This is a genomic window from Nocardia sp. NPDC127606 (genome assembly GCF_042671725.1).
Lineage (GTDB): Bacteria > Actinomycetota > Actinomycetes > Mycobacteriales > Mycobacteriaceae > Nocardia.
In genome coordinates this window covers 738,902-796,572 of the sequence record NZ_JBHXWQ010000002.1, presented here as the reverse complement: position 1 = coordinate 796,572, position 57,671 = coordinate 738,902, and the positions used below count along the sequence as shown (strand labels likewise).

The 57,671-nt window shown below is 68.5% G+C and carries 49 protein-coding genes (1 of these 49 cut by a window edge); 10 read left to right on the top strand and 39 right to left on the bottom strand.

The genetic code is table 11. The features are described from left to right. Positions 1 to 51 precede the first annotated feature (51 nt). Complete coding sequence (locus tag ACFVJ5_RS14330) at positions 52 to 204, bottom strand: hypothetical protein (protein WP_379220354.1); 153 nt, start codon at positions 202 to 204, stop codon at positions 52 to 54. Positions 205 to 270: 66 nt separating this feature from the next. On the opposite strand from ACFVJ5_RS14330, the gene ACFVJ5_RS14325 reads away from it, so the two are divergent. Beyond that, entirely contained in the window at positions 271 to 1,038 is a 768-nt protein-coding gene (locus ACFVJ5_RS14325) for a potassium channel family protein (protein ID WP_379220353.1), read from the top strand. Here ACFVJ5_RS14325 and eccB (ACFVJ5_RS14320) read toward each other — a convergent pair. Continuing rightward, positions 1,035 to 2,513 carry a type VII secretion protein EccB gene (eccB, locus tag ACFVJ5_RS14320; protein ID WP_379220352.1) on the bottom strand — a complete coding sequence of 493 codons (1,479 nt, stop codon included), beginning with the start codon at positions 2,511 to 2,513 and terminating at the stop codon, positions 1,035 to 1,037. The two genes, ACFVJ5_RS14325 and eccB (ACFVJ5_RS14320), sit on opposite strands and share 4 nt — an antisense overlap. Before the next feature lie 113 nt (positions 2,514 to 2,626). Here eccB (ACFVJ5_RS14320) and eccE (ACFVJ5_RS14315) point away from each other — a divergent pair, with 113 nt between their 5' ends. Continuing rightward, positions 2,627 to 4,270 carry a type VII secretion protein EccE gene (gene eccE / locus ACFVJ5_RS14315; RefSeq protein WP_379220351.1) on the top strand — a complete coding sequence of 548 codons (1,644 nt, stop codon included), beginning with the start codon at positions 2,627 to 2,629 and terminating at the stop codon, positions 4,268 to 4,270. A 49-nt stretch (positions 4,271 to 4,319) separates the two neighbouring features. Here eccE (ACFVJ5_RS14315) and ACFVJ5_RS14310 read toward each other — a convergent pair whose 3' ends face one another. Then, positions 4,320 to 4,880 carry an NADPH-dependent FMN reductase gene (locus ACFVJ5_RS14310; protein ID WP_379220350.1) on the bottom strand — a complete coding sequence of 187 codons (561 nt, stop codon included), beginning with the start codon at positions 4,878 to 4,880 and terminating at the stop codon, positions 4,320 to 4,322. A gap of 104 nt (positions 4,881 to 4,984) precedes the next feature. On the opposite strand from ACFVJ5_RS14310, the gene ACFVJ5_RS14305 reads away from it, so the two are divergent. Further along, positions 4,985 to 5,965, top strand: a complete 981-nt coding sequence (locus ACFVJ5_RS14305) for a GAF domain-containing protein (protein ID WP_379220349.1) — start codon at positions 4,985 to 4,987, stop codon at positions 5,963 to 5,965. Here ACFVJ5_RS14305 and ACFVJ5_RS14300 read toward each other — a convergent pair whose 3' ends face one another. Beyond that, positions 5,966 to 6,772: an S-methyl-5'-thioadenosine phosphorylase gene (locus ACFVJ5_RS14300; RefSeq protein WP_379220348.1), complete on the bottom strand. Its 807-nt coding sequence runs from the start codon at positions 6,770 to 6,772 to the stop codon at positions 5,966 to 5,968. A gap of 134 nt (positions 6,773 to 6,906) precedes the next feature. On the opposite strand from ACFVJ5_RS14300, the gene ACFVJ5_RS14295 reads away from it, so the two are divergent. Beyond that, positions 6,907 to 7,242 carry a metal-sensitive transcriptional regulator gene (locus ACFVJ5_RS14295; protein ID WP_378993608.1) on the top strand — a complete coding sequence of 112 codons (336 nt, stop codon included), beginning with the start codon at positions 6,907 to 6,909 and terminating at the stop codon, positions 7,240 to 7,242. Here ACFVJ5_RS14295 and ACFVJ5_RS14290 read toward each other — a convergent pair. Further along, complete coding sequence (locus ACFVJ5_RS14290; RefSeq protein ID WP_379220347.1) at positions 7,144 to 8,088, bottom strand: nitrilase-related carbon-nitrogen hydrolase; 945 nt, start codon at positions 8,086 to 8,088, stop codon at positions 7,144 to 7,146. The genes ACFVJ5_RS14295 and ACFVJ5_RS14290 overlap by 99 nt on opposite strands. 109 nt (positions 8,089 to 8,197) lie before the next feature. Next, entirely contained in the window at positions 8,198 to 9,163 is a 966-nt protein-coding gene (locus ACFVJ5_RS14285) for a helix-turn-helix domain-containing protein (RefSeq protein ID WP_379220346.1), read from the bottom strand. A 280-nt stretch (positions 9,164 to 9,443) separates the two neighbouring features. Here ACFVJ5_RS14285 and ACFVJ5_RS14280 point away from each other — a divergent pair, with 280 nt between their 5' ends. Further along, entirely contained in the window at positions 9,444 to 10,820 is a 1,377-nt protein-coding gene (locus ACFVJ5_RS14280) for an ATP-binding protein (RefSeq protein ID WP_379220345.1), read from the top strand. Between the two features lie 38 nt (positions 10,821 to 10,858). Here the strand turns inward: ACFVJ5_RS14280 and ACFVJ5_RS14275 are convergent, their stop codons facing one another. From ACFVJ5_RS14275 to infA, 11 genes are all read right to left on the bottom strand, one after another. Continuing rightward, entirely contained in the window at positions 10,859 to 11,809 is a 951-nt protein-coding gene (locus ACFVJ5_RS14275; RefSeq protein ID WP_379220344.1) for a nitrilase-related carbon-nitrogen hydrolase, read from the bottom strand. Between the two features lie 167 nt (positions 11,810 to 11,976). Continuing rightward, complete coding sequence (locus tag ACFVJ5_RS14270) at positions 11,977 to 12,927, bottom strand: helix-turn-helix domain-containing protein (RefSeq protein WP_379220343.1); 951 nt, start codon at positions 12,925 to 12,927, stop codon at positions 11,977 to 11,979. Between the two features lie 246 nt (positions 12,928 to 13,173). Next, entirely contained in the window at positions 13,174 to 14,151 is a 978-nt protein-coding gene (locus ACFVJ5_RS14265) for a helix-turn-helix domain-containing protein (RefSeq protein ID WP_379220342.1), read from the bottom strand. A gap of 293 nt (positions 14,152 to 14,444) precedes the next feature. After that, positions 14,445 to 15,257 carry a tRNA pseudouridine(38-40) synthase TruA gene (gene truA, locus ACFVJ5_RS14260; RefSeq protein ID WP_379220642.1) on the bottom strand — a complete coding sequence of 271 codons (813 nt, stop codon included), beginning with the start codon at positions 15,255 to 15,257 and terminating at the stop codon, positions 14,445 to 14,447. Positions 15,258 to 15,348: 91 nt separating this feature from the next. Further along, positions 15,349 to 15,894, bottom strand: coding sequence for a 50S ribosomal protein L17 (gene rplQ / locus ACFVJ5_RS14255; protein ID WP_301904993.1), 546 nt, complete (start codon positions 15,892 to 15,894; stop codon positions 15,349 to 15,351). A 21-nt stretch (positions 15,895 to 15,915) separates the two neighbouring features. Then, positions 15,916 to 16,974: a DNA-directed RNA polymerase subunit alpha gene (locus ACFVJ5_RS14250; protein WP_056818293.1), complete on the bottom strand. Its 1,059-nt coding sequence runs from the start codon at positions 16,972 to 16,974 to the stop codon at positions 15,916 to 15,918. A gap of 91 nt (positions 16,975 to 17,065) precedes the next feature. Further along, positions 17,066 to 17,671: a 30S ribosomal protein S4 gene (gene rpsD, locus ACFVJ5_RS14245; protein ID WP_378632347.1), complete on the bottom strand. Its 606-nt coding sequence runs from the start codon at positions 17,669 to 17,671 to the stop codon at positions 17,066 to 17,068. Between the two features lie 24 nt (positions 17,672 to 17,695). Continuing rightward, positions 17,696 to 18,109 (bottom strand): 30S ribosomal protein S11, encoded by a 414-nt coding sequence (gene rpsK, locus ACFVJ5_RS14240; protein ID WP_019045110.1) that lies wholly within the window; start codon positions 18,107 to 18,109, stop codon positions 17,696 to 17,698. Between the two features lie 9 nt (positions 18,110 to 18,118). Further along, positions 18,119 to 18,490: a 30S ribosomal protein S13 gene (rpsM, locus tag ACFVJ5_RS14235; RefSeq protein ID WP_378661940.1), complete on the bottom strand. Its 372-nt coding sequence runs from the start codon at positions 18,488 to 18,490 to the stop codon at positions 18,119 to 18,121. A 210-nt stretch (positions 18,491 to 18,700) separates the two neighbouring features. After that, positions 18,701 to 18,814 carry a 50S ribosomal protein L36 gene (gene rpmJ / locus ACFVJ5_RS14230; RefSeq protein ID WP_056818299.1) on the bottom strand — a complete coding sequence of 38 codons (114 nt, stop codon included), beginning with the start codon at positions 18,812 to 18,814 and terminating at the stop codon, positions 18,701 to 18,703. A gap of 145 nt (positions 18,815 to 18,959) precedes the next feature. Further along, the gene (gene infA, locus ACFVJ5_RS14225; protein ID WP_003418601.1) at positions 18,960 to 19,181 is read right to left on the bottom strand and encodes a translation initiation factor IF-1; all 222 of its coding nucleotides are present in this window, start codon (positions 19,179 to 19,181) and stop codon (positions 18,960 to 18,962) included. Between the two features lie 336 nt (positions 19,182 to 19,517). Here infA and ACFVJ5_RS14220 point away from each other — a divergent pair, with 336 nt between their 5' ends. Next, positions 19,518 to 22,541, top strand: coding sequence for an AAA family ATPase (locus tag ACFVJ5_RS14220; protein WP_379220341.1), 3,024 nt, complete (start codon positions 19,518 to 19,520; stop codon positions 22,539 to 22,541). A gap of 50 nt (positions 22,542 to 22,591) precedes the next feature. Here ACFVJ5_RS14220 and ACFVJ5_RS14215 read toward each other — a convergent pair whose 3' ends face one another. Further along, positions 22,592 to 22,984, bottom strand: coding sequence for a DUF4254 domain-containing protein (locus ACFVJ5_RS14215; RefSeq protein ID WP_379220340.1), 393 nt, complete (start codon positions 22,982 to 22,984; stop codon positions 22,592 to 22,594). A 281-nt stretch (positions 22,985 to 23,265) separates the two neighbouring features. Here ACFVJ5_RS14215 and ACFVJ5_RS14210 point away from each other — a divergent pair, with 281 nt between their 5' ends. Further along, complete coding sequence (locus ACFVJ5_RS14210; protein WP_379220339.1) at positions 23,266 to 24,075, top strand: GntR family transcriptional regulator; 810 nt, start codon at positions 23,266 to 23,268, stop codon at positions 24,073 to 24,075. Further along, positions 24,072 to 24,668 carry a GNAT family N-acetyltransferase gene (locus ACFVJ5_RS14205; RefSeq protein WP_379220338.1) on the top strand — a complete coding sequence of 199 codons (597 nt, stop codon included), beginning with the start codon at positions 24,072 to 24,074 and terminating at the stop codon, positions 24,666 to 24,668. Before ACFVJ5_RS14210 ends, ACFVJ5_RS14205 begins: the two co-directional genes overlap by 4 nt. 11 nt (positions 24,669 to 24,679) lie before the next feature. Here ACFVJ5_RS14205 and eccCa read toward each other — a convergent pair whose 3' ends face one another. Genes eccCa through eccD form a run of 3 tightly spaced genes read right to left on the bottom strand, consistent with a single transcriptional unit; the run spans position 24,680 to position 31,616 of the window. Further along, entirely contained in the window at positions 24,680 to 28,741 is a 4,062-nt protein-coding gene (gene eccCa / locus ACFVJ5_RS14200; RefSeq protein ID WP_379220337.1) for a type VII secretion protein EccCa, read from the bottom strand. An 8-nt stretch (positions 28,742 to 28,749) separates the two neighbouring features. Beyond that, on the bottom strand, positions 28,750 to 30,159 hold the full coding sequence (mycP, locus tag ACFVJ5_RS14195) for a type VII secretion-associated serine protease mycosin (protein ID WP_379220336.1): 1,410 nt from the start codon (positions 30,157 to 30,159) through the stop codon (positions 28,750 to 28,752). After that, positions 30,156 to 31,616, bottom strand: coding sequence for a type VII secretion integral membrane protein EccD (eccD, locus tag ACFVJ5_RS14190; RefSeq protein WP_379220335.1), 1,461 nt, complete (start codon positions 31,614 to 31,616; stop codon positions 30,156 to 30,158). Before eccD ends, mycP begins: the two co-directional genes overlap by 4 nt. A 158-nt stretch (positions 31,617 to 31,774) precedes the next feature. Here eccD and eccA point away from each other — a divergent pair, with 158 nt between their 5' ends. Continuing rightward, entirely contained in the window at positions 31,775 to 33,601 is a 1,827-nt protein-coding gene (gene eccA / locus ACFVJ5_RS14185; protein WP_379220334.1) for a type VII secretion AAA-ATPase EccA, read from the top strand. 7 nt (positions 33,602 to 33,608) lie between these two features. Here eccA and eccB (ACFVJ5_RS14180) read toward each other — a convergent pair whose 3' ends face one another. Further along, entirely contained in the window at positions 33,609 to 35,114 is a 1,506-nt protein-coding gene (gene eccB / locus ACFVJ5_RS14180) for a type VII secretion protein EccB (RefSeq protein ID WP_379220333.1), read from the bottom strand. 117 nt (positions 35,115 to 35,231) lie between these two features. Between eccB (ACFVJ5_RS14180) and eccE (ACFVJ5_RS14175) the strand changes: the two genes are divergently transcribed. Continuing rightward, on the top strand, positions 35,232 to 37,067 hold the full coding sequence (gene eccE / locus ACFVJ5_RS14175; RefSeq protein WP_379220332.1) for a type VII secretion protein EccE: 1,836 nt from the start codon (positions 35,232 to 35,234) through the stop codon (positions 37,065 to 37,067). A gap of 52 nt (positions 37,068 to 37,119) precedes the next feature. On the opposite strand, the gene ACFVJ5_RS14170 is transcribed toward eccE (ACFVJ5_RS14175), so the two are convergent. The 17 genes from ACFVJ5_RS14170 to ACFVJ5_RS14090 form a co-directional block, all read right to left on the bottom strand. Then, positions 37,120 to 37,413 carry a type VII secretion protein EsxR gene (locus ACFVJ5_RS14170; RefSeq protein WP_379220331.1) on the bottom strand — a complete coding sequence of 98 codons (294 nt, stop codon included), beginning with the start codon at positions 37,411 to 37,413 and terminating at the stop codon, positions 37,120 to 37,122. A 49-nt stretch (positions 37,414 to 37,462) separates the two neighbouring features. Further along, a complete protein-coding gene (locus ACFVJ5_RS14165; protein ID WP_379220330.1) occupies positions 37,463 to 37,798 on the bottom strand; it encodes a WXG100 family type VII secretion target in 336 nt (111 codons plus the stop codon). A 40-nt stretch (positions 37,799 to 37,838) separates the two neighbouring features. Further along, positions 37,839 to 38,630 carry an ESX secretion-associated protein EspG gene (locus ACFVJ5_RS14160; protein WP_379220329.1) on the bottom strand — a complete coding sequence of 264 codons (792 nt, stop codon included), beginning with the start codon at positions 38,628 to 38,630 and terminating at the stop codon, positions 37,839 to 37,841. Further along, positions 38,627 to 39,601 carry a PPE domain-containing protein gene (locus tag ACFVJ5_RS14155; RefSeq protein WP_379220328.1) on the bottom strand — a complete coding sequence of 325 codons (975 nt, stop codon included), beginning with the start codon at positions 39,599 to 39,601 and terminating at the stop codon, positions 38,627 to 38,629. The genes ACFVJ5_RS14160 and ACFVJ5_RS14155 overlap by 4 nt, the downstream gene beginning before the upstream one ends. Beyond that, positions 39,601 to 39,903, bottom strand: coding sequence for a PE family protein (locus tag ACFVJ5_RS14150; protein ID WP_379220327.1), 303 nt, complete (start codon positions 39,901 to 39,903; stop codon positions 39,601 to 39,603). The genes ACFVJ5_RS14155 and ACFVJ5_RS14150 overlap by 1 nt, the downstream gene beginning before the upstream one ends. Before the next feature lie 15 nt (positions 39,904 to 39,918). Next, positions 39,919 to 41,256, bottom strand: a complete 1,338-nt coding sequence (locus ACFVJ5_RS14145) for a hypothetical protein (RefSeq protein ID WP_379220326.1) — start codon at positions 41,254 to 41,256, stop codon at positions 39,919 to 39,921. Positions 41,257 to 41,258: 2 nt separating this feature from the next. Further along, a complete protein-coding gene (locus tag ACFVJ5_RS14140) occupies positions 41,259 to 41,570 on the bottom strand; it encodes a type VII secretion target (RefSeq protein WP_379220325.1) in 312 nt (103 codons plus the stop codon). Positions 41,571 to 41,670: 100 nt separating this feature from the next. Next, a complete protein-coding gene (locus ACFVJ5_RS14135; RefSeq protein ID WP_379220324.1) occupies positions 41,671 to 41,967 on the bottom strand; it encodes a YbaB/EbfC family nucleoid-associated protein in 297 nt (98 codons plus the stop codon). Between the two features lie 31 nt (positions 41,968 to 41,998). After that, positions 41,999 to 42,331 (bottom strand): hypothetical protein, encoded by a 333-nt coding sequence (locus ACFVJ5_RS14130; protein WP_056818332.1) that lies wholly within the window; start codon positions 42,329 to 42,331, stop codon positions 41,999 to 42,001. A gap of 9 nt (positions 42,332 to 42,340) precedes the next feature. Next, positions 42,341 to 43,111 (bottom strand): ESX secretion-associated protein EspG, encoded by a 771-nt coding sequence (locus ACFVJ5_RS14125; protein ID WP_379220323.1) that lies wholly within the window; start codon positions 43,109 to 43,111, stop codon positions 42,341 to 42,343. Positions 43,112 to 43,116: 5 nt separating this feature from the next. Further along, positions 43,117 to 44,934 carry a hypothetical protein gene (locus tag ACFVJ5_RS14120; protein WP_379220322.1) on the bottom strand — a complete coding sequence of 606 codons (1,818 nt, stop codon included), beginning with the start codon at positions 44,932 to 44,934 and terminating at the stop codon, positions 43,117 to 43,119. 155 nt (positions 44,935 to 45,089) lie between these two features. Beyond that, entirely contained in the window at positions 45,090 to 45,857 is a 768-nt protein-coding gene (locus tag ACFVJ5_RS14115) for a toxin-antitoxin system YwqK family antitoxin (RefSeq protein ID WP_379220321.1), read from the bottom strand. Beyond that, positions 45,854 to 47,038 carry a hypothetical protein gene (locus ACFVJ5_RS14110; RefSeq protein WP_379220320.1) on the bottom strand — a complete coding sequence of 395 codons (1,185 nt, stop codon included), beginning with the start codon at positions 47,036 to 47,038 and terminating at the stop codon, positions 45,854 to 45,856. Before ACFVJ5_RS14110 ends, ACFVJ5_RS14115 begins: the two co-directional genes overlap by 4 nt. Next, positions 47,031 to 48,533: a hypothetical protein gene (locus ACFVJ5_RS14105; protein ID WP_379220319.1), complete on the bottom strand. Its 1,503-nt coding sequence runs from the start codon at positions 48,531 to 48,533 to the stop codon at positions 47,031 to 47,033. Before ACFVJ5_RS14105 ends, ACFVJ5_RS14110 begins: the two co-directional genes overlap by 8 nt. Further along, positions 48,530 to 49,018, bottom strand: coding sequence for a DUF6301 family protein (locus tag ACFVJ5_RS14100; RefSeq protein ID WP_379220318.1), 489 nt, complete (start codon positions 49,016 to 49,018; stop codon positions 48,530 to 48,532). The genes ACFVJ5_RS14105 and ACFVJ5_RS14100 overlap by 4 nt, the downstream gene beginning before the upstream one ends. Continuing rightward, on the bottom strand, positions 49,015 to 49,296 hold the full coding sequence (locus ACFVJ5_RS14095; RefSeq protein ID WP_056818341.1) for a hypothetical protein: 282 nt from the start codon (positions 49,294 to 49,296) through the stop codon (positions 49,015 to 49,017). Before ACFVJ5_RS14095 ends, ACFVJ5_RS14100 begins: the two co-directional genes overlap by 4 nt. A 28-nt stretch (positions 49,297 to 49,324) precedes the next feature. Further along, on the bottom strand, positions 49,325 to 57,671 hold the end of the coding sequence (locus ACFVJ5_RS14090; RefSeq protein ID WP_379220317.1) for a T3SS effector HopA1 family protein. The gene runs 10,025 nt beyond the window's last position; only the last 8,347 of its 18,372 coding nucleotides appear in the window; the start codon falls outside the window, past its right edge — the gene reads right to left on this strand; its stop codon occupies positions 49,325 to 49,327.

Below are 57,671 nucleotides of genomic sequence, written 5' to 3'. Positions count from 1 at the left end.
GCCCGAATGACTCCGGTTCCATATCGACCCAAACGAATCATATGAACCAGATCACAACTGTCCGGCTGCCGCCGATTCGTACACCTGCGGTTCGTCGGCACACCATCGCGAGCCCAACCCCGCGAGCTCCTCCTGCCAGCGCCACCCCGTCGGAGGTGTGTACGGCGCGATCGGCCGCACGTGCGGGATTCCTCCGACGTTCACTGACCGACGATACCGAAGATCAGGGTACGGTCTCTTGGTCTGAGCACCGTCGACCCAGGTAGCCGCATGAATTCGTCAACGACCGACCGTCCACTCACCCGCCGACAGCGGTGGGAGCGCGCGACCAATCTGCCGTTGATGGTGCTCGCGGTGGTGTTCGTCATCATGTACGCGTGGCGGGTGCTCGACACCGATGTGTCTCCGCGGCTAGACACCAGCCTCGTGCTGGCCGATATCGCGATCTGGGCGGTGTTCTTCGTCGATTTCGTGGCCAGGTTGTGGCTCTCGGGCGACCGGTTGCGCTTCGTCCGCAAGCATCCACTCGACCTGCTGGTCGTGCTCGTGCCGCCGTTTCGCCCGCTGCGCCTGCTGCGTGCTTCGCTGCTGTTGCTCGACGCCCTCAACCGCGCGACGCACCCGCGCACCCGCCTGGTGACCTTCGTGGCCACCAGTTCCCTGCTGATCCTGTTGCTGTCGAGTCTGGCCTTCTTCGACGCCGAATACGGCGCACCCGACTCCAAGATCGAGACCTTCGGTGACGCGCTGTGGTGGTCGGCGGTCTCGGTGACGACGGTCGGCTACGGCGACGTCTACCCGGTGACCACCGAGGGCCGACTGGTCTCGCTGGTCCTGATGACGTTGGGCATCGGCCTGATCTCCTTCGCCATCGGCACCATGACCAGCTGGGTCGTCGAACAACTCAAGACCGTCGACGACGCCGCCGACCGCGCCGAGAGCATGCTCCGCGAACTGGTCGACGAGGTCAAAGCCCTACGGACCGAGGTCGCCGAACTCCGCTCCGATTCCGCGAAGCCGGCTACCCCACTCGACTAATTCACCGTGGCGACAGGCTTTTTGGCGGGCGACGGATCCGGCGAGACACCGTCGTGCGCGACCATCGCCTCTTCCCGACCCATCGTCGGCCCACCCGCGAGCAGGCCGATGATCGGCCACGGCGCCGGTTCGGCCTTGACTTCCTCCAGGCCGAGCGCCTTGACCGCGTCGGCGTTCTTGACGCCGAACCGGACGCCGGTATCGGCGATGTAGAACAGGCTGTCCTTGCGGCGGCTGTTCGGTTCGATGCCGGTGGACTGCACGTAGGCGCCCGACGCCGGCGGGATGAAGACGGTGTCGGCGTTGGGGCCCGCGCCGTCGGCCTGCGCGAGGTCGACCATCTTCGCCTTGTCCGGGATCGGCAGGTCGATGCCGGTGAGCAACGTCAGTTCGGCGCGCGCGGTCGCGTCGGTGTTGTCGGTGGCGCCCGCGATCGGCTTCCACGACATGCAACTGACCGGCTGGTCCTTGGCGGTGATCAGCGTCGGCCGGTCGCGCGGGTAGTCCTGCACCTTCAACGTCTGCACGATCGTGGCGTAGGTGCGATCGGTCGACTGAATGGTCGTGCCGTTCATCATCGTCGGATAGAAGTTGCGGATGATCTGGGCGGTCAGCGCCGAAATCTCCTGCAGTCCGTTCTGGAGCACCACGTAGTTCTGGTTCGGCTCGTTGAACACCTGGACCACGTCACCGATCTTGTGGCCGCTCACGTTGTAAGTCGGTGTGCCGCCGGGGTTGTCGATGACCGGCGTGATCAGCGGCAGCACTTCGGGAATCGCGTTGAGCAGACCCTCGCTGATCGGGCGCGGAGTCACGCCGGTGATGCCGAGTGCGTGGGTGACGGCCGGATCGTCCATCTTCACGCGGGCGCGCTTGCCGTCGTAGACCAGGTAAACGGCGTCCTTGCCCTTCACGAGCATGGCCTTGCCCGCATCCACCTTCGATGCCTTGGCGCCGAGATTCGGGTCACCGGCCAGCACCGACGTGGTCAGATCCGCTGTGCCGTCGGACTTCAGCTGATCGCACACCGTCCAGGTGCGGCCCTTGCCGCCCTTGTCGTAGAGGATCGACGACGGGGCGCCCGGAATGCCGATCAGCTGACCGCGCGGCTTCTTCCCGAGCTCGGACTCCTTGACGATCGCCGCCTTGGACGCCTCACCGGCCGCCAACCGGGCCGAGGCCAGGTTCAGCGCGGGATGCACCACATTGTCGACGACCACGTAGACGCCGCCGGATTCCTTGGCGATCAGGATCTTGCTGTCGCCGATCTTGTCCTGCGGGCGCAGCAGTGCGAGCACGCCACAACCTGCGAGGACCACGATGCCGAGCACCAGTCCGACCACATAGGCACGGGTCTGCGCGCGCATCGGGTCGTGCAGCATGCGCACATCCCGGCGCACCAGGGCGTGCTCCATTCGCCGCACCAGGAAGCGGTATCCGCTGACCTGCCAGCGCGTTGTGGGTTTTGAAGGCATGGTTCCTCCCCCGAACAGTGCTCTCGTCCGGGCAACACAGTACAGTTCCCGGCAGCAGTTGTTCGCATTCGGCCATCGGCCGATCGACAAATGGGTACCTGGGGGAGGAACGAATGGCTGAGTTCACCGGGGCGGGACCGCGCCCGCTGTTCGGTCGGATTTCGCTGCCGCACCTACTCATTGCGCAGGTCCTCGGCCTGATCGCGGGGGTTGTCGCGCTGATCTGCGGGCTCGACGCGCTGCCGTCGCTCGGCATCGCCATCGCGGTGGCCGCGGTCCCGCTGATCCCGATCGGCAAGCGCACGATCCTCGATTGGATCTCGACCATCCGCCGGTATTCCGCCAAGCGCGACTACACACTCGGCGACACCGTCGACTTCCGTGACACCGACGGGCGCTCACTCGGCCTGTATTGGGACGGCAGCCGCGTGGTCACCGTCGTCGAGGTGCTGCCGCCGCGCGGCGGGCTGACCCGCATCGCCCGCACCGCCGTGCACGCCTCACACCTGTTGCCGCTGCCCGAACTGGCCGCGTGCCTCAACCAGCACGACATCCTGCTCAGCGGGATCGACATCATCAGTCACGGCCACCGCAGCCGGTCCGGTACCCCGGCGGGCGCGATCTACGAATCGCTGCTCGGCCCGCTGCCCGCGACCGCGCACCGCACAGTGTGGCTCGCCATCAGCTTCGACGCGGTGGCCTGCCCCGATGCGACGGCTCGTCGCGGCGGCGGCACCGACGGCGCTTCCCGCTCGGTCACCATCGCCACCCAGCGGATCATGCGCACGCTCGAAGACGCCGACTGCAACGCGCGCATCCTCACCGCGCCGGAGATCCGCAAGGCCGTACAGCAGATCACCGCGGGCCTCGACCCGCGCACGCTGAGTCAGCGGTGGAAGTACGCCGAGATCGGCAACGCGGTGAACATCGGCAGTGCCGTGGATCCCAAGCAGCTGGGTTCGGATCTGCTCGCACAGCTGTGGGTCGCGCCGTCGCGGGGCACCACGGTCGCTGTGCGGCTGCGTCCCGGTAGCGACGCCGAATCCGTGAGTGTCGGCGCCGCATGGCGATTGACCGCGCGCGAGCTGCCGGAGAAGACCAAGTCCAAGGGCATGGTGTCGATGAGCGGTCGTCATCGCGACGCGCTGCTGGCACACCTGCCGATCGCGGTGCCCGGTGTCGACGACACGATCCCGACCATCGAGTACCCGATCGACGTCATCGGCGCGCTGCACCTTCCGTCGTCGGGTTGCGGGCAGCTGCTCGGTTCCGACGACGAGGGCAACGGCGTCGCCACCAGGATCGTCGGCGCCGGTATCTCCACGGTGTATGTCGCCGGTGAGCTGTATCTGGCCCAGCAGTTGGTGTTCCGCGCGCTGGCCGTCGGCGAGCGCGTGCTGGTGCGCACCGACCGGGCGCAGGCCTGGGAGCAGTTGGTGACCACCGTCGGCAATCCGGAGCGGCTGACCATCGCCGTCGAAACACACCAGTCCGACGCGGGTTTCACCGCGACGGTGGTGGACGGGGTGCTCGCGCCCGCCCCGCACGCCGGTGTCACCACGATCTATCTCACCGGTGATCCGAACGGCTGGCCCGCTTCTCGTCCCGACCTGGAGATCTTCCAGCCGGGGGCGATCGGCAACCGCGTGGTGCTGCGCACGGGAACGACCAGGGTGAACCTCACGCTGGTGTCGATTCCGCGCGAGTCGACCTACATCGGCCAGCCGCGCGGTCAGCGCGCGATGGCGTCGGCCTGATCGGTCCGCCGTCGCTCGCGTCACCACGCGGGCGACATCCCTGGTCGACTCAGCCCGGATAGGGTTCCACGGTGCGGGCTGCCCGCAGAGTCGTTCCCCACCAGGCCAATTGGTTCAGCATGCGGTCGCACGCGTCGATCGCGGCGTCGTCGTCGGTCATGCCGGTTTTGTCGAAGCGGCGTTTGGCCTGGGCGAAACTCACCGATTCGCGCACCGAGACCATGTGCAGTTCCGCGACCACCTGACGCAACTGCTCGACCGCGCGCAACCCACCCGACAACCCGCCGTAGGACACGAACCCGATCGGCTTGGCCCGCCACTCGTGCTTGGCGCTGTCGAGCGCGGTCTTCAGCGAAGCCGGATACCCGTGGTTGTACTCGGAGGTGACGGCGACGAACGCGTCCGCACCGGCCAGTCTGGCACGGAACGCCTCGACCTCCGGCGTCTCGGTGAGGTCCACCGGCAACGCCAGATCCCGCAGGTCGAGCACCCCCACCTCGAATTCCGGCCGCTCCCCCAGCGCGGTGACCAGCCAGCCCGCCACCACGGGCGCGAATCGCTCGGGCCGGGTGCTGGCGACGATGATCTCCAACCGCAGCGGTGCATTCATGCCGCCGAGCTTATCGACCCCGAAATGCCCCGGTACCGGAGCCGCTGATCGGCTCGTGCACGATAGGGCTGTCGGTTTCGTTCATGGGGCGCAGGGGGTCGCGCGTGATTATCGGAAGTTGGCAGTTGGTGGAGACGTTGGGGACGTCGCGCGATTGGTCGATGTTGACCGCGGGGACCGCACCGCGCGAGTGGGCGTCGTATCAGCGGGCTGTGCCGGCCCGGTTGCAGCCGTTGATCGCGGCCGCGCACGAGACGGGGGCGCCGGTGGAGGAGGTGTTGCCGAAATCGCGCAACCCCTGGTCGCAGTTGCGGTTTCGAGCTGTGCCGGTGTTGTGGCCGGACTCGTCCGTGCATGCGGTGAAGGTGTGGGTGGGGCCGGAAGTCCCGGCGGACGAGCTTCGGGTCGCCCCGTTCCAGGTCGACGCGTACGCCCGCGTGGTGCGCACCCACCCCGCCGGGCTCGGACCCCACTTCGGTTCGACCCCGGCCGAATACAGCGGCGCCGAGTCGTTCGAGCGCGTCGAGCGTTTCGATCGCGCGCTGGAATTCGTTGCCGCGCTGTACCGTTCGGAACCTCGGAGCCGATGGTCGGGCGTAGCCACCGTGCATTCGGCGATCGGCCCGCGTTCGCTGTTGGTGGCCGCGCGCAACGGCGACGCCGAGCAGCGGTTCGCGTGGCGCGGGGTGTCCGTCGATGTCACCGACAGCATTGCCCCGCAACACAAGTCGTTCGAGGCCGCGACGCTCGAATTGCTGCGCGAGTCCCAGCCGGGGCTGTACCTGGTCATCGTGGACACCGCCCAGGTTCGCGCGGTGCGCTGGGTCACCGAACCGGTGCCGGGGCTGACGTGGCGCGGGGTCGACGAGCGGACCGTCCCGCATCCCGACGACCGGCCCAGGATCGCCGCACTGCGCGCCGAGGTGTTGGCCGGTGCCACGCGCGCCGGGTTGAGCGGGTTGCGGCTGGCCGCCGAGGCGGGTGGCTGGCTCACCGTCGACGTCGAGGTGTCACCGCTGCCCGGCGGCGGTGCGGCGCCTGCTTTCCTGCTCGCTCAGTTGCAGGTCACCGCGCAGCCGGGGTGATCAGGGCAGTTCGAAGGGCAGCGACACCCCGGCGTGCACACGGCAGCGCTCGCAGGTGTCGGTGCCGTCGACCGCGATGACCGCGCGACGCATGAGCTCTTTGAACGGTCCGAGGTTCTTCTTGAATTCGGCGAACACGTCGACCGCGTGCACACCGTCGCCCTCTTCGAGACCGGCATCCAAGTCGGTGACGAGAGCGACTGCCGCGTAGCACATTTCGAGTTCGCGAGCGAGAACGGCCTCGGGGTGTCCGGTCATGTTGACCAGGTCCCAGCCCTGCCCGGCGAACCAGCGGCTCTCGGCGCGGGTCGAGAAGCGCGGGCCCTGAACGACGACCATCGTGCCGGAATCCTCGACCCGAAGGTCACCGGCGGACTTCACCGCGGCGGCGCGCAGATCATCGCAGTAGGGATCGGCGAAGGAGACGTGGACGCCGCCGCCGTCGAAATAGGTCTGTGGGCGACCCGAGGTCCGGTCGACGAGCTGATCCGGGACCGCCACGGTGCCGGGACCCCAATCGGCGCGCAGGCTGCCGACCGCGCACGGCGCGAACACTCGGCGCACCCCGAGCGAACGCAGCGCCCACATATTCGCCTGGTAGGGCAGGGTGTGCGGCGCGAACTCGTGCTGCTTGCCGTGCCGGGGCAGGAAGGCGACCGCGCGGCCTTCGACCTCCCCGATCGCGACCGGGGCACTCGGCGCGCCATACGGTGTGTCGACCTCGACGTGCACCGCGTCGTGGTCGAAGAAGTCATAGAAACCGCTGCCGCCGATGACGGCGAGTGCGGGCCGGGGAAGCGAACTCATGGCGCCGATTCTTCCGTCCGGGCCGACCGCGCGCAGCACCGGGGACCTGTCATCTGACATTTCGACCACGAAACTGTACCCTAGGGGGGTATTAGTTCGCCACGCGAGCTACCAGGCAGGCGAGGAGACCTACGGTGACCACACCCACCCCCGACACCGCGACCGGCGACGAGCACGCGGGCCACGCAGGCCACGGCTACATCACCGCCAAGGACGACTACCTCAAGCGACTGCGCCGCATCGAGGGTCAGTCACGCGGGCTCCAGCGGATGGTCGAAGAGGAAAAGTACTGCATCGACATCCTCACCCAGGTCTCCGCCATGACCAAGGCACTACAGGCCGTCGCGATGGGGCTGCTCGAGGATCACATCTCACACTGCGTCGTCGACGCGGCGATCGCCGGTGGACCCGAGGCCGAAGCCAAGATCAAAGAGGCCACCGACGCGATCGCCCGGTTGGTCAGATCCTGACATCGCGGGTCGCCACGCCCGGCTGAGGTCGAGATCGGCGAACAGCAGCCCCGACTTGCCGGGCGGCAACGGCCGCACCAGATCGCGGCCGTCCGGGCCGAGGATCCTGGCCACCCCGCCGCCGCCGCTGAGCAGCAGATGTTGCGGCGAACGCGTGTCGACGACCGACCAGCCGGTCATCGGCACGAGTGCCGTCGGCGCGATCACCACGACTCCGCTGTCGCGCGCGTACTGCTCGGCGACCGTACTGTTCACCGCGACCACGATGTCGTCAGTGACCTCGTGATACACGGTGAATCCGGAGAACGCGGCGACGTGGACCTGCTCCCGCCACAGGTCCACGCGCCGGTCCGGGCACACATGGTCGGCTCCCCCCAGGATGCCGACCCGGCCCAGTTCGGTGTGGTAAACCACCGACGGCGCCACACCGTCGGCGAAGACTTCACGTTCCAGTGGCGTCGGCCATTGCTTGCGCGCCACCCGCACCTGCCCATCCGGGCCGATCATCGCCTGCGCCATGTAGACCTCGTCGCCGGCCCGCTCGGCGAACCCGAGCACCACCCGCACCCCCGCCCACTGCGCCGCGTCGGCGATGGCTCGCATCTCGACGCCGTCTCTGGTCATCGAATCGGCCAGGTACCGCGACTGGAACTCCGACCCCCAGTCGACCGAGTTCAGCCACAGCCACCACGGATAGCCCGGGAGGAAGACTTCGGGAAACGCGACGAGCTGCGCCCCACCGGCCCCGGCATCCTCGATGAAGCCGATCGTCTGCGCGACGCCCGCGGGCAGATGCAGCCACGCAGGCTCGGCCTGCACCGCTGCCGCCCTGATCCGAATCGACATCGTGATCGCTCCTCGTACCGCACTGGTCCAACGAAATCCAGTGTGATGCGAGAACGTTCGTGCTCACAGTCCTCCCGCGCCAAGCCTCTGACAATCGGTGCCATGTTGATCAGCCGATGTGGCACTGCCGATATTCGCCGGGCGTCATCCCGGTTTCCTGCTGGAACACCCGATAGAAGTGCCGTTCGGAGGCGAATCCCGAGGCGTAGGCGACAGCCGCGGGTGGGTGGTTTCTCTTGCGGGCCAGCAGCTTCTGCGCATGCGTGACCCGCAATCTGCGCAGAGTGGCACTGAGGCTGTCGCCGGTGCCGTCGAAGATTCGAAACAGCGTGCGGCGCGAGATATGACAGGCCGCCGCCACCTCGTCGACGGTCAATTCCGGGTCGGTGCAACGCTTTCGAAGGTAGACCATGACGTGTTCGCGACTGAGCGCGTCGGCAGGCGCCTCGACAGGTTCGCTCCCCGCGGCGAGCAGCACCGCCGAGCCGAGGAGGTCGAGCGCGCTTCTGGCCAGGATGTCGGCCTGTGCGGGCGATTGCGCGCGGACCCGAGCGAGCTCACGAAAGTAGGTGGCCACCACGCCCGCCGGGCTGTCCGGAGCAATCGCGGTGGCGGTCGGGATGCGGACCTCGGCGAGTCCGGGCTGCAAGCGGAGCAGCCGCGTCGGCACTCGCACGAGCACCTGCTCGTAGGACACGCTGTCGTGCCAGAGCGAGGGCCGCGCGGTGTCGAGGAACGTCATCTCCCCCGGCTTCAGCAGCACCGAGCGGCCGTCCTGGGTGAGTCTGGCCTGACCGGCGACCTGAATGCTGACCAGCAGGTACTCCTCGTCCGCGCAGGCCACATGCGTCTTGGTGCGCCGGAATTCCTGATTGCCACCCGCGAGCGCGGTCAGCGAGAAGTCGGCGACTCCGGGCAACGCGCTGCTGGTGAGCCTGCCGAACGTGGGCGCGTCCAACGTGGGATCGAGCGCGAGTGGGAAATACGTCTTCGTCATCAACGCCTCCCACTGCTCGAACTCCGCGCTGCGCGGTGTCGGCGCCGAGAACTCCAGCGTCGTCGTTTCGTTCGCCACAGGCGACCTCCGGAAACGAGAATCGGGCACTGCCGCCCCCGCGGCATCGCCCACAGAATACCCCCGCCCCGCACCCGGAATGCAATTGCAAATGCACTTTCATTCGGTCCTGACCAGGGAAAACCCCACTGCGCAAGCCCCTTTCAGCACGCTCCGATACGAGTGCCGCGGACAGCGCCCGACACACGTGCGCGCGGTGTACCGGCAGACGTGAACGAGCCGTGTTTACTGGTGGTTGCCAGCAGGATGCTCGTCTATGCGCCACCGGGAGGACACGTCCATGTCTGCCGATTCCGCTGTCGTGTCCGCGCGCTCGGAGGACGGACGCTCGTTCGTCGTCGACAACGCCGCGGCCAGCCCCTTCCCCGCCGGATCTCTGATCGTTGTCAGTTGCGCGGGGCGCAGGCAGCTCGCACTGGTCGAGGAGCGCACGGCCACGGCGCCCGTCGGGTTGCGCGGGAGGTTGATCGGCGAACTCACCGACGACGGCATCGACACCAGGGCCAGTCACGCCTTCGACGGCGGCGAGATCAGCCCCGCTGATCGCGACACCGTCACCGCGCTCCACCACACCACCGGCGCCGAACTCGAGATCGGCGTGAGCCTGTCGGCACCCGGCGGCCCGGCTCGACTGCTCCCCACCCGCTTCAACCGACACACGTTCTGGTGCGGACAGAGCGGTTCGGGCAAGACGTACGCCCTCGGCGTCGTCCTCGAGCAGCTGATCGCGCACACCGCGCTGCCGATCGTCATCTTCGACCCGAATTCCGATTTCGTCCGCATCGGCGAGGTGATCCCCGGCGCCACCGGCCCCACCGCGCAGGCCCTGCGGGAGCGCGATATCCGCGTCCTGCGACCGAAATCCGAACCGCCCGGTCGCCTGCGGGCGAAGTTCATCGACATGCCCCTGACCTCGAAGGCCGCTGTACTGCAGCTGGATCCGGTGGCCGACAGGGAGGAGTTCAACGAACTGATCCATCTCTCGACGGCGATGACCGGCGAACTCCACGATGTCCTGGACAACCTGCGCGCCGTCGAGAACCCGGCTCGCCGACGCCTCGCGATGCGCGTGGAGAACCTGGGACTGCTCGACTGGGAGGTCTGGGCGGGAACCGATCAGGCGGTCACCGACATCGTCGCCGAGCGGCCCGACGTGACGGTCCTCGACCTCGGCGGATTCTCCACGCCCGCCCAGCAACTCGTCGTCGCCCTGTCGCTGCTCGACGATCTGTGGGCCAGACGTGAGGAACGCCGTCCGGTGCTCTTGGTGATCGACGAAGCTCACAACCTCGCCTCGCCCCGACTCGAATCCCCGGTAGCCGTCGCGGTGCGGGAGCGATTGATCCAGATCGCCGCCGAGGGCCGCAAATTCGGGATGTGGCTACTGCTTTCGACACAACGACCGTCGAAGGTGCACCCCGGCATCATCTCGCAATGCGACAACCTCGCCCTGCTGAAGATGACCTCCCCAGCCGACCTCGAGGAGCTCGGCACCTACTTCGGCTACGCGCCGAGTGGCCTGCTCTCCCGGGCGCCATGGTTCAGACAGGGTGAGGCGTTGCTGGCGGGCGGATTCGTCCCCACGCCCACACTGGCCAAGGTGAACACGCGGCTGACCCGTGAAGCGGGCGCCGATGTCTCGGTGCCGCTGCGATGACGTCCGGCTTCGTCGCCCTGTGGTTCGCGGCCGTCGCCTCAGCCCCCCGCGAGTCCGACGCGTACCGGCTCACGCCGCACGATCCGACCGCTCGGCACCCGGAGCGGCTGCGAGCGCTCACCGCGGGGCACAGCGGCGGTGGCCGGGCGCACGAACCGTCCGAGATCTAGATCGGCGTAGAGCAGTCCCTCCTCGCCTTCCGCCAGCGGCGTCGCGAGTTCGAGCCCACCGGGTCCGAAGATCCGTGAGACCCCACCGCCGCCACGCAGCAGCCGCCGCTCCGGCATCCGCGCGTCGACGACCTCCCAGCCCGCCACCGGCACGACCGCGACAGGCGCGATGACATGGGTCGACCCGTCCATCGCGTAGCGGACGCTGGCGGCGGTATTGAGATCTGGCCCCCATTCCTTGCCCTCCCCGTAGTACACGGTGAAGCCCGACCACGCGGCGACGTGGATCTGCTCGCGCTGATCGTGCATCTGTCCACGCAGGTCGGCGCGGAGATGATCGGCGCCGCCGAGTACGCCGATCCGGCCGTGCACGGTGTCACGAACCAGCGGTTCCCCACCGGGCGAGGCATTGAAGACAGTGCGCTCGAGCCCGGTCGGTTCCGCCTTGCGAGCCACGGCGATGGTGCCGTCGGCATCGATCAACGCCTGGGACATGAAGACCTCGTGTCCGGCCCGCTCGGCGAATCCGATGGACACGTGCACGCCCGTGCGCCGGGCGGCGTACGCGATGGCACGCAGTTCGGGGCCGTCGGCGGTCAGCGCGTTGGCCAGGTACCTGGCCAGGAATTCCTCACCCCAATCGACCGAATTGAGCCACATCCACCACGGAAATCCGGGCAGGAATGTCTCCGGAAAAGCAAGCACTTGCGCGCCGCCACGTTCGGCCGACTCGATGTATTCGATTGTCTGTTCGACTCCGGCAGACAGACTCAACCACTTCGGCTCGGCTTGCACCGCTGCCACGCGTACCCGACTCATCGTGCCCCCTTGTCGCTCAACCAGTGAAGAGTGTTCAATTCACTCTCCCGCAGAATGGCGCCACACAAACTGTCATCCTGTGCCAGCCAACTGACCGTTTGTGCCAATCCGCCGATTGCAATGAGTTTCGCTAAGGGTCTACCGAATATCGCGTGGGAACGGCGGCATCAGATAGACAGCGCACTCGACGCGAGCATCCGGAATTCGCCGGGGGTCATCCCCGTCTCCAGCCGGAAGGCCCGGAAGAAATGTCGTTCGGAGGCGAAGCCGGACGCGAGCGCGACGGTCGCCGTCGCCCGGCCGGGGTCGCGGGCGAGCAGGGTGCGCGCGCATTCCACCCGCATGCGCCGCAACACCGCGCTGAGTCCGTCCTCCACATCACCGAAGAGCCGGTACAGCGTTCGGCGCGACACCAGACAGGCACGAGCGATGTCGTCGATCGTCAGGCTGGGGTCGGCACATCTGGTCCGCATGAACGCGAGTACCTGCTCACGGGACAACGCCTGCGCGGGCTGACCCGACGGGATCTCCCCCGAGGCCAGCCGGACCGCGGAGGCCAGTAGTTTGACGCCGTTGTCGGCCAACACCGTCGCGTGACCAGGGGCGCTCTGCTGAATACGGGCCAGATCGCGGAAGAAGCCGGCGACCACCCCGCCCGCGCTGTCGGCGGTGACCGTCAGCGCGGTCGGCAACGGCGAACCGCCGGGGCCCAGGTGCTGACGCAGGACCTCGAGTGGTGTTTGCACGACGACCTGCGACCACGGACCGCCGAGGTCCCAGTGATACGGGCGCGAGGTGTCGTAGAAGACCATGTCACCGGGGCGGACCAACGCGATTCGACCGTCTTGGTGCAGCAGTCCGGAACCTTCGGTCAGGATGGAGACCAGCAGGAACTCCCCGTCGGTATTCGCGATTCCACGGCGGGTGCGGCGGATGCGCTGGCTGCTCGCGCTGACCGTCGACAGATCGAAGCCCGGCTGACTGCTGCGCTCGATTCGGCCGTGGAAGGTGCCGTCACCGCTCGGATCCGCCATCAGCGGGACGTAGCTCTCCGACAGCAGCGACTCCCATTCGGCAAACGATTCGCGTACTCCGGCACGGGTCTGCGCGACCTCCATGCCAACCACCTCGCTCCCTATCCGAGTCGAACAGCAAACAGTTGGCGTCGCACAATCGTCGGGCTCGCCCGGGGCCGAGCCTGCCAGATCAACTGTCCAATTTCCATCGACTGTTTCCGAATGGGATGGTTTGACGACATCAAAAATGCATCTATCACCGACGATTCCAGCGGATATCCAACACGAGTCTTTCAAGGTGAAACCTCCATGTGAGGCACATCACCTAACCCGGCTTGACGGTCATCGCTATCCGATGTGGGCGCCGGAACGAGCTACTACCCGGTATTCACCCGGCGTCATGCCCGTCGCCGTCTGGAACGCACGATAGAACTGTCGCTCGGTGGCGAATCCCGACGCGGTCGCGACCGCCGCGACCGAGCGGAAATCGTCCGCCGCGAGCAACACCCGCGCCCGTTCCAACCGCAATTCGCGCAGCACCGCCCCGAGTCCGCCCTCGAACTCCGCGACCACCCGATAGAGCGTGCGCCGCGACACCCGGCAGGCGTCCGCGATCCGCTCGATCGTGAGCCCGGGGTCGGTGAAGTTGGCGTGCAGATAGTCCAGCACCTGCTGGCCGTTCACCGCCGCGATCTGCGCCCGGCCGGGTCGCCCGCCCGCGGCAATGGTGGCCGCCGCACCGAGCAGGTCGATGCCGCTGCCCGCGAGCTCTGCCGCCGACGCCGGATCGGTGCTGTGCAGTCGGGCGACCTGACGGAAGAACCTGGCCAGCATGAGCCCGACGCCGCCTTCCCCGATCACCATCCCGGCCGGCAGCACATCGGCACGGATGCCCAGGTAGTCGACGACCCGCTGCCGGGGCACCCGGACCGTGAGATCTTCGATCAGGCCGTCCGAGCGCCACCGAATCGGCTGCGAGGTGTCGTAGAAGATCATCGCGCCCGGCGTCAGCTCGACCCGGTTGCCCGCGTGCTCCACCTGGGCGTGTCCCGCGAGCACGACGCTACCGATGACATGGAAATCGTCTGCCCTGGCGATATGCCGCCGCGTACGGCGCAATTCATGGCCCTCGGCGACCACCGTGCCCACCGAGATGTCACCGAAATCGGCCGACCTGATCCGCCCCTCGAACGGGCGCGCCACGGTGGGCGCGATCGACACCTCGGTGATCGCGCCGGTGACCAACTGTTCCCAGTGCCCGAACGCGTCCCGCTCCGCGACCTGCGCGGTCGAGCAGATCTCGGGAAAACCCTCGAACGACGTCATCGCCGATGTCGCTATTCCACCGCGATCGGGCGCGGGCCCGTCCGGAATTCGTCTGGCGTCATTCCATGACCGCTTCCCACTCGTCGAACGAGGTGGCCGAGGAAGTATCCATCGCCTGAGAAATCTAGCACCGTTACCGGCTACCACACCGATAGGGTGAGTGCCACCACCGCATCCCGTCGATTCGACAAAAAATACTCCCCATTCTTGTGAGGTAGGAAAAGTCTCGAATTAATATCGAATCGCCACTCGACAGTTCCGGCGTCACAGGATTCGGAGAACGGCTGCGGCGATTAATCGCCGCAGCAACCACCTTCGGGCACCGGCACAGTTCTGGATTCCCGGGTCTGGGCGTTGCGGGCCGCGAGGTCGGCGTCGGCGGGATAGTCGACGGCGATGAGACTCAGACCGTGGGCGGGGGCGACCGTGACCGAGCTGGAGCGCTCGGTTTCGGTGAGCAGGGTCGTGGTCCATTCGGGGGCGCGGCGGCCTTCACCGACCGCGAGGACAGCACCGACGAGGCTGCGGACCATCGACCAGCAGAAGGCATCGGCGCTCACGTAGGCGGTGAGCAGCTCGCCATCGCGCTCCCAGTCGAAGCGCTGGAGTTCGCGAATGGTGGTGGCGCCTTCACGGCGGCGACAGAAGGCCGCAAAGTTGTGCAGGCCCAACAGGTTTCGTGAGGCGGCGCGCATGGCCTCGAGGTCCACACCAGGCTTGCACGGCACCACCCCGCGCGCCTGCAACGGCTGGGCGCCGTAGGGGGCGGTGGTGAGCCGGTAGGCGTAGTGACGGCGCATCGCGGAGAAGCGGGCGTCGAACTCGGGAGGGGCGGTGCGGATTTCGGTGATCCGCACGTCCTTGGGCAGGAACTTGGCCATCCGGTACAGCAACTTGTCGGCGTCGAATTCGGACTCCGTGTCGAAGTGCGCGACCTGCCCCTCGGCGTGCACGCCCGCGTCCGTGCGCCCGGCGACCGTCAGCTGCAGCGGCTCACGCAACACCTTCGACAGCGACTCCTCCAGCACACCCTGCACGGTGCGCAACCCCGGCTGACGTGCCCAGCCGGTGAAATCGGTGCCGTCATAACTGATCCCGAGCCGCACCCGAGTCATGCCATCCTCCTGAATTCGCACGCGGAAAAGAACCGAGCCCGCCACCCACGAAGGGTGACGGGCTCGGCAGAACTCCTGAGAATCAGGCGTCCTTCTTGTCCTCGGTGGCCTCGTCGGCGGCCGGGGCATCAGCCACGGTCTCGTCGGCGACGGTCTCGTCGACGACGGTCTCGTCGACGACGGTCTCGTCGACGACCTCAGCGGCCGGAGCCTCTTCGGTCTTCTGCGAAGCGGCGACACGACGGGCCCGATCGGCCTCGTTGGTCACGGTCTTCTCGCGGACGAGCTCGATGATGGCCATCGGCGCGTTGTCACCCTTGCGCGGCAGCGCCTTGGTGATACGCGTGTAGCCACCCTCGCGACCCTCGAACGAGGGGCCGATGTCGGCGAACAGGACGTGGACGACATCCTTGTTGCGGATGTCCTTCATGACCTCACGACGGTCGGCAAGGCTGCCGGCCTTCGCCTTGGTGATGATCTTCTCGGCGTAGGGACGCACCGCCTTGGCCTTGGCCTCGGTGGTCGTGATCCGACCGTGCTCGAAAAGCGCCGTGGCCAGGTTGGCGAAGATCGCCTTCTGGTGCGACGCCGAGCCGCCGAACCGGCGGCCCTTCTTGGGCTTGGGCATTGTGGGTTTCTCCTGGGCGTATTAAAGCTGTTCGGTTTCGGCGTAGTCCTGCTCGCCGCCGTCGGTATCACTGAACGTGCCGCTGTCGCTCCACGTTCCGGTGCTCGCGTCGTAACCCACCACGGAGGACGGGTCGAACGACGCCGGGCTGTCCTTGAGCGAGAGGCCGAGCGTGTGGAGCTTGACCTTCACCTCGTCGATGGACTTCTGGCCGAAGTTACGGATGTCGAGCAGGTCCGACTCGGTGCGGGCAACGAGCTCGCCCACCGTGTGCACACCCTCGCGCTTGAGGCAGTTGTAGGACCGGACGGTGAGGTCCAGGTCCTCGATCGGCAGACCGAACGAGGCGATGTGATCTGCCTCGGCCGGGCTGGGGCCGATCTCGATGCCCTCGGCTTCGACGTTGAGCTCACGGGCCAGGCCGAAGAGCTCGACCAGGGTCTTACCCGCCGAAGCGAGCGCGTCCCGGGCCGTGATGGAGTTCTTGGTCTCCACGTCGAGGATGAGACGGTCGAAGTCGGTGCGCTGCTCGACACGGGTGGCCTCGACCTTGTAGGTCACCTTGAGCACCGGGGAGTAGATCGAATCCACCGGGATCCGGCCGATTTCCGCGCCGGTCGCCTTGTTCTGCACGGCGGGCACGTAACCGCGACCCCGCTCGACGACGAGCTCGATCTCGAGCTTGCCCTTGTCGTTCAGGGTGGCGATGTGCATGTCCGGGTTGTGCACGATGACGCCGGCGGGCGGGACGATGTCACCGGCGGTGACGGTGCCCGGGCCCTGCTTACGCACGTACATGGTGACCGGCTCGTCCTCTTCGGAGGACACGACCAGACCCTTGAGGTTCAGGATGATGTCGGTGACATCTTCCTTCACGCCGGGAACGGTGGTGAACTCGTGCAGGACGCCGTCGATGCGGATGCTCGTGACCGCGGCCCCCGGGATGGAGGACAGCAGGGTACGACGCAGCGAGTTGCCGAGGGTGTAACCGAAGCCCGGCTCGAGGGGTTCGATGGTGAACTTCGAGCGGTTCTCCGCCACAACCTCTTCGGTCAGTGTCGGACGCTGGGAAATCAGCATGAGGATCTACTTCCTGTTCAGGGCATCCGCTATTTGATGCCTCGTCAGTGATTGCGGGGGCTGCTGTGTGAGCAGCCCCCACCAAAAGCGCTTACTTCGAGTAGTACTCGACGATGAGCTGTTCCTGCAGCGGCACATCGATCTGCGCGCGCTCGGGCAGCTGGTGCACCAGGATGCGCAGGCGGCCGGGGACGACCTGCAGCCAACCGGGGACCGGACGGTCGCCGACGGTCTCGCGAGCCACCTGGAACGGCAGCGTCGGGAGCGACTTCTCCTTGACATCGATGATGTCGTACTGGGAGACCTGGAAGCTGGGGACGTCCACCTTGACACCGTTGACGATGAAGTGACCGTGGCTGACCAGCTGACGGGCCTGACGACGGGTACGGGCCAGACCGGCGCGGTACACGACGTTGTCCAGACGCGACTCGAGCAGACGGAGCAGGTTGTCGCCGGTCTTACCCTTGAGGCGGTTGGCCTCTTCGTAGTAACGACGGAACTGCTTCTCCATGACGCCGTACGAGAAGCGAGCCTTCTGCTTCTCCTGCAGCTGCATGAGGTACTCGGATTCCTTGATCCGCGCGCGGCCGTGCTGGCCGGGCGGGTAAGGACGACGCTCGAACGCCTGGTCGCCTCCGACGAGGTCGACGCGCAGACGACGCGACTTGCGGGTGATGGGGCCTGTATAACGTGCCATTTTGAGCTTTTTCCTTTCCCGCTATTAGACGCGACGCCGCTTGGGCGGACGGCAGCCGTTGTGCGGCTGGGGAGTGACATCGGAGATCGAGCCCACTTCCAGGCCTGCGGCCTGCAGCGAACGGATCGCGGTCTCGCGGCCCGAACCCGGGCCCTTCACGAACACGTCGACCTTCTTGACGCCGTTCTCCTGCGCCTTGCGGGCAGCGTTCTCGGCAGCGAGCTGCGCGGCGAACGGGGTGCTCTTACGCGAACCCTTGAAACCGACGTGACCCGACGACGCCCACGAGATGACATTGCCCTCGGGGTCGGTGATCGAGACGATGGTGTTGTTGAACGTGCTCTTGATGTGCGCGTGGCCGTGCGGGATGTTCTTCTTATCCCGGCGACGCGACTTCTGAGTCTTCTTCGGGCCAGCGGCCCGGCTCTTCGGAGGCATACGCTATCCCTACTTCTTCTTGCCGGCGACGGTCTTCTTCGGACCCTTGCGCGTACGCGCGTTGGTCTTGGTGCGCTGACCACGAACGGGCAGGCCACGACGGTGGCGGATGCCCTGGTAGCAGCCGATCTCGATCTTGCGGCGAATATCGGCCTGAACCTCGCGGCGCAGGTCACCTTCGACCTTGTAGTCCGTGGCCTCGATGAACTCACGGAGCTTCGCCAGGTCGTCGTCGCTCAGGTCCTTGGAGCGCAGGTCGGGGCTGACGCCCGTCTCGGCCAGGATCTGGGTGGCGCGGGTGCGCCCGATTCCGAAAATGTAGGTCAGCGCGATCTCCATGCGCTTTTCGCGCGGGAGATCAACGCCCATCAGACGTGCCATGTGGCATGTTCCTTAATGGTTGCGGAGGTCTGCTCCCCGTCCGTCCCCCCGTGTACAAAGTGGGGGCACCGGCCTCCGTGCCGGTGGATGGCGTGCACACGTACGTACACGCTGGAACTGGGAGTGCTTCTTTCGGTCAGTCCGATCAGACGATCGGTGCCCGGTGGTGCTGCATAGAACGGCCCCTCGGCAAGCCTCGGGAACGCCGAATCAGCCCTGACGCTGCTTGTGGCGCAGGTTGTCGCAGATCACCATGACCCGACCATGACGGCGGATCACCTTGCACTTCTCGCAGATCTTCTTGACGCTCGGATTAACCTTCACGTCAGTCCAATCTTGTATTGGTCCACACAGGTGGTGTGAACACAGTTTTTCCCCAGCCAGAGGACTGGGGAAGTCTGGTGTGCGCCCCGTTGCCGGGACACTGTGCGACGCCGCGCGCCGGTGAGGCTCGCGACGCCGTCAGGCATCACTTGTAGCGGTAGACAATCCGGCCGCGTGAGAGGTCGTACGGCGACAGCTCGACGACCACGCGGTCTTCCGGAAGGATACGAATGTAGTGCTGCCGCATCTTTCCGCTGATGTGCGCGAGAACCTTGTGACCGTTCTCGAGCTCGATCCGGAACATCGCATTGGGCAGCGGCTCGACAACTCGACCCTCGACCTCGATGGCCCCGTCTTTCTTCGCCATATCCTCCGCGATCCCGGTTACGCTCAACCTGAGTTTGATGGCCGTCCGCTGTGTGGTGTCAACCAAGAGCCCGTCGACATGCATGCGAACAGTCGGCGCATAGGTGCACCGCCGCTCAAGCTTACCGGGCCGGGCGGCCAGAGGCAAAAGTGCCCCGAACCGTACACCCTGACCGGGCCTCGTGCCGCACAATCGGACGGCCTTCGAGCGCGCCGTTCGGAGCGCGGTGTCGAGCCACCAGGCGGCCACCACGCCGTGGGGGTTGTCGCGTAAACTCACCGGCGTCGGAGAAGTGGGTCGATCAGATCGGGGGACCCTGGTGAGCGAGGCGTGCCGGTGAGCCGCAACAACGACAGCCTCCCCATGTTGCCGCCGTGGCTGTCGGAGAGCGACGTCACACAGGTCGGTTACGAGGCTCCGGTCGAGAACCTGCCCCAGGACGACGAGATCGACGAGGCACCCAAACGCCGCCGCTTCATGGGCGGGCGCGGTGACGATGCGCCGCGTAAGGACAAGGGCAGGCGCCGCCGCAAGGATCGCGAAGCCGAGGAAGAAGCCGCCGCCCCACGTCCGGGCGAGGCTGTCGACCAGCGACGCCCCGCCGAGCCGACCCACCAGTCCGGTTCCGGCTGGTCCACCCCGCAGCAGCCCGCCGACCCGCTGATCCCCGGTCCGTCCCACCAGCAGCCCCGCCGCGAAGAGCAGCCGCGTCCGCAGCCCACTTACGAGCAGCCCACTTACGAGCAGCCCACACACCAGACCGGCCGCGATGCGTCGCAGTACCAGCAGCCGCACCAGCAGGCCGCGCCCGCGCAGCCGAACGCCGGGTGGCAGGCTGCCCCGAACCCGCTGATTCCGCCGGTCGGCGTGCCGCCGTCGTCGGCGGATCCGGCGCCGCGACCGGACGCCAACGGCCCGTCATCGATTCCGGGGCCCTCGGCCGCGGATCCGGCGCCATGGGCAGGCGGTCAGGCGTCGACCGCCGCTCCGTGGTCGGCAAGTCAGCCACCGGCAGATCACGCACCGACATCCACCGGCACGCCCCCTCCGCTCCCACCGTCGCCCACCAGCAGCCATACACACGCGGGCCCGGCAACACCCGCGCCGACCAGTGAGGCGGCGGATCACGCCGCGAACGCGCTCCCGACCCGTACGCCCGCGCCGCCGTCGACCGGCTTCACCCCGCTCGGCCCGAACCAGCAGCGCCCCGACCTTCCCCCGCCCCCTCCCCTGCCGGACCCGCCCGCGCGCCCGACCCAGGCCCCACCGCGCCTGACCGTCCCGCCGCAGTCGACCACCGCCGAACCGCGGCCGGTCACCGCCGACCATGCGGTCGAGCAGGCAGACCATGCGCCATCGCCGGTCACCGCACGTGACGAGGTCGAACAACCCGCCACAGACGCACCGTCGACACCCGCGCCCAGCGAGGTCGAGCAGTCCGCCGATGTGGAACCCCGACCGCCGTCGTCGTTCCAGGAGGCCGAGCAGGCCACACCACCTCGTCGAGCCGCCGCCGAGGTGCCCGAACCATCCACGGCGACAACCGTCGCGGAGTCCGCTGAATCGCCGACGACCGGTGCGCGTCACTCGGCCGACGAGCGGTCTGTGCCCGACGAGGACGCGGTCGCGTCACGGCACGGTTCGCCTTACAGCTCCGGCGAGTCCGTAGTTCCGCAGCGGCCGCCGGCTACCGAGCAGCGGTCGCCGTACGCATCGGGCGAGCACGTGCCGCCGCCGGCATACCCCGCCACGCAATACAACTCGGTTCCCGGTGACCCGACACCGGTCGTGCCGACGCATGCGCCGGATGGGCGGACCGAGGTGTTCCGGTCCGAGGATCCACGGCTACAGGGCAGTGCGCCGGGTGAGCACGGTCAGGCGAGTCGACAGGGTGGCACGAACGCGGCTGAACAGGCACGCGCCGCGCACACCGGGTATCGCTCGGGTGAATTCGTGCAGGCGGCCGACGCCGCGTCACCGTATCCCCGCCCCGACGGCACCCCGGCCCAGCACCAGCAGCCGGACGGTCTACCGACGTACGGTCCCGACGGCGTCGCCCAGCGGCCCGACGGTGCTCCCGTGCAGCAGTATCTGCCCGACAGCTCCCCCGCTCCGCAGTTCCAGCAGCCGAATCAGGGTGCGCAGCAACAGTTCCCGCCGAACGGTCCGGCACCGCAGTACCAGCCCGACGGCACGCACGCGCAGCAGTACCAGCCCGATAGCTCCCCCGCTCCGCAGTTCCAGCAGCCGAATCAGGGTGCGCAGCAACAGTTCCCGCCGAACGGTCCGGCACCGCAGTACCAGCCCGACGGCACGCACGCGCAGCAATATCAGCAGCCGAACGCGCCGCAGCAGTACCAGCAGCCGGGCAACTACCAGCAGGGCCAGCAGCAGCCCTACGGCCAACCGGGGTGGGGCGCACAGCCGCAGGGCTACCAGCCCTCGCTCGACGACGTCCCGGTCAAGCGCGCCAAGAAGGCCCCTGGCAGCGGTTGGCGCAAGGCCGTGCACCACGTGTCCGGCGGTGCGATCAACCCGGGTATGTCCGCCGAGGAACTGCGTCTGCAGGAACTCGTGGCCCGCATTCGTCAGCCCGTGCGCGGCGACTACCGCATCGCGGTCCTCTCGCTGAAGGGTGGCGTCGGCAAGACCACCACCACCACCGGTCTCGGCTCGATCTTCGCCTCGATCCGCGGCGACCGGGTGATCGCCGTCGACGCCAACCCCGACTTCGGCACCCTGTCGCAGCGCGTCGCCATCCAGACCCGCTCGACCGTGCGCGACCTGCTGCTCGACCCGGCGATCCAGCGCTACTCCGACGTCCGCAGGCACACCTCCCAGGGCTCGAGTCGTCTGGAAGTCCTTGCCAGCGAGCGTGATCCGGCCGCGTCGGAAGCGTTCAACGACGAGGAATACCGGGCCGTGGCCCGCATCCTGCAGCGCTTCTACAACATCATCCTCACCGACTGCGGCACCGGCCTGATGCACTCGGCGATGAGCGGCGTCCTCGACCTCGCCCATTCGCTCGTGCTGATCTCCTCGGCCGCCATCGACGGCGCCCGCAGCGCCGCCGCGACCCTGGACTGGCTGTCCCTGCACGGCCACGACCACCTGGTCCGCAACGCGGTGGTCGTGATCAACCTCCCGCGCGAGGGCTCACCCAACGTCGGCGTCCAGCAGCTGCGCGAGTACTTCCTGTCCCGCTGCCGCGCCGTTCACATCATCCCGTTCGACGAGCACCTCTCCGAGGGCGCCGAGATCGACCTGCACCGCTTGCACAAGACCACCAAGCGCGCGTACGTGGAACTGGCGGCGACGGTGGCCGACGAGTTCAGCGTCCATCACCACCGACTCGGCTGATACCCACGCCCGCGGTCACACCGCGGGCGTGGTGCGGTCGACGCGTCGGCTCACCACTCGGGCAGCCGCCTGCGCCCGGCCAGTACGTCACGCACCAGATCGTCGTAGGCGTCGGCCAGTTCGGCCAGGTGGTGCCACGCGCAGTGCAGCATCTCGTCGTTGGCTGCCCGCGTCATCAGGGCGTGGTGCGCTCGCACAGAGGCCTCGGCCATGCGGTCGATGACCGCGCCGACGGTCTCCGTGTGCAGCGTGGCGCCGAGGCGGTGCTGCGGGATGGCCCGCAGGACCCAGTCGTCGATCGCCAGCACCAGTTCACTACGCCGACAGTCGATTTCGCGCAGAACCACCGGATCGGTGTCGACCCGGCCCCCGCGCCCGACGATGCGTTTCTCGTGCAGCACGGCCAGGTCGCGCGCGAACCAGAGCAGCGGTCCCCCGACCACCCGATGTCCGCGACACGCCCGAACGAGAATGTCGGAGAGGGGTAACAGACCGGTAGCGGCCGGGAGCCCGGCGGTATCGACACTCCGCACTGTGTCGGGGAAAGCCATTACAACTGTTGAACTCTCCGAACCAGCCACGTTGCCTCGCCGTCATCGCCGCAGAGCACCGGATCAGGACGTTCATTACAATAAACCTCGCAAGCTTTCTGTCAAGCATTACTCGGCCGTAGGTAACCGATACGAGTACACTTCGTTACCTGCACGACCTACCGAGGAGCATGATGGCGGACGGTCCGACCTATCTCCGGATCGCGAACCTCCTCCGTGAGGAGATCCGCGCGGGCACATGGAAACCGGGCGACCGGCTACCGAGCCACTCCGAGCTCGCCGATCAGATGCAGGTCTCGATCACCACCTCGCGCAACGCGATTCAGGTGCTCGTCGCCGAAAATCTCGTCTACACAGCGACTTCCCGCGGCACCATCGTGCGAAACCAGGAAGTCCTGGAGTCGGTGGTCACCGACCATATCCGGCGCGATCGGCCCAAGTCGGCGCACGACATCTTCGAGGAGATCGCGCGCGCGGCCAACCGGGAACCCTCCAAGCAATTCAGCACCAGAATGGAACCCGCGAACACCGAAGTCGCGCGCTGGCTCGGCGTCGCCGCCGATTCCTGGGTGCTCGCCCGCACGGTCGTGCAGTACCTGGACCACGAACCGTGGTCGTGGGAGGTGAGTTTCTACCCCCGCGACCTCGCCGAAGCCGCGGGCATCGACTCCCCACACGACATCCCCGAGGGCACCACCCGCCGCCTGGCCGACCGCGGCTACGGCGAGACCGCCCACCGCGACACCGTGCTGGCCCGCGCCGCCACCGCCGAGGAAGCGGCAGTGCTCGGCGTCGCCACCGGCACCGTCCTGCTCGACCACCTGCGCATCGGCGCCAACCACGAACGCGTCACCCGCGCCACCCGCCACCGTTCCCTGGCGGGCCGCAACCAGCTGGCCTACCAGCTCGGCGACACCCCGGGCACCGACGTCATCGCCCGGACCTTAGGCATCGCACCCGGGTTGGCCGTCGCGCTGCCATGACGGTGCGCCTGCGCCCGGCCACTCTGGGCGACCTGCCGCTGATCTGCCGCCTGCGCGTCCAGCGCACGTCGTGGCTGACGGCGCGCGGGTCGGATCAGTGGACGGTGGCGGGGCGCGGGCGGCCGATCGAGATCTTCGCCGGTGCGGTCGGGCGGGCGCTGGATCGGGGTGAAACCTGGATCGGCGAGGTCGACGGTGAGTCGGCGGGGACGATCACGGTCAACCATCGGGCGGATCCGGGACTGTGGTCGCCCTGGGAGCTGGCCGAGTCGGTGATCGTGCATTTCATGATCGTGGATCTGCGGTTCGCGGGTCGACAGGTCGGGGATCACCTGCTCGCGCACGCGGCGCACCTGGCAGACCACGAACATCGGCCGTGGGTCCGCCTCGACGCGTGGACCACCAACACCGCACTCCACAACTATTACCGCCGGGCCGGGTTCGCGCTGGCTCGGGTCGCGGGACCGGGCGCCTCAGGTCCGTCCAAGGCGCTGTTCGAACGACAGACCGGGACGTGGCCGTCCCGGCAGCCGCCGAGGTTCACCGCCACGAGCACGCAGCGGAGGTTCTCGGCGGCCTCGCTTCTGGACTGATCAGCGGTGTTCTACACCGGTGGCAGGTCCGCGATGTGAACCATTTCGATGCCGCGGCTGCGCGAGATCATGGTGCCGCGGCCCGGTGGCAGCTTGCTCGGGCGGACCTCGCCGATGAGTTTTCCTTCGTCGCGCGAGCCACTCATGATCAGCGTCTGCACCGACAGATTCTTCATCGCGCCGAGGATCGGGTCGTAGAGCGCCCGGGAGGCACCACCGATGCGCCGGGCGGCCACGACGTGCAGACCGATGTCCCTGGCCTGCGGCAAGTACTCGATCAGTGGCGCGAACGGATTGATCGACCCGGTGACGACCATGTCGTAATCGTCGATGACGACATAGATCTCCGGGCCCGACCACCAGCTGCGGTCGCGCAGCTGCTGCTGGGTGATGTCGGCGCCGGGGATCCGCTTGGACAGGTAGGTGGCGACCTCGGCGATCATCGGCCCGCAGGTCTGCGACGAGGTGGAGTAGCCGGCCAACTGCTTGCCGTCGAGAACGCCGAGCATGGTGCGCCGGTAGTCGATGAGGATCACCCGCGCCTCGTCGGAGTTGGACTGCTCGGTGATGCCCATGACGATGTTGCGCAGCAGCGTCGTCTTGCCGCATTCCACGTCCGCGAAGGCCATGAAATGTGGCTCGGTCCCGAAATCGAGCACCAGGGGCTGCAATTCGGACTCGTCGAGTCCGACGACGACCCTGGTGCCGTTGAGCTGGGTGCCCTGCTCGCGCGCGGTGGCCAAGACCTGCTCACGCGGGAACCGCAGCGGGAGCATGCGTACCTCGGGTGCGCGCCGGCCCTGGTAGAGCTCGACGAGACCGTCTTTGGCGCGTGCGACGCCGTCGGCGATGGTGCCGGGGTCGGAATCGGAATCCAAGCGCGGCAACGCGATCAGCAGGTGTAGATGTTCGGCGTTCAGGCCTCGGCCGGGCCTGCCGACCGGAACCTGGTGCGCGACACGGCGACCCATCTCGGAGTCGGACGGGTCACCGAGCCGGAGCTCGATTCTGGTGCCGACCTGGTCCTTGACCACCGGCCTGATCTCGGCCCAGCGCGAAGCGGCGATCATCAGGTGGATGCCGAACGACAGACCCTGAGCGGCAATGGCGTTGATCTGCGCCTCGAGGAGGTCGAACTCCTCGCGGATCGCCCCCCAGCCGTCGATCACCAGGAACACATCGCCGAACCGGTCGGCGGCCAACGGATCGTTGGCGGCCGCGGTGGTGCCGTTGATCTGGCGCGCCTCGAACGCGGAGAACTTGCGCCTGCGGAACTCGACCATCGATTCGATGCCGAGCTCGGCGAAGCGTTCCTCGCGCTGGCGCATCAGCGTGGTCAGTTCGGCGACGGTGCGGCGCACCCGGTCGCCGTCGAGGCGACCGGCGACCGAGCCGACGTGCGGGATGCCGACCAGACCCGCCATGCTGCCGCCGCCGAAATCCAGGCAGTAGAACTGCACCTGTTCCGGGGTATGCGTGGCGGCGGCGGCCATGATGATGGTGCGCAGGGTGGTCGACTTGCCCGACTGCGGGCCACCGACGACGGCGGTATTGCCCAGCGCGCCCGCGAGATTGATCGTGAGCACGTCGCGGCGCTGTTCGTAGGGCTTGTCGATGACACCGATCGGCATCCACAGCTGACCGTGCCGGTTGACGGGCGAGCGCCAGTCCGGATCGGGCAGCAGCATGTCGGCGGTCGGCGATTCCTCCAGCGGCGGCAACCACACCTCGTGCGCGGGCCTGCCGTGGCCGTTGAGCCGCTTCACGACGACATCGAGCAGCGAATCCGGCACGCCCTCCTCGGCAACGGGACCGCTGGGCGGCGGCGGTGGCAGCTCGGGCCTGCCGCGCACAGCGGTGTCCTCGGCCTCGACCCGATCCGGTTCGGCGACCTCCACCGGTGCCGCGGTGAAGACCACCGGCCGCTGCCCCGCGACGGGCGCGCCGTCGTCATCGGTGACGGTGCCCGCGGGCGCCACGTACGGCCCCGACACGTAGCTGGCGTTGAACCGAAGCGGCTCGGAGGCATCGCTTTTCAGGTAGCCGGCACCGGGCACGCTCGGCAGGTGGTAGGCGTCGGTGATGCCGAGCACGGCACGGGATTCGTTGGCGGAGAAGGTGCGAAGGCCGATGCGGTAGGAAAGGTGCGATTCCAGGCCACGCAGCTTGTTCTCCTCCAGGCGCTGCGAGGCGAGCAACAGGTGCACGTGGAGCGAGCGGCCGAGTCGGCCGATCATCACGAACAGCTCCGCGAAGTCCGGTTTCTGCGAGAGCAGTTCGGAGAACTCGTCGACCACGACGAACAGCGCGGGTAGTGGGTCGAGCGGAACGCCGGCAGCCCTTGCCTTCTCGTAATCGGTGACGTTGGCGTAGTTGCCCGACGAGCGCAGCAGCTCCTGGCGCCGGTTCATCTCGCCTGCCAGCGCGTCCTTCATGCGGTCGACGAGGGAGAGCTCCTCCTCCAGGTTGGTGATCACGGCCGCGACGTGCGGCAGCGAATCCAGACCGAGGAAGGTGGCGCCACCCTTGAAGTCGACCAGGACCAGGTTCAACGCGTCCGGCGAATGGGTGGTGACCATGGAAAGCACTAGCGTGCGCAGGAATTCCGATTTGCCGGAACCGGTAGCACCGATGCACAGCCCGTGCGGGCCCATCCCGTTCTCGGCCGACTCCTTGATGTCGATGTCGACAGGGGTGCCGTCGGGAGTGACGCCGATCGGCACCCGCAGGCGTTCGCGGGCCGTCCGCGGGCGCCACACACGAGCCGGATCGATCTGTGCCGCATCGGGAATGCGCAGCAACGCCATCAAGCCGGGGTCCGCGGTGGTGCCCTCGCCGAGGCTGACGATCTGCGCGGCTGTCGCGAGCCGATAGCGCGCCAGGTTGCGGGCGAAGGATTCCGCCTCGGCCAGGCTGACCTCGTCGGCGGTGGCGAACCGCTCCACGCCCGCCGCGCTGCGCGCCGACACCGCGCCGTCGCTGACCACCAGCTGCAGCCCGCGCCGGGCCGCGAGGCCGTCGGCGGGCGCGGTCAGGTCGAGCACGGTGACCGAATCGAGGCCGGACTCGCTGATGATGCGTTCGTTGCCGCTGATATAGCCGTCATCGATCACGACGACCAGGTGCAGCCGGCCCTGGGTCGGCTGCGGATTGCGCATGAAGCGGCCGCGTTCGAGCAGTTCGACCTGCATCGCCGACTCGAGCTCGCCGAGCGAGGTGTAGAGCATCCTGGACGAGCCGAGTCCATCGCGCTGGCTCGGATGCTGCAGGTGCGGAAGCCATTTCGTCCAGGCCCAGTGCGCGTCGGGATCGGCGCAGACGATCGCGACGGCCAGGTGGTCGGGCCCGTGGAAGGTGGCCAGTTCCATCACCATGGCTCGAACGAGCTCGCGGGCCTGCTCGGGATCACCGCCGATATTGATCGCGGGGAACGCGCGCGCCGAGACCGCGGTGGGCAGTTCGTGGACGACGGAGTGGGTGCGTACGAAGCGGCGCAGCGCGACGGTGGAGACCGGTTCGAGGTCTTCGAGCGGGCCGGTTTCCGGCCTGGCCAGTTTGGTGGCGAGCCGATGGCTGCCGACGCCGACACGTACGTGTCCGAAGTCGGGATCGTTGGGGCGGCGCTCCCACATCCTTCGGGTGCCGATCAGCGAGGCCAGATCGGCGGGCTCGGGATGGCTCCAGCCGAGCGTTTCCAGCTGCTTGATCCCGGTGCCGCGCACATCTTTTCGCACCTGGTCCAGGTAGCGGAAGTAGTCCTTGCGTTCCTCGTTGAGCTCGACGGCACGCTTGGGGCCGCCGCCGCGCATGCCCGCCATCATGCCGACCATCGACATGAGCATCATCATCGGGAACATCATCGACATCGGGTTCGACAGCAGGCTTCGGCCCATCGTCGCCATCATCGCGATCATGCCGACGACCGCGACGACCATGATGACCGGCATCAGCTTCATCATCAGCGGCGACGGGATCGCGCGCTGGATCTCCGGCGGCGGGGTGAGCGCGACTTCACCGCCGGGGGCACGCGGTGGCGCGATCCGGGGACGTCGGACGAAACCTTCGGTAGCCATCGTTGCCTCTACTCGAAATCCGAATTCAGGTCAGCCCGCCGTGCGCGGAACGGAAAGCCGAGTGCGGCACCCATTCCGAGCACAGTGAGCAAGGTCAATGAGCCGATGATCGCCACCTGTCGTGGGCGCGGATCCGGCGCCGCGGGCGCGGCGGGGGCGGCGATCGGGTGGCCGCTGTCGGCGCCGGTGCTCACCGGGTCGGTGGGCAGCGGTGCGGTCAGCGCGGCGAGCGGATCGATCAGTCCGGCCCCGATCGCGTCATCGCGGCCACGCCCCGGCCCGTGTGCGGTGCGGATGATCCGGTCGATCACCTGTTGGGCGTTGAGTTCGGGGAACTCGGCGCGCACCAGCGCGGCCAGACCTGCCACATACGGTGCGGCGAAACTGGTTCCGTCGACCGGCTGCACGCCCTGGGCGGTTTGCACGCCGTCGACCAGCCCGCCCCCGCCCGGCTTGCTGTCGAGCGAGACGATGTTGCGCCCGATCGCGGCGACCCCGATCCAGGGCCCACGCAACGACAGCGCCGACGGTGCCCCGTTGGCGTCCACCGATGCCACCGACAGCACGTACGGGGTGAACCACGCCGGAGTCGGGACGGTCGCCACCGCACCCCACCCCGAACCCTGGTTCTGCGTCTGGCACGCACCGCCCTGCTCGACATTGCCCGCGGCGGCGACCACCACCACATTGCGTTCGTAGGCGTGCTTCACCGCGGCACCGAGCGCACTGTCCGCGGTATCCGAACCAGCTGCGGTGCAGGCGACTTCGGAGATGTTGATGACCGTGGCGCCCATGTCGACCGCGCGAACGACGGCCGCCGCGAGGGTGAGCACACTGCCGTAGCCGTCGCTGCGCAGCTCACCGGGTGGCTTGTCGGCGCCCTTCCGGTCCTTCGGTTCGTAGGCGAGGCTGAGCTGGCGGATCGAGAGGATCTCGGCCTCCGGCGCCACGCCGACGAAAGCATCGTCGGGCGACGGCCTGGCGGCGATGATGCCCGCGACCAAGGTTCCGTGCCCGTCGCAGTCGACGGTGCCGTCGGTGTCGCTGACGTAGTCACCGCCGGACTGCAGGTCGGGCAGGCGATGGTGCCGGTTCACCCCGGTGTCGATGACGGCGACCTTTTGCCCGGCGCCGCGGCTGAACTGCCACGCCGCGGGCAGGTCGAGCACCTGCTGCGCGATCGGCGGCTCGCTCGGCGCGCTTCCGCGCAGCACCGGCTCGGCGCACAGCTCACGCTGTTCGGTGGGTTCCAGCGGGGCAGGCCGGACGCTGAGCGCCACCGCCGCGTCGAGCGCGCCCGAGTCGACCTTCGGTGGGGCGATCGCTACCGCGGGTGCGGGAGCCCCGGCCACCGCCGCGAGAATCGCCACGGCACAGGCAGACCGAATCAGGGTGCGCCACCAGGATATCCGGGTCATATGTTGCGAGCGGCCGAGTACACGTCCATGACCCACAGCGCCAACGGGATCATCGTGATGATGAGCAGGTATTCGAAGATCTCGACCATCCGCCTCGTCACCGGCGTCACCTCGACGTGCGGGCCGACCACGCCGAAACCGACCACGCCGAGTGCGATGACCAGCAGCATCGCGATCGCGCCGAATTCGAGCGAACCGTGCCCGAGACCGAGACCGAAGACCACGGCGATCAGCGTCAGCGCACCACCGGCGATCAGCGTCGCCGCCTGGCCGAGATCGGCGAAGGAGCGGCCGCGCAGACACAGGATGATCGCCGTGACCACCGCCAACGCGACCCCGCCCGAATGTATCGGACCGAACGGGTTCACCGTGCCGAACGCACCGAGACCCGCGGTGGCCGCGCAGGCGGCGACCAGGCCGGTCTGGATCTGGTTGGCCACCCGCGCCCGTTCGCCGAGCCCGGCGGCCGAGGGCAGGGCGATCGCACCGATCGCGCCGATGCCCTCGATGGTCGGGCGCTGTTCGTGGTCGGCCGGGTCGATCGCGCCGCCCGCGGTCGGCACCGGCGGAATGGGCAGACGTGCGGTCACCGCGGCCAACCGCGGTACCGAGGACAGCAGCACGATCCCGGCGATCAGTACGCCGGCGAACAACTTCGGCTGCGCGGGCTCCCAGATCAGCGACACCGTCGCCGACCCCGCCGAGATCACACTCATCGTGATCGCCGCGGCGAACAGCCCGGCACCGATCCCGGTGACCCGATGACCCACGATCGCGGCGACGAGCACCACCACACTGCCGAGCAGGACATGCGCGGCGCCGAGTGCGCCCGGCACGAGCAACGCGCCGCCCCCGAACAGCAACAGCAACGCGTCCAGCGACAACCAGTTCCCGGTGATCGGGTCGAGGTATTTGCGTGCCGCGATTCCGGCCACGGCCGAGGTGAAGATCCCGGCGACGAGCAACACCAAGGCCGGGGCGAGCGGGTCGTCCGAAGCGCGCGAGACGACCAGCAGCGCCAGCGCGGCGAGGATGGCGACGGTGGCGAGCACCAGGCCGGTCCAGCGCGCCGCCGAGCCGGACCAACCGCGGAATTCACCCGCGGTGAGCCGGGAGACGGCGTCGATCACATCATCGAACAGCGCGGGCGATTCCTTGCGTGTCACCGGGCTCAACACCAGCAGCTCGCCGTCGTAGACCTCGGCCTCGGTGAGCGTACGGTTCGGTGCGAGCGGGTCCTGTCCGAGTCGTGCGAGCGTCCAGTGCTGGGCGCGCACCGGCGTCGAATCCTCATCGCCGTCGGGCAACCGGGGATCACGCGAGCGGATCAGCGACACCAGATCGCCGATGAATCCGGCGATCGGCACAGTGGCGGGCAGTCCGATGTCGAGCTGCGTGTCACCCCCGATCACCGAGACACGGCATAGTTCGGGTTCATTGCCTAACAACGTCGACACCAGTGATGAACTCTCAGTCGTAGCTGACTACTTCCGTTGCAACCACCCGGCAGCGTTACCTAATCTAACGGACAGGGCAAGCCGGCGCGATCGTAGCTTCGTCGCCAGGGTTGAACGTAATGCACACACCAGACGAAGATTTCGGGGTCCGACACCACATGCCAGACATTCGCCAAGCCCAGCGTGCCTTCGACGCAGGCGTTCTGTCGCTCGGCCTGTCCATCGATGGCCAGGAGTCCGCGCGCGACAACGAGTACGCCAAACTGGCATTTCAGCGCGCCACCGAATGGGATCCGTCGATGTGCGACGCGTGGCTCGGCCGCGCCGCCGCAGGCGAGGTAACCAACGAGGTGCTGTTCAATCTGCACCGCACCAGCTTGGACTCGCTCGGGCGCGAACAACGCAGGCTCGGCCTCGCGCCGCGCGCGATGGCGGGTCGATTCCTGCCCGGTCTCTACATCGATTACCCGCTCGCCGGGCTCACCGAGATCTGGTTGGCTTGGGCCGCTCGCCAGATCGAGGACCAGAACTACGACCAGGCGGAGAAGGTGCTCGACGAACTCGCCGCCCTGCGCCGGGGTCGCGCCGAGGACCCGGACAAGCAGATCGACGACCGGATCAGCACCTACATTCGTGGTGTCCTGCACTACAACACGCAGCGCTGGTCGGACGTGATGACCGTGCTCGCCGGCTCCGCCGAGTGGACAGATCCCTTCCTGGCCACCGGCGCCCACGTGATGGTCGGCACCGCGTGCGCCCAGCTCGGCCTGTTCGGTGAGGCGATCCGACGGATGGAAGCGGCTGAGGCAGGGCCGATTCCGTCGGCGCGGTTCACCGCCATGTACAACCGCGGGCTGTGCCTGCGCGAGGCGGGCAACGAGACCGAGGCCCAGGCGCTGTTCGAGCAGGTCTACTCACAGCTGCCCGATTTCACCGCGAACACCACGGCCATGCGTGACCGCACCTTCCGGATCGTCGTCACCAGCCGCGAATCCATCGACGCCAGAACGAACAAGTGGGATCCGGCCTCGGCGCCGACCATGGCGCAGATGGACCAGGCCGATGCCGCGGACCGCGCCAAGACCGTGCTCGCGGCGGCCCGCGCCGAACTCGACAAGCAGGTCGGCCTCGCCTCGGTGAAGAACCAGGTCGCCAAGCTGCAGTCCTCGGCACAGCTGGCCAAGATCCGCGCCGAGAAGGGACTGTCGAGCCAATCCCGTGGCCAGCATCTGGCTTTCACCGGACCGCCGGGAACCGGCAAGACCACCATCGCCAGGGTGGTCGCCAAGATCTACTGCGGGGTCGGGCTGTTGAAGACCGACAAGGTGGTCGAGGCCAAGCGCGTCGACTTCGTCAGCCAGAACCTCGGCGGCACCGCGATCAAATCCGAGAAGCTGATCGACAGCGCGATGGACGGTGTGCTGTTCATCGACGAGGCCTACACCCTGATCCAGACCGGCCTGTCCGGCGGTGACGCGTTCGGCCGCGAAGCCGTCGACACGCTGCTGGCCAGGATGGAGAACGACCGCGATCGGCTCGTCGTCATCATCGCGGGCTACGACGGCGAGATCGATCGACTGCTGACCGCCAACGACGGTCTGGCGTCCCGTTTTTCGAAGCGTCTGCAGTTCCCGTCCTACACCCCGGAAGAGCTCGGGCGGATCGGCGAGATCATAGCGGGCAGCCGAGACTCCCAGCTCTCCGAGGCGGCGCTGGCCGCCCTGATCGAATCGTGCGAGTACCTCTACAACCTGGAGAGCACCGACCAGAGCGGACAGCCGCGCCGCGGTGTCGACCTCGCGGGCAACGGCCGTTTCATCCGCAACGTCATCGAGGCGGCCGAGGAGGAACGCGAGTTCCGGCTGGCCAACGACATCGACGTCGATCTGTCCGAGATCGACGACGACGTGCTGATGCGCGTCGAGGAATCCGATATGCGGACGGCGTTGGATGCCATCATCGCCACCCTGAACGTGGGCCGCTAGCGCGGAGTCACTTGACGGCGGGCAGCGAATCGAAGCTGGTCAGTGCGTCTTTGGCCGACAGGGTCGGTCCGGGAACCAGTTGACCGACGATCGCCCACGGTGCCAGCCGCGGCTTGTCGCCCAGACCGAGAACGGCGGCGGTCGCGGCATCCGGCACGCCGTAGCGAACCCCGTTGTCGGCCACATAGAACAGGGACTCGCGGCGGGGGCTACCCGGCTCGGTACCGGTGACCTGGATGAACTCACCGGAGCCCGGTGCCAGGTACACCGCGTCCATTCGGTCGCCGGTGCCATCGGCACTCGACAGCACGACCGGGTCGGCCGAAGCCGCCAACGGCAGCTCGGCGCCGGTCAGTAGCGTGCGGGCAGCCCGCTCCGCCGGCCCGTCGACCGATTTACCCTGCGCGACAGCGGCTCCCGGCGTCTTCGACCAGCTGATACAGGCCACCGGCGCGTCCTCGGCGCTGAGCAGGCGCGGCTTGTGCTCGGGGAACTCGTCGGTCGGCAGGACGTGCACCACCGGCATCCGGTCGAGGGCGTCCGGCGCGACGACGGCGATCTCACGCATCCCGCGCGAGTCGGCGTTGCGCACCAGTTGCGCGGTGAACTCCGAGACCGGCTGCACACCGTCGGCCAGCACCACATACAACGTTTCCCGGCCGTCTCGGTCTGTGCCCGGCACCGAGATGATCCCGCCTACCGGCACATTCGACAGCTTGCCCGGACCCGGAGCGCCCGCCTGCGGAATCGTCGGCACCACCAGCGGCGGTCCCTCGGTGGTCGCGCCGAGGAATCCGGTGCCCATCGGTCGAGGCTTCTGGCCCGACAGGCCGAGGGTCCGCGCGATCACCGAATCGGCCGGGTCGATCGCGGCCCTGACGCCCTGGTACACCAGGTAGGTCTTGTCGCCGCGCCGCACCAGCAGTGCGTCATCGGCGCGTGCCGCCCCGATCCGATCGTTCAGTGCGGGCTTGCCGACCAGGGTGGTGGTGAGCCCGCCCGTCGCGCCCGAAGCGCTGCCGCTGGCGGAGAGCTGGGTGGTCTCACACAACGTCCAATCCGAGCTCGCGCCCTGATCGGAGCCGGGCAGGGCCGCCGGTGCGCCGGGGATGCCGAGCATCGGGCCGCGCGGCATGGCTTCGAGCTTGTCGTCCTTGACCGCGTTCGGCGCTTCGGCGGTACCGGCGATCAGCCGGGCCGAGGCCAGATTCAACACCGGGTGCAGTGTTTTCGTGCCGTCCTTGGCCGCGACGACCACATACATCGCGCCGCTCTGTTTTCCGGTGACGATCAGCGAGTCACCGATCGCACCCTGCGGCTTCAGGAAACCGAGAATGGCGGCGCCCGCGACGACGATCAGCCCGAGCACCGCGCCCACCCACATGGACCGGCTCTGCGAACGCATCGGATCGTGCAACATCCGCACGTCACGCCGGATCAGCGCATGGTCGAGCCTGCGCAGGAGGAACCGATAACCGTTGACCTGGGCCTTGGTTGTCAGCTGTGCCGGCACACGTTCTCCATTGCTGCGATGATCACGTTCTCGCTCGACACGGTACCGTAATTCCGGAATTGCCTTTCACCATGATTCGACGTATGCCAGCCAGGGACAACGATTTTGAACAATGGGATGAACGCCGGGGAAACCGGTGGCGACAACGTTTACGACACCTTGCGTGATCCGGAATTCTGGCTCTTCCGCATCTTCCCGCTGTGGGCCTGCGTGCCCGTCGCGGTGCTCGCCGCGATGGTGGCCTGGGTCGTGCTCGCGACGGCGCGATCGGTGCCGGGCGCGATCGGCGCCGCGGTCGCGGTGCTGGTCATCGGGCTCGTGCCGATCCGGCGGCGCCCACCGGCCGTTCGGTTCGGTGGGTGGATCGCCCGCAGGCTGCGCGGCCGCACCGACACCATCGACCGCGCACCCGCCTTCGACGTGCCGCTGGCCGAGGGCGGCGGCTGCGGGGTGCGCTGGGACGGCGATCTGCTGCTGACGATGCTGCGCATCGATCCGCCGCCGGACGCGTTGACGCTGCTGCGCCGCGGTTCGCTCAGCGCGGACCAGCTGTTGCCGATCACCGAGATCGCGCGGTGCCTCGATCAATTCGACGTCCAGTTGGTCAGCATCGACGTGATCGCGACCGGCGCGCGGACCGCGGGCATCGGGGCGGCGGCGCACCTCTACGACCGCATCCTCGGCCCGCTGCCCGCCATCGCGCACCGCACCTGCTGGCTGGTGCTGCGCCTGGACCCGGTCGCCAATGCCTCCGCTGTCGGCAAGCGCGGTGGCGGCGCCGAGGGCGCGCTGCGCACGATGATCATCGCCACCCGCCGGGTCGCCAATCGCCTGGCCACCCACGGGATCGACGCGGCCGTGCTCACCGCCACCGAGATGAACAGCGCGGTGCGCCAACTCACCCACGGGTTCGATCCGTCGCAACTCATCGAGTCGGCGCACGGGTTGTCCACCGAACATCGGGAGCGACCGGCGCGCACCGAGTCGTTGCGCGAACAGGTCACCGGCGAGCGCGAGCGGCGCCACAACGAGTCGGAGCGCGAGGCCGTGACCGCGCAGCGCCACCTCACGCACTATCAGCTCACCGCCCCGATGATCGGCACGAACGGCCTGGCCGAGATCTGGTCGACCCCGAGCCTGTCGACGACGGTGACCCTGCGCCTTCACCCCGGCGCACGGCGTACCGACCGCCGCGACGACAAAGCCGACACCGTCGTGCTCAACGCCGTCGTCCGGTTCGACACCGCCGCGCCGCTGGCCGGCTCGCCGCTCCCCGGTCTGCGTGAACTGCCCGGCAGCCAACGCCGGATCCTGCTGGACACCTTGCCCATCGGTGCCGCCGACGACCTCGGCGGCCGCGACGGCTACCGCGGCACCCTCGTCGCGCTCACCGATATCGCCGTGCCGACCACCGGCTGCGGACAACTCATCGGCGCCGACGCGACCGGTCAGGGCATCGCCGTGCCCCTGATCGGCGAAGGTACCCGCCATGTCGACGTGATCGGCAACCTCGACCTCGCCCAGCAGGTGATCCTGCGGGCCACCGCGCTCGGCGCGCACGCCGTCGTCCACACCGCCCGGCCGCAGGCCTGGCAGTCGATGGTCGCGAATCTGGCGATGCCCCAACTACTCTCGATCGCGCCGCGCGCCGCGGGTGCCACTCCGCAGCCGCAACTCGGCCCGCCACCGGTGCCCGCGGCCCCGTACCCGAGCACCACGGTCCTGGTGTACGACGGCATTGTGCCGACCAGTCACCTCGGTGGCGCCACCGTTGTCGAGATCCGCACCGCCGAACGCGATCCGGACGAAGTCGCCCCGGATGTCACGCTGACCCAGGACCCTTACTCCCCCAACCGCATCACCGTGCGGACCAGCACCGGCACCGCCACCGTCACGATGGTCACCACCCCTGACGAGATGCACTACATCGGCGAATCCCTAGCGGCCCGCTGACGCACGACGAAAGGCCGACCGGAACCCCGGTCGGCCTTCGCGCGGAGCAGATTCAGAAATCCGCGAAACCGTCGCCGACCTTGCCGTCGGCCTCGAGGGCACGATTCAGCGCGGACTCGACCGCCGCGGCCAGATCGTCGAGCTTCTTGAGGGTGTCGCTCAGCTCGGTGTGCACGGAATCGTGCGCCTTGCTGAAGTTGATGTGCGCGTTGTCACCGGTCAGCGCGGCCTTGAAGTTGGTCGCGGCGGTCTCCAGTTCGGAGATCTCACCCCGCATCTTGCCGCCGAACTCCTGCAGGTCGCTGAACAGCTCGTTCATCGCCTTGGGATCGTAAAGAATGGTCATGCTCTAGTTCCTTGTCGTATCGATACCGATTGCGATCGTGGAGAAGCGATCAGGAATTGAGAGTGGTGTGCGAACCGCCGCCACCGGCCGCGCCGCCACCGGACAGACCACCCTGGTCCATGTTCACGATGGTGCTCTTGCCGGAGTCGATGGCGTCGTTGAACCGGTCGAACTTGGTGTTCAGGTCGGAGGCCTCTTGGTTCCACGCCTCGGCGACCTTGACGAACTCGTCGTGCGAGTCACCCTTCCAACCTTTGACGACGGCCTGGGCCGCGCCGTCGATCTCGTTCACCGAGCGACGAAGATTGCTGATCGTCGTCTGGAGCGCCGTCACAACATTGTCTACGCCGCCGGCTTCTACGCCTACTGATCCCTGAGGGGGCATTGTCGAACCTTTCCTTCTTGATGGGTGACACGGGAGTTGGCTATCTGGACTGCCACCCCCCACCGGGAAGCCCCTCGAGGAGCGCACCGATCGCCTGGGTGAGGCGGTGGTCGGTGCCCGGCGTGATGGTGGCCCACACCTGGCCGTCGGGCGCCGTCATCGGCGCTACGACGATCCGGCCGCGCGCGGTGTCGTACACCGCGACCGCGCCAGGAGCCAGGGTGGTCAGCCCGTCGTGGTGGACGGAGGCAGTGATCTCGGTGTAGCCGTGGCAGGAGCCGAAGGCCGCACCGAGCACTGTCGCTTCGTGCGCGTCGATACCGAGCGCGTACATCGCGTCCACATAGTCGGAGGTGGAACTCGCGGCGTCGAGGCGTCGCGACAGATCGTCGGCGGAGACGCTGACGGTGGTGATGTCGGCCTGCGGGCAGGTGGGCAGCGTGGTGAGCAGCAGCCTCGTGAGTTCCCGGTCCGATCCGTCGATCCCCGGCGCCCATACCTCGAACGAGGATCCGGTCCGCGCGGCGACGGCATGCTGGGAACCGCGGCGCGCCAGGCAGATTCGACGTTGTTCCGCTTCGCCGTAGCTGCGCGCGACCAATTCGGCCTCGGGTGCGGTGAGCGTGAACATGGCCTCGGCCAAACCCGGCTCGACATCGCCGTATCCGTCGAACACGCCGCCTGCCGTGAGTTCGGCGACGGCGCTGTCGCGCGCGGCTTGCCAGGCGTCGATCGTGTCCTGCTGCGGTCCGACGGCGAGTACCAGTGGCAGCGTCTGCACGCCGAGGCGTTCGGCGACCGCGAGCAGCGAGTCGTTGGTCAGTGTGGTCACGACCCACCGCCCGACTGCGCGGTTCCGGACTGCGGTGCGGCTCGCTCAACGACGCCGAGCACCGCGGGAGCCGCCTGGATCTCGCCCTCGGCCACCAGCTGATCGGTTTCTTCGTAGGCCAGGCCTGCCCGGGGGAAGCGCGCCGTATCCTGTCCGCCCGCGGCGGACGCCATCGGCCCGGGCGCGATGGGTGTCGAGTGTCCGGCCGCGGTGGCCACCGGTGTCGGCTGCGCGGCCGGCGCGACGGCGGTCGCGGACTGCGCGAAAACAGGTGCGCGATAGGCAGTTTGCACCGGCGCGGGCAGTGCGGGCAGACCGCCGAGTCCCAGCATGCCGATCCCCGGCATCGATGACGCTGTCGTCGTCGATGCGGTCTGACCGCTGGACTGCTCTGCCACCAGCGCGGCCTCGGGCACGATCGGAGGTGGCGGGACGTGCAGCCACGGGTTGGCCAGCGGCTCGGTGGCCGCTTCGTAGCTGCGCATCACCCGGGAGGCAACGGCTTTGGCCATATCGGCCTCGGCGTCGTTGTGTGCCGCGACGGCCTTGATCGGCGCGCCGAGCACCGCACCGACCGCTTCCATCGCCTTCTGCATTTCGGCGATCGCGGCGATGTCGGCGGTGTTGGGCATCGCCAGCGCCGCCACTTCGTAGGCCAGCACCTGCGCGTGCATTCTGGCAGCGTTGGCCGTCGCGGCGGCGGCCGTCTCGAGCAGCCAGTCGCGCAGGGTGGAAACCCGTTGCCACACTTCGTCACTGCGCCCCGACTGCCAGGCGCCGCGCAGTGTCGTCAGCACCTGCTCGTAGTCGAGCACGGCCGCACCGAGGGCCGCGGCCAGCCGCGTCCACGCGGCGGCCGCGTCGGCCATCGGAATCGGACCGGAACCGGTGGTGAGTTCGGTGGCCAGCCGTTGGGGCTCGCGTGCCTCCCACACCACACCGGTGAAACCCGGCTGCGGTGGTTCGATCATCAGCCGCCGAAACCGGTGGTGTTGTCGGATTCCATCCGATCGAACTCCGTGACCTGCGAGCGCAAGGTGGCGGCGAACTTGCTCATCTCGCGCGTGCCGGCCTCGGCTCCGGTCAGATAGTCGTCGGCAACGCCGTTGGCGGTGGCCGCGGCGCGCGCGGACACCTCATCGGCGCCCGCGGGCGCGACATGCAGCGCGGGTGCGACCGCGGTCAGCTCGGTGGAGAGCCGATCGACGATGGCGTCCAGTGCCGAGGCGGCCTTACTCGCCGCGGCCGCATCGAATTCGAAGGTGTCACTCATTTGCCACTCCTGTCGTCACAGTGTGAGTTCTTTGTCCGGTGGTGCTTCGGTGGTGGCGGCCTCGACAGCGCCGACCACCGGCATCGATACTCCGTCGATCGCGCCGACGACCTCGTCACCGTGATGGCCGGTGACGAGCTGGGTGTGCACAGCTTCGTTGCCGCCCCCGTCGGCGGCCCGCGCCATCGGGGCACCCGCACCCGCGGCACCGCCCATCGGCATGTAGCCGGGAGCCGATGAGCTGGTCGTAGCCGAGGTGGTGGTGCCGCCGGTAGCGCCGGTACCGCCCGTGCCCATGGCACCCATGGTGGACAGGCCACTGCCGCGGCCGCCCTGCCACGGGCTCAGCGGCGTCGCCGCGGCGGCCACGCCGCCGCCGCCGAAGCCGCCCATCGCGCCGCCACCGCCACCGAAACCGCCTGCGGCCGCGGCTTCCTCGGCGGACAACGCCTCGTCGGCGGTGCCGGTGTCGGAGGTCGTGGTCTTACCGGTGGTCGCCGACAACGAGCTCGCCTGCTCGGTCAGCGAACTCAGCGAGGAGACCGCGGTGCTCGCGGTACTGATCAACGGCGTGATCATGCTCATCAACTGCGACAACGATTCCGACGAGTCGACACCGGTCGGCGCGTTGGTGATCTCGACCTTCTCACCGGCCTGCGTCATCTGCGCGCTGTGCCCGAGCAGCTGGACCTTGGTCTCCGCGGTGATCGCGAGCGCCTCGGTCATCGCCTCGACCGTGGCGGCGACCAGCACACCCTGCCCGACCGGGGTCAGGGCGTAGAGCGGCGCCAGCGCCACGGTGGCCGAATAGCGCGCGATCACTGCCGCCAACTGCGTCGCACCGGTCGCCACACTGCCCGCCGCGCCGGTGAGTACCGCCTTCTCCTGGGTGCTCTGGGTGGCCAGTTTGGCGCCGTCGGCCTGTGCCGCTGCCGCTTTCGTCGTCGCCTCCGATGCCGCCGCGCTCTGCCACAGTGACATCACCGTCTGCAGCGCCGTGGATCCGAGCGAGGTCACCGTGCTCAGCACCGAGCTGATATTCGAGAACATCTCGGTGGGATCGAAGGAGGTGTCGGTACCGGTACCGGTACCGCCGAGCTGTCCGGTGCCGAACGCGGAGGCCAGCTGGGTGAGCGGCTGCATGAGCGCGGTCAGGTCGATCGTCGGCAACGGTGGCAGTTCGGGCAGCTGTACGAACTGGGGAAGTTGCGGAAGTTGCGGCAGCCCCATCGAACTCAGCGCCTGGCCCACCGGCTGGTCGAGCAAGGGCGCCAGCGAGCTGCCGCGCATCAGCTCGAGCACCGTCGGATCCAGCGATGCGCCGCTGGTCGGAACTCCCCCGGGAAATGTCATGGCTACTTGTCGACCGCCGCGATACCGAGTCGGGCCGCCGCGTCGGCACCCTCATAGGTGGCGGCCGCCTGCGTGGCGGTGAGCGCCGTCCCGGCGTGCACGCCCGCCAGCTGCGCCACCGACGTCAGGTGATTGGCTTGCGCGTACGCGAACGACATCAGGAACTCCTGGCCGATCAGGCCGAACACCGGCACGACCGCGCCGATTGTCGCCGCCTGATCGATGGCACCGGCTTGGGCGACGCCCGCCGCCATGCCGGCCGACGCACCGGCGTAGGCACGAACTGCATCGGGAACTACCGCAACATGATTCATGGCCATCGTCCAATCTCGAAACAGCCCTTAGCGTTTCGTTACTCTATCTACCAGTTGAATGTCAGCGCTACGCATAGCGCCGGTAAAATTTCGTTGAACCTCATGTGTTCGCTTCGTTGAACGCCGTGATCGCACCGGCCCGTTCGGCGTAGGCGCGATAGGCCGCCGCATGCGCGGTTTCCACCAGCACCCGCTCGAAATCCGCCGGCGAGAGTTTGCTGATCGCCGTCGAGAATTCCAGCCCGACCAGTGCGCCGTTGCCGTCGACGGTCACCGTCACCGCGCCGTCGGGCGAGGACTCCTCCGCCCGAATCCCCTGCGTCGTCTCGGTCAGATCCTGCAACCGGTACAGCTGCCCCTGCACGCGCGCGATGAGCTCGTCCATGGTCTCGACCATCTCGGTTACCTCCTTCTGCTTCGGCGGCGACTCATACCGAACGCAACCAACTGTCGGGCTCGGTGTCGTAGTCCTGCTCCTCGACGATCTCCGCCGCCGCGACCTCGGCCTCGGTCGGCAGACCGGTGGCAGCGAGCAGACCCGGATCGAACCCGGCCTCCGCCAGCTGATGTCGCCGCGCCAACCCGGCCCGCTTCGCCGATTTCCGGCACAACCGCAGTACCTCGGCCGCCAGCGCACCGGGATCGCCGCGCAACTGATCGGCATCGAGCGTGATCCCCACCGGCAGCCCCTGCTCGGTGGTGCGCACCTCGATCCCCCCGGTCAACGACGCCGCGGTGAACTCGGTCGGAAACTCGTCCATGTGCCCTCCCTACGCCCGATCATCCTTGATGGCTCTGACAACTTCGGCGATCTGCGCGTTGATCAGCGAGACCAGCCGCCGACGATCGGCCGGCACCACCCGGGGCGGCGCACCCGGCACGATGACGTATCGCCCGTCGTCGACCACGTCACGCCAGACCAGATACAGGCGCAGAATGCCACGCGGCCCGAATCGCGACCAGCCCTGCTCGATCTCGATAGTGCCCGCGAGATCATCGGATTCCCGAAGGAACTCGGCACCGATCGCGGCGGAATCGTCGCCGGTGTCGTGCACGAGAGAGCGGCTGAACGAGAAGTCGACATCCGGGGCCGCGGTATCGACCAGCTCGAAGTCACGGCGCCGACCCGGATCGGCCACCGGAAACAGCGCTGCCACCGCATCGCCGAGAGCCAGCGCGTCGTGCCTGGTCACCGTGAAACCGGCGGAGTCGGACATGGTCGCACCCGGTTTCTGGCGCACCACGAAGGCGTTGTCGCCCTTGCGAACTGCGAGCACGCGCAGCGACCGCTTCGGATTCTCCGGCTCACGCCCGTCGATTCCCCGCGCGATCACGCGAATGTCGGGACGGGTGAGCGCCTCGGTGAGCACCTCCAGCTCGCCGTTCGACCGGCGCCGAAGTGCCTGCCAGGCCTCGTGTTTGACGCGAACACTGTCGGCGTAGGTCCGCGCCGCGCCGCGATAGCTGAGCGGTTCGGGCAGACTCTCCTCCTTCAGCTCGTCATACATCGCGGCGAACTCCACCGGCGTGAACTCCACCACCACCGTCATTGTTCGATGACCGGTCTCGCCACGATCGGCGCGGCGCCGAGCGCATCGTCGAGATGATCGACCGAGTCGAGGTAGTCGGCGCGCTTGTGCTCCTTCTGCTGTCCGCCCGCGCCCGCGCCCGCACCGCCGCCCATCGGCATACCACCCATCGGCATGCCGGAACCGGCGCTCGCGAGGCCGGCGCGGCTCGCCATGGCTTCCAGGCCGGTCGCGCCGACCGTGGCACGGGGGAACAGACTCGACGCGTTCTGCAAGCTCTGTCCGGACAGCCCGGCGCCCGCACCACCACCCGAGCCGCCGCCGGCGCCACCGCCGCCACTCTTGGCCGCCGCGGTCATCTTCTTCGCCTGGTCCTCCAGCGAGGAGCTGAGACCGGCCAGGCCGGGCACCGACGACAGGGCACTCTGATCCGCCCCTGATGCCGCCGAACTCGCCTGCTCCAAAGCCGACTGCGCGGCCGAACTCGCCTGCTCCATTCCGGAGGTCAACGCCGAGGCCGCCTGCTCGAGCCCCGACGACGATGCCGCCGCCGCGGCCTCCTCGGCGGCCTTGGCCGCCTGCTCCGCCGCAGTACGCGCGGCGGCCTTCGCCGCGTCGCCGGCCGCTTTCTGAGCCGCGGCCTGCGACGCCGATTGCAACGCCGACATCCCGTTCTGGAATCCGGAGGACAGGCCGGCGGAGCCCGCACCCGAACCACCGCCGGAGCCCGAACCGCCACCGGAGCCCGAACCACCACCGGTACCGGTACCCGAACCGTTCCCCGCCGGGTTGCTGCCCGTCGTCGGCGGGATCGGGTCGGGAAGCAGCGCGATCTTGCCCGCGGTGTTGTCGACACCGAGCACATAGGTGTTGTTCATCGCCGTCGCGTAGCGCTTCTCGTGCGCCAGTTTCTTCCGCGTCTCGTACGCGCGCACCGACTCCGGTGACAGGTATTCCACGTCGGTGTAGTTCACGGCCTGCAGCGACGTCCTGGTCGCGTACAGCCAATCCGAGACGAACCCCAGCAGCGTGCCGAGCGCCTTCATGCCGTCGACCAGGTCCTTGTTGCCCTTGCCGTAGGCCGTGATCGCCGCCCGCGCACGGTCGGCGCCACCACCTTCACCGGGGCTACGCCAGCTGTTCTCGGTGGCGATCATCTTGTTCGACAGCGCCTCGAATTTCTCGTCCAGCCTGCCCGCCAGCCATGTCCAGTCCGTTCCGGCCTGTGCCGCGGTGACCTCCATGCTCGGGCTGCCGCTCAGGGAGGCGATGATCTTCTGGTACTCGTCGTAGTTGAACTGGCTCGGGTCCTCGGCGTTGACGATCATCGGATCGAAGGTCAGACCCTTGGGCGGCATCAGCAGGCTGTCGGGAACCCCGCCGCCTTCCTTCTTCAGAACCGAGATGTCCATGCATCGCCCGAACGCCTGGGGCGCGGTACCGAGCTTCTCGGTCTTGCCCTTGTCCGACTCGATCCGCCCGCGCAGGGCGGCCAGGTCGGCCTTGCCGCCGGCGTCGCCGCCGGTGTAGGCCTTACCGGAGGCAAGGAACGTATCGCCCATATCGTCGAGGATCTTGCCGTGATCGTCGAGGATTCCCTTGAGGTCGCGGCCCTTGGCCGAAAACCGGTCCGCCAGCCCCGCCGCGGACGGAATCACCGCGGCGAACGACGCGAGCTGATCGACCTTGCCCAGCGCGGCCTTGACGGAGTTCACCCGAATCCGTACATCGATCGCCTCGTTGACCAGGCCCTCGATGACCTTCGGCTGCAATTCCAGTGCACCGCTGAGTGACTCGGCACGTAGCCCACTCCACGGATTGGGTGTCTCACCCATACGCGACTGTCCTCCTCATCACCACGGGCACCCCCTACGACGAGAGACCTGCCTGCGATCGATTCCTTCGACGTAGCAACGATTCTAATGTCGCAGATGTGAATACCGCATGTACAGAGCCGATCTCGTTGGCAGCGACATCCTGACAATCGCTCTCAGTGGTGCCGATCGGTCGCGATGTGGAAGTTCGGGTCTCGGCGATCGAAAGATGCTGGGAGATAACTGTTCTCGCGGATGTAGTCGAGAAATTCCGTCGGCAGGGCAAGCGCGTGTTCGGCGTAGTACTCGATGAAATCGGTACGCCAGATCCATACGCCGTCCGAGTGCAGCGAGGGCCCGCCGAGGATCCAGCCATCACCTGCCAGTAGGTCCGGTACCGCCGACATCACGTCGACGATGCCGGGCGCTTCGCGGAGATAGGCGAGGACTCGGGCATGTTCGCCGGTGCGATCCGGCATCAACGCATCCCGGATCGAGGGCAACTCGTCACGTTTGCCGTCGTACATCTCCCGATACATGCCGAGCGGTTTCAGTTCGAAGACCTCACCGGGAGCGCCGGCTTCCAGCCGGTGTTCGATCAGCGTGCCGTGTTGGTCCCAGCGCTTGTGCAGGCGCAGCGAGCCGGGGCGGGCATACATGTCGAGCGTGGCGAGAGTCCCGTCGCGACGCCATTCCCGCCACTCACCGACCGGCAATCCCCGCTGCGTCGTGCCTGCCGACGCGGGTGAACCGTCCTCGTACCAAGCCTGACTCGGTCCGTCGTCGAGACCGTCGACGAAGCTCCACCGCGCGGCGATCGTGCCGCCTGGATGGAGTTCGACCGCCTGCCCGGTGTACGGCTCGCCCCGGTAGCGGGTCGGCTCGTCACCCGAACTCAGGGCGAATTCCGGATCGTTGATATCGAGCGCGGGACCGTCGGTCATCTGCTCGTGTCCTTTCCTGTCGCGCCTGCCATCGTGAGCTCGAACAACGCGCTGTCGATATCGAAACCTGCGTCCTCGCCGAACAGTTCGGCCAGCGCGTCGCGGGTGACCTCGCCCTTCTCGGCCGCGGCGACCAACCGGACCAGCAATTCGAGCCGGTCGCCGGTCGCACCGATGACATCGGCGACCACGTCGACGACGGTCTGCGAGGTCCAGATGGCGGGGACGGCCGGCGCCAGCTCATCCGAGACAGGCGACTCACCGCGATGCCACGCACCCTCGTCCCACCAGTAGCAGAACGACAGCAAACCGTCGGACGCGCGGCCGTTGAGCACCGGCTCGGCGACCCAGGACGGCGCACCCGCGAAGAGCTCGGGCAGCGGGGCGCCGCCCTGGTAGGCATCGCGCAGCCGTTGCGCGTTCCACACCCCACCCGAGAGCACCGCGCGCCCGCCCGGCAGCGCGCACAGGGTCGCGCCGCTGCGCTGCGCGCCCTCGAACCGGCAGATGCCCGGTGAGATCCGCGGGCCCCTCGGCGATCCGGCCGCGACGAAAGCCGCGGCGAGCACGGCCCAGCGACGGGCGATCAGCGGGAACGCCGGGAAGTCCTGGTCCGCCTCCGACCGAATCGCCTGCTTGCCGAGGATCCTGTCGCGACGTGCTTGTTCAGCGGCGTGCCGCGGCGAACGCACCTGACGACCACCGTGGCCGATATAGGCGGCCAACCAGACCGGCAACGTCGGCCGGGGGTAGACCTCGAGGTCGCTGCGATAGGCGGGGGCGGCGAAGAGTTGGCCCTCGGGGAACGGGTCGGCGCCGTAGTCGTAGTCGACTTCCATCCGGCCGTCGGCAGTGAGCTCGAGCAGATACCGCCACCACGGTTCGTCGTCGCGCTGCGCCGACAACCTGCGATGTTCACGCACCAGGGCGAGCACGTCCTCCGCGGGGAACGCCCGGACAGCGCGGCCACGCTCATCGGCGAACAGCACCACCGCCGACTCGGCGGTCACCGTCAGCGCGAACGACGCGGTCAGCCGCGACCACCCCGGCGGCCCGAGCTCGGCGAGCTCGAGACCGATCCGGTAACTCAGTGCCGACATCTGCTCCGCTACGTCCACGACCGGTGGATCCGCGGTGTCGAGGGCGAAATCGACGTCCGGGTCGGTGGTCTGCTCAGCCATGCCGCTCCTGGAATCGGCGCTCGAAAGCGTCGATGTAGATCGAGGGCGCCACCGAGGACGACGAGCGTTCCAGCACACCGTCATCGGCGACGTAGTAGATCGCGCGGCCGATCGCGATCTCGCCCGGTTCGACCGGCAGGTACACCATCCAACCCACGGACAACCGGTCCGCCCGCAGCAGCGTCGACGGGTAGGCGGTGGCGTCCACGGCCGCGTCGTCCAGGTGTCGACGGACCCGGTCGATCGCCTCCCCGCGCGACATCGGCGCCAGCCCTTCGCTCGTCGTCACTCCGGCGAGAACGAGGTGGAACAGGGCACCGTCGACATCGAAAAGGCCTTCGTCGCCCAAGAGTTCGACGAGGGTGCCCCGAGTGACGATTCCGGCTTCGGCCGCGGCGACCAGGGTCGCGGCGGCCGTGCGCAACGGTTCGGTCGGGTGTTCGTCGATCAGGACGGCGACCGCGTGCACCGTGGCCGCCGCCGACCACACGTCGGGCAGCGCGACGGCGACGGCATCGGCGGCGGGCGACTCGCCCTGGTACCAGCGACCGTCCTCCCACCAGTAGCAGAAGGACAGCAGACCGGCGGCCGCGCGGCGATCGAGCGTCGGGGTGGCCACCCAGGCGGGGGCACCCGCGTACAGCTGGGGCAGCGGCGCGTTCTCGTTGTAGGCGGTGTCCAGCGCGGGCGCGTTCCAGACACCACCGGAGAGCACCGCTCGATCGTCGGCGAGCTGGTAGAGGGAACTGCCGTGGCGCTCACTGGTGTCGAAGCGGCCCACCGAGGGCAGAAACCGCGGCCCCCAGGTCGTTCCGACCGCGACCGCGACGCCGGCCAGTACCCCCCACCGCGCCACGAGCAACGGCAGCGGCGGGAGCCCGTCGACCGTTGTCGGCTCCGCCGCGCGGTCGGCGCGGGCCTGTACCGCCGCGGTCGCCGCCGAGCGCAGCTGACGATCGTCGTGGTTCAGGTAGGCCGCCAGCCAGCAGGGCAGGCGGGCGCGGGGATAGGCCTCTAAGTCCGCCCGATACGCCATCGGCGGGAACAGGTGGTCGACCGGGAACGGTTCGTCGCCGTAGTCGTAGTCGACCTCGATGTGACCCGACGGGGTCAGTCCGAGCGTCAACCGCCACCACGGTCCGTCACCGAGCTCGGCCGAGCGCTCCCGGTGTGTTCTGACCAGGTCGAGTACCTCGGCGGACGGGCGCAGCCTGGTTATTCGCTGCTCGTCGTCGGAGTACACGGCGAGCACGATCTCAGCGGTCACCGTCAGCGCGAAGACCGCGTCGACCCTGCGCCAGCCGCTCGGACCTTGACTCGCCAACGCGCGGGCGGCCCGGTGCATCAGGTCACGGGCTTGTTCGCCGATATCGGTGGCGACGGGGACGGCGAAGTCGACGTCGACCTCAGCGGATTCGGTGCGTGGCGAGGTGGCTTCGGTCGGCTCGGCCCGCGGTGCAGGCTTCGCCGCGGTGTCGTCGGTAGGGCTGGTCACCGGCTGTGCTTCTCGACCTCGATATTGCGATCGTCGCCGGCCAGCCTGGCAGCGGTCACCAGGAACAACACGACCGAGACCGGCGACTGCGTCAGGACAACGGTCTGTGCCGGGCCCGCCCAGCGAATCTGCGGCCACCGACCCGGAATTCGCGCGGTCGGTGCGCCGAGCGCCTCGGTCAGCGCACCGGTCATCTCGGCGAACACCGTGCGTAGGCGGGCCGTGCCCGCCGCGTCTTCTTCGACGAAATCGGTCAGCCGGGTCTCGATGCGCACGGCTTTACCGTCCTCGCCGTGCACCTTCCCGCTGCCGACCCCGAGGCCGGTGTCGAGCATGACCCAGTTCGGGTTGTTCGCCACCACGCGCCAACCGAACTCGGCCGCCAGTTCCGGGACCTCGGACAGCTCCCACGACCAGTCCAGGTCGCGCAGCCGGGTAGCGAGATCGGCCAGCTCGGTGGCCGATGGTGTGTGCCATTCGGTCACCCGTTCGCCTCACGATCGAGCTCTTCGAGCCTGCGCGCCAGCGCGGCCCTGCGCGCCCTCTTGTGCGAACCGTCGAGTTGCGCGGCGAACTCGGCGCGTGCGGCGGTCACCAATTCCTCGGGCACCGCGGGATGGACACGAGAGATCGCCCAGAGCGCGTTCTCGGTCTCGTTGTCCAAGCCGGTTTCGGTGCGGAGGCCACCGCCGCCGCACACCGAGGCGAGCATCTCCTCGAAATTGGCCCGGATCTCGTCCTCGGTCGGATAGTCCGTGCGCATGCTTGCCTCCTCCTGGTTGTATCGGTCGTCATCGGCGAGCGAAGATTTCGGCTCGGTGGACCGGGTCGCGCAGCGCGTGCTCGATATACGCGCCCAGATCCATCTCGCGCGGCAGCGGCCGGTAGAACAGCTCACAGATCATGGTGCCCGCGTCGACGATCGCGAACCGCGTGCGCCTGTGATCGGCGGGGCCGTATTCGATGCGGACCGGACCGTCGAGGTCGATCATACGATCGCCGACCCGCAGCGCGAGCCGGGCGCCGTCCCGGTAGAAGACCACCTGGACACCACCCACATCACCGTAGACACCACCCACTCCGCCTGCCTCCGGAGCGGCTGCTCGCAGCGCGCCGGTAGCCGGGTCGAACTCCGCGCGCACGCCGTATCCGACGAACGGGCGCACGAGGACCGCCCCGTTCGCCGCCGTCGGCGGTACGTACCCGTTGCCGTACGGCCGACGACGCGAATCGTCTCGACCTGCCTGCACCTGCCCCGGCGGAACCGGCGGCGGCATGGGCGAGAACGGCATCTGATCCGACGGCGAGGCACCGGGATACGGCCCGGCTCCCGGCGGAACCACGGGTACCCCCATCGGTGGTGTCGGCAGGTCAGGAGTCGCCACCGGCGGTGTCGACAACCACGGCGGTAGTGGCGGCGTCGACGGCGGGGTCTGACCGGTCGTCGGCGGCGTGGGCCACGGGGCCTCAGGTGTCGGCCACGAGGGAACCGAGTTCGGCGGAACCGGCGGTGGCGAAGTCTGCCACGGCGGACCCTGGTTCGACGGACCCTGGTTCGGCGGTACGGGCGATGTCGGAGTGGGGTTCGACGGGGTGGGCTGCGGCTGCGTAGGTGTCGGCCAAGACGGAGTGGGGTTCGACGGGACCGTCGGCGCCGGAGGTACCGGCGGCATCGGCCACGACGGTGCCGGAGGCGTCGACGGCCACGATGGGACCGGGGGCGTCGACGGCCACGGCGGGACCTGGGGTGTAGGCGGCCACGGCGGAACCGGGGGTGTAGGAGGAGCCGTCGGCCACGGTGGGACCGGGTTCGGCGGAACCGGAGGTATCGGCGTCGTCGCAGGAGGCGGGGTGGGGCAAGGCTCCGTAGGTGTCGGCCACGGCGGACGCGGCGGCTCTGGTTGACGCGGCGGCTCGGGCTGACGCGGCGGCTCCGGCTGACGCGGCCGCTCGGGCTGACGCGGCGGCTCCGGTTGACGCGGCGGCTCGGGCTGACGCGGCGGCTCGGGCTGACGCGGCGGCTCCGGCTGACGCGGCCGCTCGGGCTGACGCGGCGGCTCCGGCTGACGCGGCGGCTCCGGCTCACGCGGCGGCTCCGGCTCACGCGGGTTCGTCGGGGTCAGGTCCAGGTCCGGCCAGCGGATCGGGTCGACGTGCATCAGGTCGGGGAATTCTGGGTCGAATTCTCTTGGGGGATGCGGGATGTGCGAACGGTAGGTGGGAGTCGGTGGGCGTGAGGGTCGCGGTGAGGTCGCGGCGGGGTCGGCGTTCGGTGGTTTGGGGGTTCCACCGTTCTCCGGCGGGGTGGGGGTGGTAGGCGGAGCGGGAGTCGGCTCACCGGGCGCAGGCGTCGGGTGGGTTGTGCTCGTACCGGGGTCAGCGCGGTTGTCGGAGGACGCGTTGTTGTCGAAAGCCTCGAGCGCTTCCTCCCGCGCCTGCTCGAGATTGTTCACCGAGCGCACGTGGTCGGCATGCGCCTCGATGTCACCGTCGACCTGGTCCAGATCGTCGATGACCCGATCGTGCGCGGCAGCCGACTCCTCATCGGCACGCGCGAAGGCGTCGTCGACCGCGGCCGTCTCCCGCTGACGCGCGGATTCGATCTGCGCCAACGGATCCGGCACGGGCACCGGGCTGGTCGTTCTCGCGCCGGGATCGCTGTTGTTGTCAGACGACGCGTTGTTGTCGAAAGCCTCGAGCGCTTCCTCCCGAGCCTGCTCGAGGTTGTTCACCGAGCGCACATAGTCGGCATGCGCCTCGATGTCACCATCGACCTGATCCAGATCGTCGATGACCCGATCGTGCGCCGCAGCCGACTCCTCATCGGCACGCGCGAAGGCCTCGTCGACCGCGGCTGTCTCCCGCTGACGTGCGGCTTCGATCTGCGCCAACGGATCCGGCACGGGCTCACTGGGCTTGCGGCCCGAGTGCGAGTTGTCGGGATCGGCGGGAGGCGAGTCGTTGCCCCCGCGACCTTCGGCCGGGTCGGTCGGCCCGTTGTCCGGCGGTCCGGCGTCGGGTGGTGTCGGATCAGGGGTCGTGGGCAGTTCGCCGGGGTGCGCCGCGGGCAGTGGCTCGGCGCGCATTGCCAGGCCGAGTTCGGCGAGCAGGCGGGCGAGTGTGTCGATCTGATCGGCGCGCAGCCGGATCTCCCCGCGCAGCGCGGCGAGTTCGGCGACCAGCTTCTCCGGGCTCAAGCCCTCGTGACGCTCGATCCGGCCGTCGCGGTAGGCCTCGTACACCTTGGCGAAGGTGGCATCGTCGGCGTCGGTGATGTCGACACCGACGATCCTGGCCCAGTCGCGGTTCGCGGTCGGGCGGCGTGCCGGATCGGTGGTCGGCAGTGGCCCACTGTCCGGTCTCGCCGCGGCCTCGGCCACGGCGGTGGCGAAATCGGTCTCGCCGCGACCGCGCATCGCGTCGGCGACGACATCACGCAGGCTGTAGACCGCGTCCGGATCGTGCATCGGCAGTCTGCCGTCCACCACGCGCGGGTCCGCTGACTCGTCGCCGCGCGGCACCTCCGAATACGCGTCGACTCGGTGCAACGCGCTCGCGTAATCGGTGAGCGCGTCGCGCAGCAGGTCGTGCTGTCCGTCGCGCTCGAGCATGCGGATCAGCTTGCGCAGCTTCTTGGCCGACAACCCGCTCTCGTTCACCGCGTAGACGCGTTTCCCGTTCGGCCCGTCGACGTATCCCGGCGGCAGCAGCGCCATGACCCGGGGGTCGATGTTCACCCGGGCGATGAACCGCTTCGGCACCAACCTGCGCGCGGTGTCCTCGGAGACGAGCCGCCGTGCCAGTTGGTCTCGTGCGGCGTCGACTGCCGCCGGGTCGATCTCGCGCAACTGCTTGGCGTAGGCCACCAGGTCGCCGACCTGTTGCACGCGCAGCGCTTTCGCCGTCGCGGTGTCGGTGAGGGCGGCCGCCAGCGTTTCCGGGGTGAGCGCTTCTTGGGTGAGCCCGAGGCGCGTCGCCAGGTGACTGCGCGCGTCGCTGACATCGTGGAACGTTTGAATGTCGTTGGCGGAGCGGGTGAAATCGCTCAGCGCCTCGATCTGGGTGGCCCGCACGGCATTGTCGAGGCGCAGGTCCGGCACCAGCGCCTCGAGCTGAGACGGGTCGAGCGTGAGCGGGTGCAGGCCGAGGTCGCGAACCACCTGGGCCAGCTCGGTCAGCACCGCGGCCGGCGAGCGTGGCACGGTGGCATCGGCGGCCGAGGTGGGCGTGACCTCGTCGGCGTTGAGCACCGCACGCCATGGCCCATCGCCGTCGCGCAACAAGGTCACGGCCAGTTCCCGACCGTCGACAACCTCCTGCCGATACCTGACGTCCGGCGTATCGGCAGGTTCGAGCCGAATATTTCCCGACCAATCTGTCTGTGCCAGCCGATAATCGACGACCAGCTCACGCCGGGCGAGCTGGGCGGCGAGGTCGGGGTCGGCGGCGAGCAGCCCCGCCAGCACGTGGTCGCGCTGGGCGAGACCATCGACGATGACCAGCCGATCCGGCCCGTTCGTGAACGGGACGCGCACCGCCTGGTCGCCGAGCCGGGCACCGACCGGTGCGGCACCGTCGTCGCCGTCCGGAAAGAGCAACCGCTCGGCCGCGGCCGCGAACTCCGCGACCCTGGCCGACCTGGCGATGCTCTCGGCCCGCAAACGAGAGAGCAGCTCATCGGCGGCGGCCCTGGTCGCGACCTCATCGATACCGACATCGCGGCTGGCCGCCCAGGTGGCCAGCTCGTCACGGAGCTGATCGCGACGCAGCGCGTGCTCGAAGAACTTGCGCAGACCCTCGTCGCGACCGAGCTCATCGGCGTCGCCCCACTCCGGCAGCGGCTCGGCGCCGTTGCCGATCGGGGTGACATTGAGCAGGCCGGGATCGTGGCCGAACGCCCGGAGGAACTCGTCGCGGAGCCGCCCGAGCGGGTTCTGGTCGGTGAAGCTGACCGAGCCGCCGATCGGCACGGCCCGGCCTGCCGGGTCGGGATCGTCGTACCGGCCGCGCTGCCGTGGCCGCGACGACTCGTCGAACTCGTCGTCGTCGAAGTAGTCGTCGTCGAAATAGCCGTCTTCGTCGCGGGTTTCACCGATGGCCGCCGGTTCGCGCCGCCCGGGCAAGCCCGCCGAATCCGGTCGTGCGCCGTTGCCGAGATCAGCTCCGCCGTAGGGCAGCGTCTGCTCTTCGATGAACCGCTGCACCGCGGCGGCCAGCCCTTCGATCGAGCCGACCATTCGCATCGCGCGGTACTGCTGCTCGTCGATGACTCGACGCAGCGTCTCCCCTGACTCGTCGGGCAGGTCGAGATCGAGGAGCCGTCGCGCGGCCTCGGTCAGCGTCTCGCCTTCGGGCGGGGGCCCGATGGGTTCGGGCAGTCGTGGTGCGGCAGGCGGCTCGTCCGCGAGCCGGTCCGCGGCCTCTGGCGAGATCAGGTCGTGCTCGAGCAGTGCGTCGATGATCCGATCACGTGCTCCCGCATCGGCATTGATGAACGCGAGCAGCAGACCATCGCGCGCTTCGTCGGCGGTGGTCCGGCCGACCTCGAGGTCGCTGGTGACCTGGGCGCGAACGTCGTCGGGGTCCACGTCGGTGTACCAGGGCTGATACACCGAGCCGTCGGGCAACCGCATCGGCAGGTGTTCGCCCGCCGAGTCGCGCATCCGGGCCGAGAGTTGGCCCAGGAGCGGGATCTTCTCCCGGTTGGCAATCCAGATCGGCAACTGCTGGGCGAGGCGAAGGAAGGTCGGATCCGGTCCACCGGCCTCCGGCGGTGCCTGGATGACCGGGATGTCCGGTGACGCGGGCGGTGGGTTCACCGGCGCGGGTGCGGCGCCGCCCGACTCGACGAGATCGGCGAGGCCGCTGATGCCGTCGGCGATGGCGGCCTGTCCCTTGCTGTCGCCGACCGGGGAGCCGGACGGGTACTTGATCTGCTCCACATGCTGGGGCCATGACTCGCGGACGAACTGCCATTCCCGACGCAGGCGGGAGGTCGGGGTCGCGTCGGCCGGCGGCGCGTTCTCTCCGACGACCTGCCACCGATCGTCGCCGTCCGGGCGCACGTTCAACGGGACCCGTTCGCCGTCGACCTCGATCTCCACTCGTGGCGGGCGGCCGACGGCGGTCGGCTCGATCGGGGAGTCGGGCTGGTCCGGCGTCGACTCGCGCGCACCGTCGGGCTCCTCGCCCATGCGGTCGAACGGCACGTCGATCTGATCCCGCGCCGGGTTCGACGCGTCCACCCGGTCACGTGCGGCCGCCGGATCGGCGTCTCGTTCGGCCGGGCCCGGGTCGACGTCGTCGGCGACCGGGAGGAGATCGCCGGGGTGCAGTTCCGGGTTCTCGGCGTATCTGGTGAGCAGCTCGTACAGGGCACGGACCGGCTTGCTCACGTCGTCCACGCCGCGGAACACCACGTGGGCGAACGCCTCGGCCAGCGCCTCGCCCGACCGGAGCATCAGGTCCTCGTCGAGGCTGTAGCGGCTGAGCATGTCCAGCCAGCCGCCGAAGTCGGCGTCGGGGTCGCGTGTGCTCAGCTCGAGCAGATAGCTTTCGGCGAGATGCCGAGCATTCAGCTGCCCCGCGGTGTCGAGGACGTGCCCGAACTCGTGCAGGGCAACGTAGTAGACGGGTCGCTCCAGCGCGGACGGGTAGAACAGATCGGCGTCGACAGCATCACGAACCTGCTGGTGGAAGTCGTAGGCACTCGTCGCGTGGTCGTAGTTGAGGGCGACTTCCTTGCTGTGGTAGCGGCCGGATTCGATAGGGCCACGCTCGGTTTCGCCGAGCACGCCGAAGGGCATCGACCGGATCGCGACGCTGCGCAGATCGACGTTCGGGTGCAACCTCGCCATATCCACGGTGCCCCTGGCGAATTCCTGCACCACCGACCAATTGAGGCCGGGCAGGTCGAAGCCGATCGCCACCATGTCGGGATAGTCGAGGATGCGGGCGAGTTCGTCGCGCAGCCGAGCGCCGACCTCGGTGGGACTCAGTCCGGTCCACTCGTCGGCACCGGGCACACCGAGCAACCGCTCGTTGTCGGCGGTGAAGGAATCGATGTCTTCGTCCGGCGGGCGCAACGGCTCGATGTCGTCGCCCATCCGGTCGTACCCGGGCTCTGCCGTGGGCTCGTTCGACGCCATCCGGTCGATGAATCGTCCGAATCGTCCGCGCGGCCGACTGCGGTCGGTCAGGTCGGCGGCGCCGTCCTCGAGCATGCGGGCGATGCGGTTGCCCAATCGGACGGGGTCGGCGTCGGTCAGCCCATGGAACCGGCTCGCGAGCACGTCCGAGGCGGAGGCGTCCCCGCGCGGGCGCGGCACTCGCCACGCGCCGTTCCCGTCCGGCTCGAAGTGGACGTTGACTCGGACGTCACCGACCGTGAACTGGTGGTGCCGAAAGTGCGGCGGACGCTCGGACGCCACGGTCAGCAACGGAATTCGCCGGGTGGCCAGGCGGTGCAGCACCTCCGACGGATGCGGGGTCGCGGGCACCGCGGCCGTTGGCGAGGCGGCGGCCCTGATCCCGCTGAAGTACAGATCGCCGGTGAAGGCGACGACGGAATCCCGCAACTCGCTCGGCTGCGATTTCCGTCGACGTTCCGTGTGTTCGGGACTGTCGAAGTGGTCCGGTCCGAGTTGCCGGAACCACTCGCCGAAGCCGAGGTCGGTCAGCCCCTCGGTGCGGTATTTCAGATAGTGGTCGAGCATCTGGGCGAGGCTTTCGTCCACGTCGGGACGACGCATCGGGCCGAGCGCTTCGCCCTCGGTCAGGAAGCGAAGGGCAGGCTCCCCGCCCGGACCGCGCTCCGGCGCCCAGCATTGGACGTCGTGCGCCAGCACGTTCCACACCACGTCGGAGTATTCGGGGTTCCGCGCCGCCAGTTCGTGCAGGGCGGCGAAATGACCCCCCGGCTCGGCGACGACGTGCAGTCTGCGCCAGGAGAGGAACCCGGGCCGACGGAAGGCGGCGATATTCGGCGTGAGGGACACCCCATCGGGATCCGATTCGAGTTCCTTGGCCAATGCCCGCTCGGCGAAGTCAGTCGGCACGGCGTCATCGGTGCGCGCGAGGGCGGTGTCGGCCCGATCCTCGGCATCGGGTCGGCCCCAGTGCGGGTTCGCGCTGTCACCGCCGGCGCGTGCCACGTCGAGGACGATCTCGGCATGCTCGAGACCCACCCGGTTCACGTACCGGCGCAGCGCTTCTCGCCCCGCCTCCGCGGCGACCCGGGCAGGCGGCGGTGCGTCGGCGTCGCGGCGGTGCGCCCGCTCGGCCTTGTCATGGGCCTTCGTGTACGCGTCGGTGTAGGCCCGTTCGGCCGGCCCGATCGGCACATAGTCGCCGAGATCACGGATAGCGCGCAGGGATTCGATCTCCAGCGCGAGATACGGTGCGCGCGCGTCCCTGAGCGCTCGCGACTCCGGCAGCCGCGCCGGGCGATCCGGTCGGGCCGCACCGTCGAGCGGTGCCGGTGGGGTGATGCCGCGGGTCCGATCCCAGTCCGCGCCGAAGTGGTCACGGTAGCCACGGCCGTCGATGCGCGGTCCGTCCACGTCGAGAGCGGCGCGCACCGCCCTGACCCCGGCCCGATGCGCGGCAGCCTGGAACAGGTCGTCGATGGTGACCGTCCCGAGCTTCTCGTAGGCCTTCTTCGCCGTCTTCATCGCGTCCGCGACGGCGTCGTCGTAGGCGCGACGCAGGGGTGATTCGGCGCCGGTGTCGATGAACCTGCTGCGCTCCGCGTCGTATCCGAACGACAGCGCCAGCGCGTCGGCCACCCGATCTGTCATCCGGTCGGCGTATTCGTCCCGGCCGAGGGTGAGCAGCTCGGGCAACCCATCGGCCACGGCGGCCAGCTGGTCCGCCATGCGCGCGGCGAACACCATGTCCTGGGCGTGCTGCGCGGGCGAGGCATCACGGTCGAGCACAAGGGTGTTGGTGACCGGGTCGTAGCCGGGGGCGGCGTCGCGGTCGCCGGCGCCCGGCCGCGACCGATATCCGGGCTCGATGCTGAAGCGAACCGCCACCCCACGATCGGCGATCTGCCGCAGCGCCCACCTGCCCATCCGGTCGAGCGAGGTCCCGCGATGCCAGCCGTCGAGCAGCATCGCCGGTTCCCGGTAGATCCGG

Coding starts and splice junctions, on each gene's coding strand:
- ACFVJ5_RS14325 (WP_379220353.1), top strand. CDS start 271: ATGAATTCGTCAACGACCGACCGTCCACTCACCCGCCGACAGCGGTGG.
- eccB (WP_379220352.1), bottom strand. CDS start 2,513: ATGCCTTCAAAACCCACAACGCGCTGGCAGGTCAGCGGATACCGCTTC.
- eccE (WP_379220351.1), top strand. CDS start 2,627: ATGGCTGAGTTCACCGGGGCGGGACCGCGCCCGCTGTTCGGTCGGATT.
- ACFVJ5_RS14310 (WP_379220350.1), bottom strand. CDS start 4,880: ATGAATGCACCGCTGCGGTTGGAGATCATCGTCGCCAGCACCCGGCCC.
- ACFVJ5_RS14300 (WP_379220348.1), bottom strand. CDS start 6,772: ATGAGTTCGCTTCCCCGGCCCGCACTCGCCGTCATCGGCGGCAGCGGT.
- ACFVJ5_RS14290 (WP_379220347.1), bottom strand. CDS start 8,088: ATGTCGATTCGGATCAGGGCGGCAGCGGTGCAGGCCGAGCCTGCGTGG.
- ACFVJ5_RS14280 (WP_379220345.1), top strand. CDS start 9,444: ATGTCTGCCGATTCCGCTGTCGTGTCCGCGCGCTCGGAGGACGGACGC.
- ACFVJ5_RS14275 (WP_379220344.1), bottom strand. CDS start 11,809: ATGAGTCGGGTACGCGTGGCAGCGGTGCAAGCCGAGCCGAAGTGGTTG.
- ACFVJ5_RS14270 (WP_379220343.1), bottom strand. CDS start 12,927: ATGGAGGTCGCGCAGACCCGTGCCGGAGTACGCGAATCGTTTGCCGAA.
- ACFVJ5_RS14265 (WP_379220342.1), bottom strand. CDS start 14,151: ATGACGTCGTTCGAGGGTTTTCCCGAGATCTGCTCGACCGCGCAGGTC.
- rplQ (WP_301904993.1), bottom strand. CDS start 15,894: ATGCCCAAGCCCAAGAAGGGCCGCCGGTTCGGCGGCTCGGCGTCGCAC.
- ACFVJ5_RS14250 (WP_056818293.1), bottom strand. CDS start 16,974: ATGCTGATTTCCCAGCGTCCGACACTGACCGAAGAGGTTGTGGCGGAG.
- rpsD (WP_378632347.1), bottom strand. CDS start 17,671: ATGGCACGTTATACAGGCCCCATCACCCGCAAGTCGCGTCGTCTGCGC.
- rpsK (WP_019045110.1), bottom strand. CDS start 18,109: ATGCCTCCGAAGAGCCGGGCCGCTGGCCCGAAGAAGACTCAGAAGTCG.
- rpsM (WP_378661940.1), bottom strand. CDS start 18,490: ATGGCACGTCTGATGGGCGTTGATCTCCCGCGCGAAAAGCGCATGGAG.
- infA (WP_003418601.1), bottom strand. CDS start 19,181: ATGGCGAAGAAAGACGGGGCCATCGAGGTCGAGGGTCGAGTTGTCGAG.
- ACFVJ5_RS14210 (WP_379220339.1), top strand. CDS start 23,266: ATGGCGGACGGTCCGACCTATCTCCGGATCGCGAACCTCCTCCGTGAG.
- ACFVJ5_RS14205 (WP_379220338.1), top strand. CDS start 24,072: ATGACGGTGCGCCTGCGCCCGGCCACTCTGGGCGACCTGCCGCTGATC.
- eccCa (WP_379220337.1), bottom strand. CDS start 28,741: ATGGCTACCGAAGGTTTCGTCCGACGTCCCCGGATCGCGCCACCGCGT.
- mycP (WP_379220336.1), bottom strand. CDS start 30,159: ATGACCCGGATATCCTGGTGGCGCACCCTGATTCGGTCTGCCTGTGCC.
- eccA (WP_379220334.1), top strand. CDS start 31,775: ATGCCAGACATTCGCCAAGCCCAGCGTGCCTTCGACGCAGGCGTTCTG.
- eccE (WP_379220332.1), top strand. CDS start 35,232: ATGAACGCCGGGGAAACCGGTGGCGACAACGTTTACGACACCTTGCGT.
- ACFVJ5_RS14170 (WP_379220331.1), bottom strand. CDS start 37,413: ATGACCATTCTTTACGATCCCAAGGCGATGAACGAGCTGTTCAGCGAC.
- ACFVJ5_RS14165 (WP_379220330.1), bottom strand. CDS start 37,798: ATGCCCCCTCAGGGATCAGTAGGCGTAGAAGCCGGCGGCGTAGACAAT.
- ACFVJ5_RS14155 (WP_379220328.1), bottom strand. CDS start 39,601: ATGATCGAACCACCGCAGCCGGGTTTCACCGGTGTGGTGTGGGAGGCA.
- ACFVJ5_RS14150 (WP_379220327.1), bottom strand. CDS start 39,903: ATGAGTGACACCTTCGAATTCGATGCGGCCGCGGCGAGTAAGGCCGCC.
- ACFVJ5_RS14145 (WP_379220326.1), bottom strand. CDS start 41,256: ATGACATTTCCCGGGGGAGTTCCGACCAGCGGCGCATCGCTGGATCCG.
- ACFVJ5_RS14140 (WP_379220325.1), bottom strand. CDS start 41,570: ATGAATCATGTTGCGGTAGTTCCCGATGCAGTTCGTGCCTACGCCGGT.
- ACFVJ5_RS14135 (WP_379220324.1), bottom strand. CDS start 41,967: ATGGTCGAGACCATGGACGAGCTCATCGCGCGCGTGCAGGGGCAGCTG.
- ACFVJ5_RS14130 (WP_056818332.1), bottom strand. CDS start 42,331: ATGGACGAGTTTCCGACCGAGTTCACCGCGGCGTCGTTGACCGGGGGG.
- ACFVJ5_RS14120 (WP_379220322.1), bottom strand. CDS start 44,934: ATGGGTGAGACACCCAATCCGTGGAGTGGGCTACGTGCCGAGTCACTC.
- ACFVJ5_RS14115 (WP_379220321.1), bottom strand. CDS start 45,857: ATGACCGACGGTCCCGCGCTCGATATCAACGATCCGGAATTCGCCCTG.
- ACFVJ5_RS14110 (WP_379220320.1), bottom strand. CDS start 47,038: ATGGCTGAGCAGACCACCGACCCGGACGTCGATTTCGCCCTCGACACC.
- ACFVJ5_RS14095 (WP_056818341.1), bottom strand. CDS start 49,296: ATGCGCACGGACTATCCGACCGAGGACGAGATCCGGGCCAATTTCGAG.